The sequence below is a fragment of the Streptomyces sp. NPDC104381 genome, assembly GCF_055583745.1.
Genome location: NZ_JBVJNK010000009.1, coordinates 222008 through 278037 on the forward strand (window position 1 = coordinate 222008; position 56030 = coordinate 278037).

Annotated in this window: 53 protein-coding genes and 3 tRNA genes (1 of these 56 cut by a window edge); 24 read left to right on the forward strand and 32 right to left on the reverse strand. The window is 70.9% G+C overall.

Annotated features, from left to right (window positions below; translation table 11 throughout):
• Positions 1-63: 63 nt before the first annotated feature.
• From ACZ607_RS30000 to ACZ607_RS30010, 3 genes are read left to right on the forward strand one after another with little or no spacing between them, the layout of a single operon-like run.
• Positions 64-612, forward strand: a complete 549-nt coding sequence (locus ACZ607_RS30000; protein WP_469739822.1) for a DUF6313 family protein — start codon at positions 64-66, stop codon at positions 610-612.
• 3 nt (positions 613-615) lie between these two features.
• Positions 616-984 (forward strand): hypothetical protein, encoded by a 369-nt coding sequence (locus tag ACZ607_RS30005; protein WP_469739824.1) that lies wholly within the window; start codon positions 616-618, stop codon positions 982-984.
• A 34-nt stretch (positions 985-1018) separates the two neighbouring features.
• On the forward strand, positions 1019-1417 hold the full coding sequence (locus ACZ607_RS30010; protein WP_469739826.1) for a VOC family protein: 399 nt from the start codon (positions 1019-1021) through the stop codon (positions 1415-1417).
• Here ACZ607_RS30010 and ACZ607_RS30015 read toward each other — a convergent pair.
• Positions 1309-1857, reverse strand: coding sequence for an ATP-binding protein (locus ACZ607_RS30015; RefSeq protein WP_469739828.1), 549 nt, complete (start codon positions 1855-1857; stop codon positions 1309-1311). The two genes, ACZ607_RS30010 and ACZ607_RS30015, sit on opposite strands and share 109 nt — an antisense overlap.
• Before the next feature lie 170 nt (positions 1858-2027).
• Here ACZ607_RS30015 and ACZ607_RS30020 point away from each other — a divergent pair, with 170 nt between their 5' ends.
• Positions 2028-2876: a helix-turn-helix domain-containing protein gene (locus ACZ607_RS30020; protein ID WP_469739831.1), complete on the forward strand. Its 849-nt coding sequence runs from the start codon at positions 2028-2030 to the stop codon at positions 2874-2876.
• Positions 2873-3064 (forward strand): DUF397 domain-containing protein, encoded by a 192-nt coding sequence (locus ACZ607_RS30025; RefSeq protein ID WP_469739833.1) that lies wholly within the window; start codon positions 2873-2875, stop codon positions 3062-3064. Before ACZ607_RS30020 ends, ACZ607_RS30025 begins: the two co-directional genes overlap by 4 nt.
• A gap of 287 nt (positions 3065-3351) precedes the next feature.
• Here the strand turns inward: ACZ607_RS30025 and ACZ607_RS30030 are convergent, their stop codons facing one another.
• The 6 genes from ACZ607_RS30030 to ACZ607_RS30055 form a co-directional block, all read right to left on the reverse strand.
• Positions 3352-4302 carry a hypothetical protein gene (locus tag ACZ607_RS30030; RefSeq protein ID WP_469739835.1) on the reverse strand — a complete coding sequence of 317 codons (951 nt, stop codon included), beginning with the start codon at positions 4300-4302 and terminating at the stop codon, positions 3352-3354.
• A 1-nt stretch (position 4303) separates the two neighbouring features.
• Entirely contained in the window at positions 4304-5326 is a 1023-nt protein-coding gene (locus ACZ607_RS30035) for a DUF262 domain-containing protein (RefSeq protein WP_469739837.1), read from the reverse strand.
• 691 nt (positions 5327-6017) lie between these two features.
• Positions 6018-6827, reverse strand: a complete 810-nt coding sequence (locus tag ACZ607_RS30040; RefSeq protein WP_469739838.1) for a DUF6551 family protein — start codon at positions 6825-6827, stop codon at positions 6018-6020.
• Between the two features lie 152 nt (positions 6828-6979).
• Positions 6980-7714, reverse strand: coding sequence for an HNH endonuclease (locus tag ACZ607_RS30045; protein ID WP_469739839.1), 735 nt, complete (start codon positions 7712-7714; stop codon positions 6980-6982).
• A 42-nt stretch (positions 7715-7756) separates the two neighbouring features.
• Positions 7757-8200, reverse strand: coding sequence for a very short patch repair endonuclease (locus ACZ607_RS30050; RefSeq protein WP_469739840.1), 444 nt, complete (start codon positions 8198-8200; stop codon positions 7757-7759).
• Positions 8201-8297: 97 nt separating this feature from the next.
• Positions 8298-9215, reverse strand: a complete 918-nt coding sequence (locus tag ACZ607_RS30055) for a TetR/AcrR family transcriptional regulator C-terminal domain-containing protein (RefSeq protein WP_469739841.1) — start codon at positions 9213-9215, stop codon at positions 8298-8300.
• Between the two features lie 115 nt (positions 9216-9330).
• On the opposite strand from ACZ607_RS30055, the gene ACZ607_RS30060 reads away from it, so the two are divergent.
• Both ACZ607_RS30060 and ACZ607_RS30065 read left to right on the forward strand, forming a co-directional pair.
• On the forward strand, positions 9331-10893 hold the full coding sequence (locus tag ACZ607_RS30060) for an MFS transporter (RefSeq protein WP_469739843.1): 1563 nt from the start codon (positions 9331-9333) through the stop codon (positions 10891-10893).
• Between the two features lie 180 nt (positions 10894-11073).
• Positions 11074-13497: a SpoIIE family protein phosphatase gene (locus tag ACZ607_RS30065; RefSeq protein ID WP_469739845.1), complete on the forward strand. Its 2424-nt coding sequence runs from the start codon at positions 11074-11076 to the stop codon at positions 13495-13497.
• Positions 13498-13505: 8 nt separating this feature from the next.
• Here ACZ607_RS30065 and ACZ607_RS30070 read toward each other — a convergent pair whose 3' ends face one another.
• The 3 genes from ACZ607_RS30070 to ACZ607_RS30080 all read right to left on the reverse strand — a co-directional run bounded on the left by ACZ607_RS30070 (position 13506) and on the right by ACZ607_RS30080 (position 16482).
• A complete protein-coding gene (locus tag ACZ607_RS30070; RefSeq protein ID WP_469739847.1) occupies positions 13506-13712 on the reverse strand; it encodes a DUF4287 domain-containing protein in 207 nt (68 codons plus the stop codon).
• A 239-nt stretch (positions 13713-13951) separates the two neighbouring features.
• Positions 13952-14959: an SEC-C metal-binding domain-containing protein gene (locus ACZ607_RS30075; RefSeq protein WP_469739849.1), complete on the reverse strand. Its 1008-nt coding sequence runs from the start codon at positions 14957-14959 to the stop codon at positions 13952-13954.
• Between the two features lie 128 nt (positions 14960-15087).
• On the reverse strand, positions 15088-16482 hold the full coding sequence (locus ACZ607_RS30080) for an MFS transporter (protein WP_469739851.1): 1395 nt from the start codon (positions 16480-16482) through the stop codon (positions 15088-15090).
• Between the two features lie 127 nt (positions 16483-16609).
• On the opposite strand from ACZ607_RS30080, the gene ACZ607_RS30085 reads away from it, so the two are divergent.
• The 3 genes from ACZ607_RS30085 to ACZ607_RS30095 all read left to right on the forward strand — a co-directional run bounded on the left by ACZ607_RS30085 (position 16610) and on the right by ACZ607_RS30095 (position 18395).
• Positions 16610-17143, forward strand: a complete 534-nt coding sequence (locus tag ACZ607_RS30085) for a winged helix-turn-helix transcriptional regulator (RefSeq protein ID WP_469739853.1) — start codon at positions 16610-16612, stop codon at positions 17141-17143.
• Positions 17144-17187: 44 nt separating this feature from the next.
• A complete protein-coding gene (locus ACZ607_RS30090) occupies positions 17188-17520 on the forward strand; it encodes a DUF6412 domain-containing protein (RefSeq protein WP_099172798.1) in 333 nt (110 codons plus the stop codon).
• A gap of 101 nt (positions 17521-17621) precedes the next feature.
• On the forward strand, positions 17622-18395 hold the full coding sequence (locus ACZ607_RS30095) for a YidC/Oxa1 family membrane protein insertase (RefSeq protein ID WP_469739855.1): 774 nt from the start codon (positions 17622-17624) through the stop codon (positions 18393-18395).
• Between the two features lie 19 nt (positions 18396-18414).
• On the opposite strand, the gene ACZ607_RS30100 is transcribed toward ACZ607_RS30095, so the two are convergent.
• Positions 18415-20118, reverse strand: a complete 1704-nt coding sequence (locus ACZ607_RS30100) for a hypothetical protein (protein ID WP_469739857.1) — start codon at positions 20116-20118, stop codon at positions 18415-18417.
• A gap of 249 nt (positions 20119-20367) precedes the next feature.
• On the opposite strand from ACZ607_RS30100, the gene ACZ607_RS30105 reads away from it, so the two are divergent.
• A complete protein-coding gene (locus tag ACZ607_RS30105; RefSeq protein WP_469739859.1) occupies positions 20368-21228 on the forward strand; it encodes a fumarylacetoacetate hydrolase family protein in 861 nt (286 codons plus the stop codon).
• Between the two features lie 55 nt (positions 21229-21283).
• Here the strand turns inward: ACZ607_RS30105 and ACZ607_RS30110 are convergent, their stop codons facing one another.
• Together ACZ607_RS30110 and ACZ607_RS30115 are read right to left on the reverse strand one after the other, a co-directional pair.
• A complete protein-coding gene (locus tag ACZ607_RS30110) occupies positions 21284-21763 on the reverse strand; it encodes a heme-degrading domain-containing protein (protein WP_099172794.1) in 480 nt (159 codons plus the stop codon).
• Entirely contained in the window at positions 21760-22881 is a 1122-nt protein-coding gene (locus ACZ607_RS30115; protein WP_469739863.1) for a Gfo/Idh/MocA family oxidoreductase, read from the reverse strand. The genes ACZ607_RS30110 and ACZ607_RS30115 overlap by 4 nt, the downstream gene beginning before the upstream one ends.
• 74 nt (positions 22882-22955) lie before the next feature.
• Here ACZ607_RS30115 and ACZ607_RS30120 point away from each other — a divergent pair, with 74 nt between their 5' ends.
• The 6 genes from ACZ607_RS30120 to ACZ607_RS30145 all read left to right on the forward strand — a co-directional run bounded on the left by ACZ607_RS30120 (position 22956) and on the right by ACZ607_RS30145 (position 28784).
• Positions 22956-24068: an ROK family transcriptional regulator gene (locus tag ACZ607_RS30120; RefSeq protein WP_469739866.1), complete on the forward strand. Its 1113-nt coding sequence runs from the start codon at positions 22956-22958 to the stop codon at positions 24066-24068.
• 277 nt (positions 24069-24345) lie between these two features.
• On the forward strand, positions 24346-25209 hold the full coding sequence (locus ACZ607_RS30125) for a hypothetical protein (RefSeq protein ID WP_469739868.1): 864 nt from the start codon (positions 24346-24348) through the stop codon (positions 25207-25209).
• Positions 25210-25352: 143 nt separating this feature from the next.
• Positions 25353-26147: an HAD-IIA family hydrolase gene (locus ACZ607_RS30130; protein ID WP_365887686.1), complete on the forward strand. Its 795-nt coding sequence runs from the start codon at positions 25353-25355 to the stop codon at positions 26145-26147.
• Between the two features lie 66 nt (positions 26148-26213).
• Positions 26214-26759 (forward strand): hypothetical protein, encoded by a 546-nt coding sequence (locus ACZ607_RS30135; protein WP_469739871.1) that lies wholly within the window; start codon positions 26214-26216, stop codon positions 26757-26759.
• A gap of 1 nt (position 26760) precedes the next feature.
• Positions 26761-27486 carry a class F sortase gene (locus ACZ607_RS30140; RefSeq protein ID WP_469739873.1) on the forward strand — a complete coding sequence of 242 codons (726 nt, stop codon included), beginning with the start codon at positions 26761-26763 and terminating at the stop codon, positions 27484-27486.
• A 284-nt stretch (positions 27487-27770) separates the two neighbouring features.
• The gene (locus ACZ607_RS30145; RefSeq protein ID WP_469739875.1) at positions 27771-28784 is read left to right on the forward strand and encodes a glycoside hydrolase family 6 protein; all 1014 of its coding nucleotides are present in this window, start codon (positions 27771-27773) and stop codon (positions 28782-28784) included.
• 51 nt (positions 28785-28835) lie between these two features.
• Here the strand turns inward: ACZ607_RS30145 and glxA are convergent, their stop codons facing one another.
• From glxA to ACZ607_RS30160, 3 genes are all read right to left on the reverse strand, one after another.
• Entirely contained in the window at positions 28836-30770 is a 1935-nt protein-coding gene (gene glxA, locus ACZ607_RS30150) for a radical copper oxidase GlxA (RefSeq protein ID WP_469739877.1), read from the reverse strand.
• The gene (locus ACZ607_RS30155) at positions 30767-32668 is read right to left on the reverse strand and encodes a glycosyltransferase family 2 protein (RefSeq protein WP_469739879.1); all 1902 of its coding nucleotides are present in this window, start codon (positions 32666-32668) and stop codon (positions 30767-30769) included. Before ACZ607_RS30155 ends, glxA begins: the two co-directional genes overlap by 4 nt.
• A 319-nt stretch (positions 32669-32987) precedes the next feature.
• A tRNA-Lys gene (locus ACZ607_RS30160) sits at positions 32988-33061 on the reverse strand.
• A 169-nt stretch (positions 33062-33230) separates the two neighbouring features.
• Between ACZ607_RS30160 and ACZ607_RS30165 the strand changes: the two genes are divergently transcribed.
• The 3 genes from ACZ607_RS30165 to ACZ607_RS30175 all read left to right on the forward strand — a co-directional run bounded on the left by ACZ607_RS30165 (position 33231) and on the right by ACZ607_RS30175 (position 37213).
• On the forward strand, positions 33231-34508 hold the full coding sequence (locus ACZ607_RS30165) for a peptidoglycan-binding protein (RefSeq protein ID WP_469739881.1): 1278 nt from the start codon (positions 33231-33233) through the stop codon (positions 34506-34508).
• 37 nt (positions 34509-34545) lie between these two features.
• Positions 34546-36444 carry an SPFH domain-containing protein gene (locus tag ACZ607_RS30170; RefSeq protein ID WP_469739883.1) on the forward strand — a complete coding sequence of 633 codons (1899 nt, stop codon included), beginning with the start codon at positions 34546-34548 and terminating at the stop codon, positions 36442-36444.
• Between the two features lie 178 nt (positions 36445-36622).
• Positions 36623-37213, forward strand: coding sequence for a lytic polysaccharide monooxygenase auxiliary activity family 9 protein (locus tag ACZ607_RS30175; protein ID WP_099172784.1), 591 nt, complete (start codon positions 36623-36625; stop codon positions 37211-37213).
• Between the two features lie 63 nt (positions 37214-37276).
• On the opposite strand, the gene ACZ607_RS30180 is transcribed toward ACZ607_RS30175, so the two are convergent.
• From ACZ607_RS30180 to ACZ607_RS30210, 7 genes are all read right to left on the reverse strand, one after another.
• Positions 37277-37350 (reverse strand) — tRNA-Lys (locus tag ACZ607_RS30180).
• 194 nt (positions 37351-37544) lie between these two features.
• Positions 37545-38303 carry an IclR family transcriptional regulator gene (locus ACZ607_RS30185; RefSeq protein WP_469739886.1) on the reverse strand — a complete coding sequence of 253 codons (759 nt, stop codon included), beginning with the start codon at positions 38301-38303 and terminating at the stop codon, positions 37545-37547.
• 177 nt (positions 38304-38480) lie between these two features.
• Entirely contained in the window at positions 38481-39317 is an 837-nt protein-coding gene (gene ehuA / locus ACZ607_RS30190) for an ectoine/hydroxyectoine ABC transporter ATP-binding protein EhuA (protein ID WP_469739888.1), read from the reverse strand.
• Entirely contained in the window at positions 39307-39951 is a 645-nt protein-coding gene (ehuD, locus tag ACZ607_RS30195) for an ectoine/hydroxyectoine ABC transporter permease subunit EhuD (protein ID WP_469739890.1), read from the reverse strand. The genes ehuA and ehuD overlap by 11 nt, the downstream gene beginning before the upstream one ends.
• Positions 39948-40682: an ectoine/hydroxyectoine ABC transporter permease subunit EhuC gene (gene ehuC / locus ACZ607_RS30200; protein WP_469739893.1), complete on the reverse strand. Its 735-nt coding sequence runs from the start codon at positions 40680-40682 to the stop codon at positions 39948-39950. Before ehuC ends, ehuD begins: the two co-directional genes overlap by 4 nt.
• A gap of 19 nt (positions 40683-40701) precedes the next feature.
• Positions 40702-41604 (reverse strand): ectoine/hydroxyectoine ABC transporter substrate-binding protein EhuB, encoded by a 903-nt coding sequence (gene ehuB, locus ACZ607_RS30205; RefSeq protein ID WP_469739895.1) that lies wholly within the window; start codon positions 41602-41604, stop codon positions 40702-40704.
• Positions 41605-41843: 239 nt separating this feature from the next.
• The gene (locus ACZ607_RS30210) at positions 41844-42803 is read right to left on the reverse strand and encodes a D-2-hydroxyacid dehydrogenase (RefSeq protein ID WP_469739897.1); all 960 of its coding nucleotides are present in this window, start codon (positions 42801-42803) and stop codon (positions 41844-41846) included.
• Positions 42804-42986: 183 nt separating this feature from the next.
• Between ACZ607_RS30210 and ACZ607_RS30215 the strand changes: the two genes are divergently transcribed.
• On the forward strand, positions 42987-43751 hold the full coding sequence (locus ACZ607_RS30215) for a maleate cis-trans isomerase family protein (RefSeq protein WP_469739899.1): 765 nt from the start codon (positions 42987-42989) through the stop codon (positions 43749-43751).
• 89 nt (positions 43752-43840) lie between these two features.
• Entirely contained in the window at positions 43841-44941 is a 1101-nt protein-coding gene (locus ACZ607_RS30220; RefSeq protein WP_469739903.1) for an LLM class flavin-dependent oxidoreductase, read from the forward strand.
• A 5-nt stretch (positions 44942-44946) separates the two neighbouring features.
• On the opposite strand, the gene ACZ607_RS30225 is transcribed toward ACZ607_RS30220, so the two are convergent.
• Positions 44947-46788 (reverse strand): putative bifunctional diguanylate cyclase/phosphodiesterase, encoded by a 1842-nt coding sequence (locus tag ACZ607_RS30225; RefSeq protein WP_469739905.1) that lies wholly within the window; start codon positions 46786-46788, stop codon positions 44947-44949.
• A gap of 434 nt (positions 46789-47222) precedes the next feature.
• Between ACZ607_RS30225 and ACZ607_RS30230 the strand changes: the two genes are divergently transcribed.
• Entirely contained in the window at positions 47223-48464 is a 1242-nt protein-coding gene (locus tag ACZ607_RS30230) for a M6 family metalloprotease domain-containing protein (RefSeq protein WP_469739908.1), read from the forward strand.
• Positions 48465-48524: 60 nt separating this feature from the next.
• Here ACZ607_RS30230 and ACZ607_RS30235 read toward each other — a convergent pair.
• From ACZ607_RS30235 to ACZ607_RS30265, 7 genes are all read right to left on the reverse strand, one after another.
• Positions 48525-48598, reverse strand: a tRNA-Lys gene (locus tag ACZ607_RS30235).
• Positions 48589-49287 carry a bifunctional DNA primase/polymerase gene (locus ACZ607_RS30240; RefSeq protein WP_469739910.1) on the reverse strand — a complete coding sequence of 233 codons (699 nt, stop codon included), beginning with the start codon at positions 49285-49287 and terminating at the stop codon, positions 48589-48591. The genes ACZ607_RS30235 and ACZ607_RS30240 overlap by 10 nt, the downstream gene beginning before the upstream one ends.
• 183 nt (positions 49288-49470) lie before the next feature.
• Complete coding sequence (locus ACZ607_RS30245) at positions 49471-49812, reverse strand: hypothetical protein (protein ID WP_403990118.1); 342 nt, start codon at positions 49810-49812, stop codon at positions 49471-49473.
• 73 nt (positions 49813-49885) lie between these two features.
• Positions 49886-51220, reverse strand: coding sequence for an AAA domain-containing protein (locus ACZ607_RS30250; RefSeq protein ID WP_469739913.1), 1335 nt, complete (start codon positions 51218-51220; stop codon positions 49886-49888).
• Complete coding sequence (locus ACZ607_RS30255) at positions 51217-52851, reverse strand: hypothetical protein (protein ID WP_469739915.1); 1635 nt, start codon at positions 52849-52851, stop codon at positions 51217-51219. Before ACZ607_RS30255 ends, ACZ607_RS30250 begins: the two co-directional genes overlap by 4 nt.
• Positions 52842-54026, reverse strand: a complete 1185-nt coding sequence (locus ACZ607_RS30260) for a hypothetical protein (protein WP_469739917.1) — start codon at positions 54024-54026, stop codon at positions 52842-52844. The genes ACZ607_RS30255 and ACZ607_RS30260 overlap by 10 nt, the downstream gene beginning before the upstream one ends.
• The gene (locus tag ACZ607_RS30265; RefSeq protein WP_469739919.1) at positions 53923-54870 is read right to left on the reverse strand and encodes a phosphatase PAP2 family protein; all 948 of its coding nucleotides are present in this window, start codon (positions 54868-54870) and stop codon (positions 53923-53925) included. Before ACZ607_RS30265 ends, ACZ607_RS30260 begins: the two co-directional genes overlap by 104 nt.
• Positions 54871-55218: 348 nt before the next feature.
• Here ACZ607_RS30265 and ACZ607_RS30270 point away from each other — a divergent pair, with 348 nt between their 5' ends.
• The gene (locus tag ACZ607_RS30270) at positions 55219-55815 is read left to right on the forward strand and encodes a histidine phosphatase family protein (protein ID WP_469739921.1); all 597 of its coding nucleotides are present in this window, start codon (positions 55219-55221) and stop codon (positions 55813-55815) included.
• A gap of 72 nt (positions 55816-55887) precedes the next feature.
• Here the strand turns inward: ACZ607_RS30270 and ACZ607_RS30275 are convergent, their stop codons facing one another.
• Positions 55888-56030 carry the 3' end of a tetratricopeptide repeat protein gene (locus ACZ607_RS30275; RefSeq protein WP_469739923.1) on the reverse strand. Its footprint extends 1210 nt past the window's final position, so only the last 143 of its 1353 coding nucleotides appear in the window; its start codon lies off the right edge, out of view — the gene reads right to left on this strand; the stop codon is at positions 55888-55890.

Sequence of the window (56030 nt, forward strand, 5' to 3'; positions counted from 1 at the left end):
ATCACCGCGCGACTACGCCGCGCCTGGAGATCGCGAAAGGCGCTGAAGGGCGTCACCCAGTGGGTGCTGGACTGGGGCCTCCCCATAGCCCTCTGCCTGCTGGTGCTGTACGTCTTCGCCGCCAGAGCCGGCAGCCCCAGCGGCGTGTACGAGGTCTTCACGCTCATCGAGGCCCCCGAGCACACGCTCCTCTGGGCCCTGTCCCTCCTCGGCTGGCTCCTGGTCCCGGCCATCATCGGTGGATTCGCCGGACACGTGATCACGACGCGCATCGGCAGCGTGAAGTCGATCTCCGCCAACTCGCTCTTCCGGCAGCGGACATGGGGTCAGCGGCTCAGGCCTCCGGGCCTGATCGACGACCTGCGGCCCTACTTCCACGGCAACCACGCCCGGCAGGAGTTCGTCGACGCCTGGGTCCGGGTCGCCCACCGCAACGACTGGAAGCGGGCGCAGGACCACTGGGAGGTCTACGTCCGGGACATCATGTCGACCCCGCAGTACGCGCATCTCGACCGGCGCGAGTGTCTGCGCCAGGCCCAGAACACGAGCAAGATGGGACTGCTTTTCGCGGCCCTGGTCGGACTCTGCATCGTCTGCGAAAGGAGGCGGTAGACCGTGCGAGGAGAGGACGCCGTCGAGATCGTGAAGGTCTCCCTCGCTCTGGCGTTTCCCACGGCCACCGTGGAGGGAATCGCCCGGGCGGCGGAAACCGTGGTCCGCTGGGGGGCCGAGGACGCCGCCGAGTACCTGGACGAACCGCTGACGCAGCGCATGCTCCTGGACCTGCTGCAGGTCGCGGGCCTGTCGGAGAACGACTACACGCCCGCCGACCCGCATTGGCCGAACGCGGACCTCCCTCCGGCGAACTACCGGACCTGGTCCCGTACGGAACTGATGGACGACGAGATCCCCTTCCTCCCCCGGCCACCGGACGAGCCCCCGCCGCGCGGCCCGACGCCGCGCCCGGGTGCCGGCGCGGGCTGACCGATCATCCACGGGCAGACCCTAGGCTCGCCCCATGCTGAGACTCGGAATCCCCGTCATCGGTGTCACGGACATCCCTCGCGCAGTGGCCTTCTGGACCGAGGCGCTGAACCTGGTCGCCACCGAGGACTGGGCGAGCGACACATGGCGGACGCTCATGTACGCGGACGGCTCAGGCCGGGCCCTCGGCCTGATGCACAGCGCGTCCCCGGCCGAGCCGCGCCCCCGGATCCACCTGGACCTCTTCGCGGACACGGCCGAGGAACAACAGGCGGAGGTCCAGCGCCTGATCGGGCTGGGCGCGCAGACGGTCGACTGGGACCTCTACCCGCCGGAACCCGACTTCGTCGTACTCGCCGACCCGGACGGCAACATCTTCTGCGTGGTGGACCTGAGCCACGCGCCGAGCGGCGGGGGACCGTCGACGTCCTGAGGGGCCGGTCCCGGCACGGCGTACTCCGCCCAGACCGTCTTGCCCGGGCCGACGCGGCCACGGACACCCCACCGGGTGGCGAGGGCATAGACGATGACCAGGCCACGGCCGTGTTCCTCATCGGGGGCCGGCGTCGCAGGACTGGGCCGGGCGGGGTGCGTATCGGACAGCTCGACACGGATGGCGCCCTGCTCGCCCTCGTAGGCGAGGGACAACGCGAAGTCCCGTCCGGGTACGCGGCCGTGCAGGACGGCATTCGCGGCCAGCTCGGCGACGACGAGCACGACCGCGTCATGGTCGGCCGTCCCGCGAGGGAGCCCCCACTCGACAAGCTGAAGCGCGGCAAGCAGGCGCGCGAGACGGGCACCTCGGCGGGTGGCGGAGAAGCGCTGGGTGAAGACGCGGTCCGCGGTGACGGATCGGCTGCGGGGGGTCGGCATGGGACAGAGCCTGGCGGAGCCGGAGTGCCCGACGGCAGGCACGGAGCCCATACAGATCCACTTGTACCGGCTCACCCGCTGGACTGGGGGAGTCACTTTACGTAACCCTTGATGACACGCGGTACGGGTGTCCCGCAGGCGGGTGCGGCGTAGGGGAAAGGTGGCCGGGCATGGCTTCGGACAACGGCGGCGGGGGACAGTGCGGCGAGCCGGAGTCGTCGGACAGCCTCAAGACGTTCGGCGCCGTACTCAAGGCGCTGCGCGACGAGGCACACCTGACGCAGGAGCAGTTCGCCCCTCGGGTCCAGTACTCGGCGGCGTACATCGCCAAGATCGAGCAGGGCAAGCGATTCCCGCCCAGGGACCTGCTCGACCGCTCGGAGGAGGTGCTGGGACCGGCGGCGGCACGGGTGCTGGCGGCAGCGGCCAAGAGCCTGACACGGAAGGTGGGACTGGCGTCCTGGTTCCTGCAGTGGGCGGCCATCGAGGAGGACGCCATTTCGCTGTACTCGTACGAACCCAGCGTGATTTCGGGGCTGCTGCAACCCGAGCCGTACATCCGCGCGCTCTTCGAGCGCCGCCTTCCGCCCCTCGCTGAGGAACAGTTCGAGCACCAGGTCACCGCCCGACTGGAGCGGCAGCTTCTCCTCATGGAGCGGCCCAACACCACGTTCAGCTTCATCGTCGAACAGGCCCTGTTGGAACGCCGTATGGGGGGCAACGAGGTCACTCGGGCACTCCTCGACCACCTGCTCACGGTGGGTCGACTGCGGAACGTGGAGATCCAGGCCATGCCGCTGATCCAGGAGGACCACTCAGGCTTCGAAGGACCGCTCTCCTTGGCCGAGACGCGAGAGAATCAGTGGGTGGGATACATCGAGGCCCACGACAGCAGCATGCTGATCACCGACCCGAAACCCGTAAGCGCGATGCTTCAGCGCTATGGCAAGATGCGCTCGCAGGCTCTGAGCCATCAAGCCACCACGAGTCTGCTGGAGCAGATGCGAGGAGCGCTATGAGCACCACCGAACTTGCGTGGTTCAAGAGCAGCTACAGCGGTGGCGGCGGCGGCAACTGCGTGGAGATCGCTGTTCGCTCGGAAGCCGTGCTGGTCCGGGACTCGAAGGATACGCGGGGGCCCGTGCTGACCGTCTCTCCGCGTGCATGGTCTGCGTTCGCCGGGCTGGCTGCCAACTCCCGCGTCTGAAAGGGCGCCAGGACAGCCGGTTCCTCGCTCGCTGTCCCAGTGAGATTGTGGTCATGGACACCCCATGACCATCTCTAGTGCGTCGGAGCTAGATGCAGTGGGTACCCGGCCACGCGCTGACATAGATGTCCTCGCACCTTAAGTGGGCCGCGCGAAGAGGGTCGGCCGGCGCGTATACGTCTCCATTTCCACTGATGGTCGTGAATTGCGTGGTCGGGTATGGCGGAGAGCTGAAAGGTCCACGAGTGGGCGAGGCGTGTAACCGTAGCCTATCCTGAATTTTACGATCATGAAACAATTACTCGTTTCTCCTTAGGCCATTTCGCGGCTGCCGGAACTGCATCCTCGAGCTCGGGAGAAATTAGAAGTTTTCTTCCTTTGATGCCACGTTGTAGCTCATCAAATCGTTCCCGAAAGAGAATTCCAAGTATTTTGTCGACAGGGGTAAGAGAAAGTGCCCCTACGAGGTCGGTGTGAACCTTGGCCATTTCGAGCAGCTGCTCAATAGTAATTCCTGAAGCCGAAATAAGGCCTTCGACTGTGATCGCGAATCTGCGCAGGTCCGTCGGAAGCTGCGAGGTTTCCCACAGGGTTTTCGCAGCGTCAATAATGCCATTTCTCTTGTCGAACAGGGCGTATGGGGGGTCTTCGTCCACCTGCGCCACGTTCGATATGTTCGCGAGAACATCGTCAACGATTTCAAGCAACCCGCGGAGTCGGCTGTCCAGCCGTGCTTCTCTCCAGGAAAATCGCTCACCCTTGTAAATTACATCATGTGTGGACTCTTGAAGCGCATGTTGAATGTAGGTTGTGAACTGAAGCTCAATTTTGACATCTTTGAGTTCTGGGTGTCTGTCAAGGTAATCAGAAGGGAAGCCAACGATTAGGTGAGGTTGCTGGTACCGAAAGTCGTTCGGCTTGCCGGCCTCCACGTTTTTTGCCTCGACCGTAGGGAACTTTGCCTCGATAGCCTCGATGGCTGACGAAACGTCTGAGGGATGTAGAAAAACCGCTCGCGCAGCAATCAGGTCTTCCATCTCCCAGATGCTGGAATAGTCGCCTTTCTGTAGTTTCGCGAACACGGAGTCAACAGACTTGGTCCGAACTTGAAGTGCGACTGGGCGAGCATCGTGGAGTTCCGACTTGAGGCGCGCCTGTAGCCACTCGCATCCAACGTCCAGCGATTGTTTAATCTCGCTGTACATTCCTCTGAACGAAGCGGAGACGATGGCGCGCACTCTATCGACCTACCAGTACATCACGAAGCAGCGCGGCGCGAAGCTCCCTGTTTGACTTTTTGTTCGACCCTTGCACTGCAGCAATTCGATACTCTACCGACCGTCGCGTGGTCTGCTGATCAAGCTCAGCAGCGAAACTCTCCAGCCGTTGTGCTGCTATCTCGGGCTTCGGGGCTTTCCCCTTTTCCAGCATCTCGTCTATCGCAGCCCAGAGGGAGTAAAAGTCTGCCACGTTGGAGAACCGATTGGTTCGTAGCGACGCTATCTGATTTACGTCCCGCAGGTAATCCTGAACTGCGATAAATTTCCCGTCAGCATTTGATTCGTTGGCGATCTCGCGGTCGTTTTCGGCGTAGTAGATGTCCAGATAGTCCTTGCCTTCCTGAATTCCATCCATTGAAACGACATACATCTCAGAGACGTACTCCACGTCCTGCATTCTTCGGATTCGAGCGGGTGTAACTAGCCCGATTTCTGCCCAGAAGGGATGCTCGGCGAGCTGCTCAACCTTGCGAATGAAGGCACCGTCGAACTTCGCGTGACGCAGCTCTTGCTTATTAAGTCGAGCCACGTTGCGATTCAACCGGTCGAAGGAGTCGTTCAGCTCGCCGATCGATGCGCCTTTAATGTTCTCGACTGTAAAAACGTACTCCAGGATGGAGACTCGCACTTCCTCCGGAAGCTCGGAGTAGTATTTATTGCCCAAGTCGAGATCGTTCAGATCCTCGGGGGTGGTGAATTCATCCCTCTGGAATTCAAACAGGGCCGTGAGTCGTTGCTTTCCGTCAATTACGCGATAAGTCATCGGGCGATCCACTGCGACATCTACTTGAAGGAAGATCGTGGGCGCCGGGTAGTTTCTGATGAGGGAATCAATGAAGAACTGCTTGTACGCCAAATTCCAGACGCTGCGACGTTGGTAGGGAGGGTCCAGGTCCAGTCGACCCGATGAGTTCAGATCAAGAAACCAGCCGGCGGCCTGCGTGGTGGTTGAGCGCTTGAACTGGGTGGCTGAACTGCTCATGCATGCACCTTCGTTGATGTCGTTCGAGACGGCGATTACTCCATCTGGGAACGACCATACCGCCATATCCTGACGTCAGGACAGTTTCGTTACGCATTAATCGCGCTTCGGTGCAGACCAGTTGAGTTCGAGGAGCATCAAGGATCAAACGGTAGGTCCTGGGAGCTATCGCACGAAGTCCGGCGATGATGGTTTGCCGCGGTACTGATCGGTCGGCGCGGTGGGGCTGGGCAGGGTGGGTGCGCTCTGCGTACCTCACCGGGCGCGGACGTGAGTGGCGCCCTCATGGAAGGCGGGGTGGTGAGGGGGGCCTGGGCTCGATGACTCGGGCGGGCTCTGGCGGCTGTGTTCCCGCTCGGGGGGGGCCTGGTGGCTGGTGACGTATGACTTCGGGGCCAAGGGGCGCACACCTCAACTCGCGCTTGGAGGTGTGAGCTGAGGTGTGATGGGGCCTTGGTGGTTCCGCTCCATGCGGCAATTCGCCCTGCGGTACGGCGCACGGGGTGGGCCCCAACCAGTCCTTTGTCGGGCGTGCTCAGGCCAGGAGCCATGAGCGCGATGCCTCATCGTCTTCCGCAGAGGTGATTGTTGCTCTTCTCGCCATAGAGCCTGTGGCTCGCACTCGGGGTGGGTTGCGATCCGCAGTGCCGGCCGGCCCTTCGGATCGCCGTGACGTCTTGAGTCACTTGAGTCAGGTGTTGATGCGGTTCTCCGCCCGTTTTCCCCGGTTCCACTCAGTCACCATGAGTGTGTAGCACGTACTGATTCGAGACCCCGTGCCGCTATGACGTGTCCCTCCGGCGGAGGCGAGAGCCGTGACGTTGGCTCGCCACCGGAAGGCAGGATCCTTCTTGCCGATCTTCGTGGCGAGCGCGCCGTCTTCGACTTCGTCTCCGTGGCGCCCGAGGAGCATTCCGATGCCACCGAGCAGCATGCCGTCCCAGGTCTCCTTCGTTCGCCCCCAGGCATCCTCGGCCACCTTGAGGGTGCGCTCCAGGGTGTCGGGGCCGTAAAGGTCGGTGATTCGAAGCACGCCGGCAACTGCCCCGACGGTTTGGGTACCCGTGGAACCCATCGTCAGGTTGCGTCGCCGCAAGGCGGCTTCGGTGTCTACGAAGAGAGGCAGCCCTGCTGTCAGCCCGATCTTGTACTCATCCAGGGGGGTCGGTTTGCTCGACTCCCTGTTCTTGATCAGAAACAGGACCGCTTCTTCCTGCTGGTCAAGGCCGTGGTGGACTTCTGCGACCAACTCAGGTATGTCGGTCAGTTTGGAGGCATGCCAACGGTGCATGCCATCAACGATGTACCGATCCCCATTCGCGCGCTGCGATACAACGATGGTCCCCAGCGCTTCCGGAACCAGGTTGTTGGCCAGGCTCCGAGCTCTGGCCTCGTTCAGTGTCCGTTGAGCCTTGTCGTCAATCTTCAGCTCGTCGATCGGGATCGAAATCCCGTGTTCGACCCGGTGCTTCGGTAGCTCGTACGCGTACTTCTTGGCCATGGCTGTGCCTTTCAACGCTGCGCTCAGGAGGTGGCGGTGTGCCGAAGGGATGCAGCGTCTTCACAAAGAATACACATCATCGATCTTCGAGGCAGGAGGTGTTGGGCGGTCAGCTCATCGACCGGGCGACGTAGTTGGTGGCGAAGTAGCGTTCAGTTAGTCATCCGGAGCATGGCACGCAAGGAATCGGGGGTGCGCCACGGGGAGCCGAGGTAGCTCCTGTGGCACATGCGATGACAGTTGGCGCATACGAAGGCGAGATCGCGCAGGCGCGTCTCTCTCGGGCCCGAGATGTACAGAGGTTGCAGATGGTGCACCTCGATGTAGTCCTGGCCGATCGGGCCATATTTGTCCGCAAAGTGGAATTGACAGACTTCGCACTGGATTCGCTTACCCAGGTGCTTCGCCTCTGCGACCTTCCGATTCCGAAGCGTCGGATTCCGCTCACGAAAGATTGCCCACCGTGCCAGGAGCCGCCCTTCTTGCGCCGAGTAGCCGTCAGGGTCGACCTCGTCCGGCTGTGGCGGGATCGTGGCCAGCTCTCCCGAACCGATGCCCCCTTCGATGGCGCGAGCCGCCATCATCATCTCCCCTTCACGCGTGGTGAATGCCTCTGCGATCAGTGAGGTGAGGTGGCCCCCTCGGGTCGCCTGGCGGGCATACCCCGGACGATTGGTGATCAAGTCCGCGCTTTTGCGGCTGATGCTCGCCGCAGAACGAAACTCGGGCAGTGCGCGCACTGAGCTGTCGTGGAGAGGTAGTGAGCGCAGCAGGTCGGCCAACTCGGTCGTAGCCGGTTGGTAGGTGCGCAGTTGACGCCAATCGTTCTCAACCAGGCGCGAACAGATCAGTAGTAGTTCATCCCATGTCCAAGAAGGGCTGCGCATGCGGGGCATCGTACCGGTGCTCGATCGACGTCCGCCTGAGGTTCAGGCCTGTCCGAGATCCCGGCGAGCTGTTCGCCAGCGCTCGACAGCCTGAGCTATCACCTCGGCAACCTGGGCTGGGGACTGATGTTCCCAAAATCGCAGCACCGTCCATCCTGCCGCAGCCAGATGCTCCGTCGTCTCCCGATCTCTGGCCATGTTCCGGTCCAGCTTCTCCCGCCACCACTCAGCGTTCGACTTCGGCTGCGTGGCGTGCGCGGGGCAGCCGTGCCAGAAGCAGCCGTCGATCATCACGGCGATCTTGGCCCGGGTGAAGGCGATGTCGATCGTGCGCCGTGGCATGTCCGGCACCCGCGCGTTCACCCGGAAGCGATAGCCCGCGGCATGCAGCAACTTCCGTACCGCGACCTCGGGCTTGGTGTCGCGGCGTGCCTGGCGGCTCATCCGGGCGGAAACGTCGGGGGAGGAGGGTTTGGCCGTACTCATCAGTACCAGTCTCCTACGGTCCGCCTGCTCCGCGTCCGACGGTCGGACGATCGGGTGGATGCGGCCGAAGGATGAAGCGAGATCGGCACTTCGAGCCTCATGTCCGGTCCGCCCCCGCCACCAGCACCTCCACCCCGTCCAGCACCCGCTCCAGCCCGAACTCGAAGAGGGTGTGCAGGTTCAGTTCGAAGGTGTTGTCGTCGAAGAGTGTGGACAGCACCGGGTAGGCCCGGGTCGTCTGGATCGCGTCCATGCGGGGTTCGACCGCCGTCATCCACTCGTCCGCCGTCATCCCGCTGTCCTGCCGGGCCTGCGACTCCAGTTCCACCGCCATCGCGATGCCCTGGGCGTAGCCCAGCACCGTGAGGTGGATGTGCAGCATCTGTTCCGGGGTGAGGCCGAGGCCGGTCAGGGCGGTCAGGATCCGGTCCGTGTAGCGCATCGCGTTCGGGGAGGCCGTCGGGCGGGTGAGGCCGGCCATGGCGCGGGCCAGCCAGGGGTGTTGTGCGTACTGCTTCCAGAGCCGGCGCGCCTCTTGTTCCAGCAGTGGGCGCCAGCCCGTGGGGCGCGGCTCGGGTGGGCCGCTGCCGAACACCGTTTCCGACATCAGCCGGACCAGTTCGCCCTTGCTCGGGACATGGCGGTACAGCGCCATGGTGGAGGTCCCGAACTCCGTCGCCAGGCGTCGCATCGAGAGTGCGGCCAGGCCCTCCGCGTCCGCCAGCGCGATCGCCGTACGGATGACGCGCTCGCGGCTGAGCTGTGGCTGCCTGGCCTGCGGTGTGGCGCGTTCCCGGCCGCTCTCCGCGACCACGGTGCCGATGCCGGGCACCGGGCGCACCAGCCCCTCCTGGTTCAGCGCGCCGAGCGCCTTCGTGGCCGTGGCCATCGCGACGCCCCACTCCTGCGTGATCCGGCGGGTGGAGGGCACCGGGTCGCCCGGGGCGAGCTCGCCCGAGGCGATGCGGCGGCGGATCTCCCCTGCGATACGGAGGTAGGGCGGTTCCGTGGTCATGGGGAGCAGCGTACTAGTGCACCGAGGACCATGGATTCCGCTCCAGCTGGGCATTCCTACCGGTGCACTAGGGGGCTGTTTGCGGTGTACGTCGTGGCCCGCTTCCGTGCTGCACATGGAGAACACACCCGGTCCCCGCGCGGGCCGTAAGGAATGGACCGCCCTCGGCGTCCTGATGCTGCCGCTGCTGCTCGTCTCGATGGACGTCTCCGTCCTCTACTTCGCCATCCCGTACATCAGCCGGGACCTGGAGCCCAGCGCCACCCAGCAGTTGTGGATCCTCGACATGTACGGCTTCGTGCTCGCCGGGCTGCTCATCGTCATGGGGGCCCTCGGCGACCGGATCGGCCGGCGGGCCCTGGTGCTCGCGGGGGCCGCCGTCTTCGGTGCCGCCTCGGTGGCGGCCGCGTACGCGCACTCCGCCGAGGTGCTCATCGCCGTACGCGCGCTGCTGGGGCTCGGCGGGGCCGCCCTGATGCCCTCGACCCTCGCCCTGATCCGCAACCTCTTCCACGACGCGAAGCAGCGCGGGACGGCCGTGACCCTCTGGACGGGCGTCATGACCACCGGGATCTCGCTGGGGCCCGTCGTCAGCGGGCTGCTGCTCGAACACTTCTGGTGGGGCTCGGTGTTCCTCGTCAATCTGCCCGCCATGGTGCTGCTGCTCGTGCTCGTGCCCTTCCTGGTGCCCGAGACCGCGACCGTCGCGGGCGGCAGGTTCGACCTGCTCGGCGCCGTTCTCTCGCTCGGCGCCCTCCTCGCGGTCATCTACGGCATCAAGGAGTGGGCCCGGCACGGGTACGAGCCCCTGACCGCGCTCTGCGTCGCCGCCGGGTCGGTGCTCGGTGTCGTCTTCGTGCGGCGGCAGAGGCGCCTCGACCACCCGTTGATCGACCTGGGGCTCGTGGGGCGGCGGGCCTTCGGCGGGCCGGTGCTCGCCGATCTGCTCGCGATGTTCGCCACCGTGGGCATGGCCGTCTTCTTCACGCAGTACCTCCAGTCCGTGCTCGGCCGGAGCCCCCTCACCGCCGCCCTGTGGAGCCTGGTGCCGGCCGCGGGGGTGGCCGTCATGGCACCGGCCGGGGCCGCGCTCGCCCGGCGGACCGACCGTGCGTACGTGATGGGCGGCGGGTTCGCCGTCGCAGCGTGCGGATTCCTCTGGCTGTCGCAGCTGCGCACCGACTCGCCCCTGTGGTTCGCCCTCGCCGCCGGGGCCGTGTACGCGGGCGGGCTGGTCGCCGCCATGACCCTCGCCAACGAACTCGCCCTGGGCGCGGCCCCGCCGGACCGCGCCGGGTCGGCGGCGGCCGTCCTCGAATCGGGCCAGGAACTGGGCGGGGCGCTGGGCATGGCGATCCTCGGCTCCATCGGCGCCGCCGTCTACAGCCGGGACATGGCCGACGCCCTGCCCGCCGGGGTGCCGCACGCCGACGCGGTACGCGAGACCCTGGGCGGCGCCTCGGCGGTCGCGGCCGGGCTGCCGGACGCGGTGGCGGACGCCGTGCTGTCGGCCGCGCGGGACGCCTTCGTCCATGGGCTGGGCATCGCGGCGGTGGGCGCGGCCGTCGTCATGGCCGGGGCGGGTGCGCTGTCGGCCGGTCTCCTGCGGGGGCTGGGCGGGAACACGCCGCCCGCACCGTCGTCGTCGGACGGTCGGCCCACCGCGTCGGCCCGCTGATCCGCGGCGCCCGCCCGCCGACCGCCCCCGGCCCGCTGATCCGCGGTGTCCGTCCAGCGGCCCGCCCGCGGCCCGCTCCGGTAGCGGCCCGTGGGTCGCGGGCCGATGCTGGTTGCGTACGTGTCCACGAGTGCGAAGGCCCGGTCGCGGGCCCCGCGAGGGGGCGAAGGAGCGAAGCTCATGGCTGATGCGCCCCTGCTGGTCGTGGACGGTGCCGGAGCGGTCACCGGCTGGAGCCGGGCGGCCGAGCGGCGCTTCGGGCACGCCACCGCCGACGCGCTGGGCCTGCGCCTCACGGACGTACTGGCCGGCGACACCCTGCGGGCGGACAGGAGCTCCGAGGACGGGGATGCCGAGGACCGGGGCGCCGAGGACCGGGATCCCTACGGCGGGAGAGGCGCCCACGGCGGGCACGGGGACGGGGACGACGGAGCGGCGGGCGGGACGCCGTACGCCTGGCCCGGGCTGCGGCTGGAGCGGATTGCCGGGGCGGGGTGGGCCCTGTGGGAGACCGACGACGCGGGTGCCGGGCCCGGGGACGCCATCGGGCAGGCCCTGCTGGAGGTGCTGTTCACCCAGGAACGCGTACGCATCCATGTGCTCGACCCGGACCTCCGCCTCCTACGGATCAGTGACTCCTCCATGGACCCCGACACGGACGAGACCGCCCGGCTGCGCGGCCGGCCGTTCCGCGAGGTGTGCGCCTTCCAGGAGCCGGAGCGGGTCGACGCCCACATACGCGAGGTCCTGCGCACCGGCGTGCCCTGCGTCGAGTGCTCGTTCCGCGCCCGCCCCGGTGATGTGGCCGGCGGACGGCGCACCCTCTCCCTGACGGCGTACCGGCTCCAGGAGGGGCACGGGACGCTGCCGGGTGACCGAGGCGCCGTCCTGGGGGTCGTCGTCTCCGTGATCGACATCACCGAGCGGGTGAGCCGCCAGGCCCGCACCGCGGCGCTCGCCGCGGTGCGCGAGAGCGTGGGCCGGACGCTGGACGTCGAGGCCACCTGCCGGGACCTCGTCGCGGCGCTCGTCCCCGATTACGCCGACATCGGCGTCGTCGAGGTCGTCGACGCCGTCCTGCGCGGCGAGACACCGCAGCCCGGGCCGCTCGGCCGGGACGTGCCCCTGCGGCGCGCCGCGTACGACGGCGGGCCGCTCTCCGCGCACCCGGTCGGGGACGTGCGGGCCGTACCGCCCGGGACGCCGTACCAGCGGGCCCTGTCCGACCTGCGGGCCCGCGTCGTCCCGCTGGAGAACGCGGGCTGGACCGACGCCGACCCCGCGCGGGCGCGATCCATCCGGCGGGCCGAAGCCCACACGCTCCTGCTGGCCCCGCTGACGCTGCGCGGAGCCGTCCTCGGGCTGGTGAGCCTCTACCGGTCCGGCGACTCCGAGGCCTTCACCGAGGAGGACATCCCCGTGGTGGAGGCGGTGGCGTCCCGTACGGCTCTCGGCATCGACAACGCCCGCCGCTACGTGCACGAATACACCATCGCCAGCGCTCTCCAGCGCCAGCTGCTGCCGCAGCGCCCGTCCCCCCAGCCCGCGGTCGAGACGGATCACCTGCTGCTGCCCGGCGGAGGCGCGGGCAGCTGGTTCGACACCATCGCGCTGCCCGGCGCCCGTACCGCCCTCGTCGTCGGGGAGGTCGGCGCCGGAGGCATCCAGGCCGCCACGACCATGGGGCAGTTGCGCACCGTCGTCCACGCCCTCGCCGCGCTCGACCTCGAACCGGACGAACTGCTCGCGAGGCTGTACGACACCGCGGACCGGCTCGCGCGGGAACGGGCCGAGCTGCCGCAGAGCGACCCGCTGCACCAGGAGCCACTGACCGCGACCTGCGCCTACGCCGTGTACGACCCGTTCACCGAGACGTGCACCGTGGCCTCCGCCGGGCACTCCGCCCCCCTCGTCATCGACGCGGACGGCGGCTGCGCCGCGGTCGCCGTCCCCCAGGGCCCGCCCCTCGGCTCGGAGGAACGCGGGCCCGTCGCCGCGGCCTCGTTCCCGGTCGGGGAGGGCAGCCTGATCGTGCTCCACAGCAAGGAGATGCAGAGCCATGCCCATCCCAGGACGGGCTTGCTGCGCCAGGCACTCACACCTCCGGACCGGCCGCTGCGGGAGCTGTGCGACGCGGTCGCCTACGCCCTGCCCGACTCCCTCGGCCTCCAGGGCTCGGCCCTGCTGCTGGCCCGCACCCATGCGATGCCGGAGAACCGGTACGCCACCTGGGAGCTCCCCTACGACACGTCCGCCCCGGCCACCGCGCGCCGCCTCACGTCCAGGACGCTGACGGACTGGCACATCGGCGGCGACACCGGTGACGCGACCGAGCTGATCGTCAGCGAGCTGGTGACCAACGCCGTACGCTACGGCAGCCCGCCGGTGGAGCTGCGCCTCATCCTCGACCGGGGGCTGACCTGCGAGATCCGGGACGGCAGCACCACCGCCCCGTACATGAAGTACGCCGGTACGGTCGACGAGGGCGGGCGGGGCCTCTTCATCATCTCCCAGCTCGCCTCGCTGTGGGGCACCCGCTACGGGCCCGACGGCAAGATCGTCTGGTCGGAGCAGGCGATGCCGGGGGAGGGCGAAGAGGCCTGAGACCGGGCCTACTCGTCCTCGGCGAGCGTGTGCGCGACGACGGCGTTGGCGTGGCCGTGGCCCATGCCGTGCTCGGTCTTCAGCCAGGAGACGAGCTCCATGTGCTTGGTCAGGGGCGAGGAGCGGATGAGCTCCTTCCACTCCGTGACCGGGCGGCCGTACTTCTTCTCGATCGAGGGGAAGTAGCTCGCGGGGCCCTTCACTGCGTCGGTCATGTCGTCGTGTCCCGTCCTTCGTTCCGTCGTGGCGGACCCACGGGTCAGCGTGGGCCTCTCGGGAACCAAGACCGCCGGCGGACCGAAAAGTGATCGGTGCGCGGGGGCCGAGGTGCGCGCCGCGTACGGGTGTTCACGGGCAGACGGCGCCTCGGGCGGATCCGGGCGGATCCGGGCGGATCCGGGCGGATCCGGGCACCCCGGGCATCCAGGGCGGCCGACGGCGGGCCGCGCCGCCGTCACCCCGCCCCGTGGCACCCGCGGTACGGACGGCCCGAACCGCACCAGCACGCCGCGCTGCGCGCCGGGGGCCACGGGACGGCGCGGCCCCGGGCCGCCAGCGTCGTGGCGTACTGGGGGAGCAGGTCCGGGTCGGACGGTGACGCGGCCTCCGACGCGGCGAACGCCTCGTAGGAGGGGACCGTGCCCGTCACGATGCCGAGATTCGGCGTGCCCGTGGCGTGCAGGTCCCGCAACGCCGCCTCCAGGCGCGCCAGATGGTCCTGGTGCGAGAGGTACTCCTGGGCCAGCTCCGGGTAGGCGGCGAGGAGTTCGCGCAGTTCGTCCTCGGGCCAGTGCAGCACCGCGACGGGGAACGGGCGGGACAACGCGCTGCGGTAGGTGCCCAGTTCGGCGCGGAGCCGGTTGATCTCGGCCTGCAGCTCGCCCGGGTCCGAGGAGCCGAGGGACCACAGGCGCTTCGGGTCGTGCAGCTCGTCCAGGGGGACGGCGGCCGTGTGCAGGGTGTCGGCCAGCTCGTCCCACGCGTCGTGGGCGACGCCCATCAGCCTGCGCACCCGGTGCCGCCCGGTCAGCAGCGACTGGGTGGCGTACGGGACTTCCTCGCCCGGCGCGAGGAGCAGGGTCAGCGCGGTCGAGAAGAAGTCGTGGGCCGCCTCCAGCTCGTCGTGCGCTTCGAGCGTCTCCGCGGCGATCTCCCACGGTGCCGCGTCGAGCGGGCCGGCGGAGCGGATGCCGTCGATGATCGCGCGGGCCTCCGCCTCATGGCCGTACTCCCACAGATTGGCCGCTTTGAGCGCTTTGACCAGGTGCGGCTGGTCGATGGTGGTTCCGGCGGAGGCGAGCAGCTCGTCGTAGAGGGTGCTCGCGCGGGCGCGTTCACCGGCGAGCTCCAGGTGGGCCGCGGCCTGGAGGAACAGCGGTTCGTGGTCCTCGGGATACTGCGCCGCGGTGCGCAGCAGGCGCTCGGCTTCGGTGATGTGGTCGGCAGGCGTGTCGGGGCGCATGGCCACACGGTACTGCGGCTCGGGCGAGAGGTGAGAGGGCGTGGACCGCAGCCGTGATGAAGCCCTCAGGGCGCGGGGGAGAACACTCGGGGCGGCCGTGGAAGAGACCGCGGCCGCCCCGGGAGGGCTCAGCGCTGCCGCAGGAGGAGGACGGCCGCCGTGGCCAGGAGCGCCAGGCCGGCCGAGAGCAGCACCGCGCCGTCGGCGCCCGCAGGGGTCGTCGCCACCGCGATCGTCACGGCCACACCGGCCGAGGAGCCGAGATAGCGGGCGGTGTTGTTGGCACCGGACCCCATGGCCGCCCGGTCCGGCGGCACGGACTCGACCGCGAGCCGGGGCAGCGCCGCGTTGATCAGGCCGCTGCCCGCGCCGGAGACGATCAGGGCCGGGACGAGACGCGCCCACACCGAGGGCCCCGGGGCACCCGTCAGGATCCCCACCATGGGCAGCATCGCCACCGCGTGGAGCGCGAAGCCGGCCGCCAGCTGGTGACCGGCCGTGACCCGGCCGGTCAGCCGCCGGGACTGGAGGGCCACCAGGAACGACGTACCGGACCAGAGCAGGAACAGCCAGGCCGCGTCGAGCGCCGACAGCGACAGCGCGTGCTGGAGCAGGGTCGGCAGATAGCTGAACAGGCCGATCACCGAGAGCCCGGTGAACAGGCCGCCGACCGCCGCCGCCAGGAAGGCGCGGCTGCGGAACAGCGCCAGGTCGATCAGCGGGGCCGCCGCCCTTCGCTCCACGGCGGCGAACACGGCGGTCAGGGCTGCCGCCGCGAGGAGCAGCAGGCCGACCGGGGCGCGCAGCCAGCCGTCCCGGCCGAGCGTCAGGGCCGTCAGCAGCGCGGTCATCGCCAGGCCGAGCACGGCGGCGCCGGCCAGATCGGGGCGGCCGGCGCGGGGAGCCCGGGACTCCGTGAGCGTACGGAAGGCGAAGGCGCCGGTGACGAGAGCGCCGAGGCCCAGGGCGAGGTACGTCAGCCGCCAGTCCAGGGTGCCGAGCGAGCTCGCCAGCAGCGGGCCGAGCGCGATCCCGGCGCTCACGAACGCCCCCCACACCCCCATCGCCCTGATCCGCGTGTGCCCGGCCGGGTACGCGCCGACCAGCAGCCCGAGGCTGGAGGCCAGGATCGCCGCACTCGCGGCACCCTGGCCGGCCCGGGCGAGGGTGAAGCCGAGGGTGCCCGTGGTGAGGGCGCCGAGCGCGGTGGTGAGCCCGAGGCCGAGGGTGCCGATCAGGAAGAGCCGGCGGCGGCCGAAGTCGTCGGCGAGGCTGCCCGCCACCAGCAGCAGCACCGCGAGCCCGAGCGGCGCCCCGTTGAGCAGCCAGGCCTGGGCGGCGGGCGGGGTGGCGAAGGCCGCGGAGAGGGCGGGGAGCGCCGTCATCGGAGCGGTGTAGTTCATCAGCGCGACGGCGGTGGCCGCGCTCGTGACGGCGAGGGTCGCGCCGGGCCGGTGCGCCGGCCGGACGCTGCCGGGCCTCCGCTCCGGGGTGAGGCGGGTCCGTACGGGCTGCTGGGTCATGACGTCCCTCCGGGACCGGCCCACCCGGAGCCGGCTGCACGGGCAGGTTCGGTGAATGAACCCACTGAGGCGCGTCACGCTAGCACGCTTAGGTTCATTCATCGAACCCAGGGCGTAAAGTGTTCACATGGCTCTCGGCAAGGACTACGCGGCACAGCAGTGCTCCATCGCCCGCGCGCTCGAAGTGATCGGCGAGCGCTGGACCCTCCTCGTCGTACGGGACGCCTTCTACGGCGTGCGCCGCTACAACGACTTCCTCAACCACCTCGGCATCCCGCGCGCCGTCCTCGCCGCCCGCCTCCAGGCGCTCACCGAGGCGGGGGTCCTCGCCAGGCGGCGCTACCAGGAATCACCCCCGCGCGACGAGTACGTCCTCACCGACAGGGGCAAGGCCCTCTGGCCCACCCTGCGCTCCCTCGGCCTCTGGGGCCGCGACCACACCGAGGGCACGCTCCCCATGCGTTACTTCGTCCACGCGGAGTGCGGCACCGAACTCGGGGCGTTCGGGCAGTGCCCGGCCTGCGGGAACATCGGCGTAGCGCCCGAGGACGTGGAGATGCGCCCCGGCCCCGGACTCGACCCCGATCCCCAGGACCCGGTCAGCCGGGCGCTGCTCGCCCCCCGGCGGCTCCTTCTGCCGCTGGACGCCGATCGTGTATAACGGCTGGAGGACATGACGGACAGCGAAGCGAAGGGGAGGGGCCGATGAACGACGACATGAACCGTGTACGCCGCGCGGTCGTCCGCCTCCTCCGCCCCGCCGCCCTCCTCGTCCTCTTCCTCACCGAGGTCCTCCTCGCCGAGGGCGGCAGCCTCTCCGCCGCCGTCGCGCTCGCCGCCACCGCGGCCGCCGGCTCGGCGCTCCTCGTCTGCTCCGTCATCAGCGCGCGCTGCGCCGGCCCCGTGCCCCGTACGAGAGTGCGCACCGCCATCCGCGACCGGGAGAAGCGCACCGCCTTCCTCCCGCAGCGTGACCCCGACGCCCGGGGACGCACCAGGCCCCGAGCACCCGGGGCCGCCCTCCTGACGGCCGCGTAGAGGGCTCACCTTCCACGACCTTCCGCGCGGATCGTCCTGCTGAGTACCCGGACCGACCGGTCCCACTCCCCAGCACGACGAGACCCCCGGAGGGCTCACCCATGTCCGCGTTCATGTCCGCTTTCGCGAGCCTGGTCGGCGCGTTCGCCGATCTGCTCCAGCCCCTCTTCCAGGGCGCTTCCACCGCCGCCGCGATCGTCCTGTTCACCGCGCTCGTACGGCTCGCCGTCCACCCCCTCTCGCGGGCGGCGGCACGCGGGCAGAAGGCCCGCACCAAGCTCCAGCCGCAGATCGCCGAGCTGCGCAAGAAGCACGCCAAGAACCCCGACCGGATGCAGAAGGCGCTCATGGAGCTCCACGCGAAGGAGAAGGTCTCGCCCCTCTCCGGCTGCCTGCCGAGCCTGCTCCAGATGCCGGCCTTCTTCCTGCTCTACCACCTCTTCTCCAGCCGGCGGATCGGCGGCGACCCCAACGCGCTGCTCGGCCACGAGCTCTTCGGGGCCCCGCTCGGCGAGCGCTGGCACAACGCGCTCGCCGACGGCGGGGTCTTCGGACAGCAGGGGCTGGTCTACCTCGCCCTCTTCGCGATCGTCGCGGCCGTCGCCACCTTCAACTACGGACGCACCAAGCGCCAGATGGCCGCGAACCCGATGACACCGGCCACCGGCCCGGACGGACAGCCCGTGCCCGGCATGGGCGCGATGACGAAGGTCATGCCGCTGATGTCCTTCCTGACCCTCGTCTCCGTCGCCTACGTGCCGCTCGCCGCCGCGCTCTACATCATCACCAGCACCACCTGGACCGCCGTCGAGCGCGCCTACCTCTACCGGGAGACGGCCCCGGCGGCGGAGCCCGCCCTGGCCGCCGCGCCGTAGGGGGTGGGCCGCGGGGCCTTCACCGGCCGTTGAAGGTGACCTTCTTCTTGTCCTCGTCGTACGTGAAGTCGCCGGTGAAGCCCCAGTTCTTCCAGCCCCCGTCACCGTTGTTGGCGATGGTCCCGTCGTCGATGGCGAACACGTCGACACCGTCCACCACCGCGAGGTGCTCCAGGCCGGACACCCCGGAGAAGGACAGCTCGTTGAAGGACTTGGCCGTGAAGATGTTCCTGTCGGGGAAACTGCGGCTGTACGCGTCGAGCAGCGAATGCGTCAGCTCGGCCTTGTCCTTCGGCACCTTTCCGGAATAGTCGGTCCCGGGATACGGGCCCCCGTCCGTGTATTTCGGCGCACCGTCGTTGAAATTGACCGATTCCGTGCCGTTGGAGATGGAATCGGCATCCAGGTCGGCGGGCTCCGGCTGCTCGAAGGTCGCCTTCATCCCGTCGCGGGTGACATCGCCGTAAAGGGCCCAGTTGATGTAACCGCCGTCGCCGTCGTTGCTGAACGTGCCCTTGTCGAAGACGTACACATCGAAGACGGCCCGCCCCGAGGAGATGTCGTCGCCTTCCTCCTCCTCGTGGAATTCGGGGGAATTCAGCCGGTACCTGCCCTCGTGGACGAGGGTCTCCGGCTCGTCGGCCCAGTGGGACTTCTGCTCCGAGTGCATCGCGACCACGTTGTAGTCGGGGAAGCAGCGCCGCATGTCGTTGACCAGCATCCGCACCGCCTGGGCCGAGGCGTCCGAGTCCAGGGGCGAGTACGTGTCGTAGTAGCGGCTCCGGTCGGGGAGCTCGGCGCCCTCGATCTGGCAGCCCTCGTCACCGGGCTTCCAGCCCTCCTTGCGCTTGGGCCGGGGAGGCTCGTCGAACGTGACCGTGCGGCGGTCGTCACTGATGTCGTAATAGCCGTGGAAACCCCGGTTCTTCCAGCCGAGGTCGGCATCGTCCGCCCAGGTGAACTTTCCGGTCCTGAAGGCGTAGACCCGATACGTCGTGCCGCTGATCTCGACCGTCTCGATCATCGCCGCGCCGTCCATCTGCTGCAGATTTCCCTCATGCGGCTGGGCGATGACGATGTTGTAGTCGGGCAGGCAGTAGGCGAGGTCGTCGAGCGCCTTCTTGACCCTCTTCTCCTTGTTCTTCTCGTTGTCGATCTTCGTCACGATGAAGTCGACCAGATAGTCGAACGACCAGTTGATCGCCGCGACGGCGCCGACCCCGGCGAGCTCGCCGCGCCCGAGCTGATCGAGGCCGTCCTCGGTCAGGAGCTTCCCCTGGGCGTCCGAGCTCGATACCCGCTCCCGGGGTTCGAAGCACAGGCTGGGCAGCGCGTTCCCGTCGTGGTCGTCGGAGGCGCCGTCCGATGCGCCGTCCGAGGCGGTGGTGATGTCGTCCCCGTCCTCCCCGGAGCCGGATCCGGGCTCGGAGTCCGTGTCCGGGGGCTCGCTCGGTTCGCCGTCAGGAGTGGTGCCGGCGTCATCGGCACCCCCCGCCTCGCTGACATCGTTGTCATCGAGGCATTCGAGGCCGTCGCCCCCCTCGCTGATCTTCACCAGCCGGCAGATCTGCTGGGAGACGGCGGTGGAGATCTCGCCGCCGATGCCGGTGGCGAGCAGTGCGGTGACCACCACGGCGACCGTCCCCACCATTCCCAGATGTTCGATCGACGCCTGCCCCGTGCCCGTACGTACGCCGCGGGCCGTCCGGTCGTCGTGCTTCACGCGTCACCTCGTCGTGGCTCGTCCGGGTCCCGGGCCGTACGTTCGCCGGGATCGCACCATAACGGCGCGGAGGGGGCCCACTTCCAGGGTCCGCAGGCCCATACCGGGGCCCAAAGGGTGAGAGGTGGTCACGGTCCAGGGTGTGAACAGGGTCTTGCGGAGTGATCGGATGTCTTGGAGGATCGACCGAGCCTTTCGCTGGCCGCAACCCACCGACGGGCTCGATCTCGACCAAGGGGAGATGGACCGTTGAAGCTTCTTCGAGTGGGTACGGCGGGCTCCGAGCGCCCCGCGCTGCTGGACCGGAACGGCACTTTGCGTGACCTTTCGGGCCTGGTCGCCGACATCGACGGCGAGCTCCTCGCCGATGCCTCGGCGCTGGCGCGCGTACGGGAGGCGGCGCAGACGCCCGACGTCCTGCCTCCGCTGGCCGCGGACGGGCTGCGGATCGGACCGCCTCTCGGGCGGATCGGCAAGATCGTGTGCATCGGGCTGAACTACCACGACCACGCGGCCGAGACCGGGGCGGCGATCCCGCAGGAGCCGATCCTGTTCTTCAAGGCCCCCGACACCGTCGTCGGCCCCGAGGACACGGTGCTGGTGCCGCGCCGCAGCCGGAAGACCGACTGGGAGGTCGAGCTCGCGGTCGTCATCGGCCGCACCGCGCGCTATCTGGACTCCGCCGAGGAGGCGCTCGGGCACGTCGCCGGATACGCGACCTCGCACGACGTCTCCGAGCGGGAGTTCCAGATCGAGCGCGGCGGCACCTGGGACAAGGGCAAGAACTGCGAGACGTTCAACCCGCTGGGCCCCTGGCTCGTCACCGCGGACGAGGTGCCCGACCCGCAGGCACTGCCGCTGAGGCTGTGGGTCAACGGGGAGCTGAAGCAGGACGGCACCACGGCCGAGCAGATCTTCCCGGTCGGCGAGGTCGTGCGCTATCTGAGCCACTTCATGACGCTCCACCCGGGCGACGTCATCAACACCGGTACCCCGGCGGGCGTCGCCATGGGCCGGCCGGAGCCGAAGCCGTACCTCCGCGCCGGGGACGTCGTGGAGCTGGAGGTCGAAGGGCTCGGACGTCAGCGCCAGGAACTGAAGGACGCGTAGACGTGCGGGGGCGGGCCCACCGAAAGCACCCGGTGGGCCCGCCCCCGCTCCGGCGTCAGGCCTGGGGGCGCGTGGTGAAGCGCTCCAGGGCCTCCACCACCAGAGCGTGGTCCTCGGCCTGCGGCAGTCCCGACACGGTGACCGAGCCGATCACGCCGGCACCCTCCACGGCGATCGGGAACGAGCCGCCGTGCGCCGCGTACGTGTCCAGGTCCAGCCGCGAGGACTCCTCGAACGTGGTGCCCTTCGCCCGGAACCGCGTACCGACCAGGTAGGAGCTCTCGCCGTACCGCTCCACCACCCGGCGCTTACGGTCGATCCAGGCGTCGTTGTCCGCGCTCGAACCCGGCAGCGCGGCGTGGAACAGCTGCTGGCCGCCGCGCCGGATGTCGATCGCGACCGGGGCGTGCCGCTCACGGGCCAGCGTGACCAGCAGCCCGCCCAGCGCGTACGCGTCGTCGTAGCCGAAGTGCGGCAGCGTCAGACGCCGCTCCTGCGCGATCAGCTCGGAGATGGTCGGAGCACTGGGGCTCATGCGGGCTTCTCCTCGTCGTGACGGTCGAGGTCGTGATGGGGGAGGAGGGTCACGGACACGCCCTCGCGGGCCGAGCGCCGGGCCGCCTCCAGGACGTCCAGTGCGGCGGCTGCCTGCCACGCCGTCACCGGGTTCTCGCCCCGGCCGCGCAGGGCTTCCGCCACGGCGGCGTAGTACGCGGGGTAGTCGCCCGGCCGCGTGCGCACCGGGTCGCCGCCGCCGGTCAGCGGGGACTCGCCGGAACCGACCCGACCCCACAGCTCCTCAGGCTCCTCGCCCCACGGTGTGCCGGCCGCCGGACGCAGGCCCTCGCGCAGGGCGGCCTCCTGCGGGTCGAGGCCGTACTTCACATAGCCCGCCTTCGAGCCGAGCACCCGGAAGCGCGGGCCGAGCTGCGCCGTCGTGGCGCTCACGTACAGATGCGAGCGCACCCCGCCGGCGTGCGTGATCGCGATGAACGTGTCGTCGTCGGCCGCCGCACCCGGGCGGCGTACGTCGGACTCCGCGTACACCTGCACCGCGGGCCCGAACAGCGTGAGCGCCTGGTCGACGACGTGGCTGCCCAGGTCGTACAGCAGCCCGCCGATCTCCTCCGGGTCGCCCGACTCGCGCCAGCCGCCCTTCAGCTGCGGACGCCACCGCTCGAAGCGGGACTCGAAACGCTGCACCTCACCGAGCTCACCCTCCTCGATCAGGCCGGCCAGCGTGAGGAAGTCGTTGTCCCAGCGGCGGTTCTGGAAGACGGAGAGCAGCAGCCCCCGCTCGGCGGCCAGCGTGGCCAGCTCGCGGGCCTCGGCGGCGGTGCCGGCGAGCGGCTTGTCCACGACCACCGGCAGCCCCGCCTCCAGCGCCGCCCTCGCCAGCGGGACATGGGTCTTGTTCGGCGAGGCGATCACGATCAGGTCCAGCTCGTCGGCCCGCGTCCACAGCTCGTCGGGCGAGGCCGCGAACCGCACGCCGGGGAACTCGGCGCGGGCCTGGGCCTGCCGCTCCTCGTTCGACGTGACGACCGTGTCGAGGACGAGGCCCTCGGTCGCGGAGACCAGCGGGGCGTGGAAGACGGAACCCGCCAGGCCGTAGCCGACGAGCCCGACGCGGAGTGGAGCGTTGGCAGTCATGCGAACCACTTAAGCAACGCTGTTGCCAAAGTGCAAGCGATGGAGACAATGGGGTGGTGAACAGGAGCAACAGCATGAGCGGCGGGGCGAACCTGCCGGCTCTGCGCCACCACAACGCGTCGCTCGTCCTCGACCTGCTGCGCGTCGCCGGTGAGCAGGGCATCAGCCGGCTGGAGCTCGCCGAGCGCACCGGACTCACCCCGCAGGCCGTCAGCAAGATCACCGCCAGACTCCGTACGGAGGGCCTCGCCGCCGAAGCCGGCCGCCTCGCCTCCACGGGCGGCAAGCCCCGCACGGTCCTGCGACTGGTCCCGGACGCCGGATACGCCGTCGGGCTCCATCTGGACCGCGACGAACTCACCGCCGTCCTGGCCGACCTCGCGGGCACCACGGTCGCCACCCGCGCCTTCCCGCTGGACCTCGGAGCCCCCGCCGCCGAGGTCCTCGGCACGGCCGCCCACGCGGTGCAGACGGTACGGGCAGAGGGCCCCCGGGCGGAGGACCGGCCGGTCTTCGGCGTGGGCGCGGCCCTGCCCGGCCCGCTGGACCACCGCAGCGGGGTGCTGCACCGGGTCACCGGCTTCCCCCGGTGGGACGGCTACCCGCTGCGCGACGCCCTCGCCGCGCACACCGGGCTGCCCGTCGTCGTCGACAAGGACACCAACGCCGCCGCTCTGGGCCTCGCCCTGCGCGAACGCACCGAGGCCGACTTCGCCTACCTCCACCTGGGCACCGGCCTCGGCGCGGGTCTCGTCCTGGGGGGCGCGCTGCACCGGGGAGCCCGTACCGGCGCCGGGGAGTTCGGCCACCAGACCCTCCAGCTGGACGGCCCCCCGTGCGACTGCGGCGGACGCGGCTGCGTCGAGGCGCTCTGCCTGGCCGCCGCCGGCCGCGGTGACGTCGCCGAGGCGGCCAGGGTGCTGGGGGCGGGCGCCGCCAACCTCGTCGGGCTGCTCGACATCGACCGGGTCGTCCTCGGCGGGCGTACCGTCGCCGCCCACGAGGACGCCTATGTGCGCGGGGTCCGCGCGGTCATCGAGGAGCGGGCGCGACGGGAGGGCGTGACCGCCTCCGTACCGGTGACCGTGGCCGGGGGCGGCGACCGCCCGGTCGCCGAAGGGGCGGCCCAACTGGTCCTCGCCCCGCTCTTCGGCAGGGCGGGCGAGGACGGCGGCGAACGGGGCTGAGCGAGCGGGGCACGGGGGCGGCACGGCACGAACGGGGCCGGGTGGCGGGGCCGGGGGCCCCACGGCACGGCCGGGCGCCGGGCGCCGCAGGGTGGGGCGGGGCCGATCGAGGGGATTTCCGCCCCCGAACGGGCGGTGTACGCCGCCGGCAGGTGGCGGCCCCTCGCGCACGCGTGGCAGCGTCACGGACCGAGACCCACCGGCACACGAGGGCCCCGCCGCAACGGCCGGCGGCCCCCCCGCCCCGGACGTTCGCGAGCAGCGAAGGGTGACCCCCATGCCGACCCGACCCCCCGCACGGCTGCGCGACGGCCGCGCCCTGACCCGGCTCGGACTGGCCGCAGGCCTGGTCGTCCCGGCCGGCCTCGGTGTCCCCGCCGCCATCGCCATCCCCGTCACCGCCCCGGCGGGCACCGTGGCCGTCGCCGGTGAGGCGTTCCCCGTCTGCGGTGACCCGGACGCCGAGAACTTCCCCATCGAGACCCGGATCCACGGCGGCCCCGACACCTACGCCTCCGGCGGCGGCTACGGGACCTGGTACCTCGACCTCACCAACACCACCGCCGAGCCGTGCCACTCCATCCACCCCGTCCTGGTGCTCACCGACGAGGACCGGACGCTGACGGCCGAGCAGATCCAGCTGGAGTTCACCGAGCGGGCGCACCCCGACGAGGAGCACCGCGTGAGCTGGGAGTCCACCGACCGCGACGAGCAGATCGGTGTCTTCGGCAGCGGGGAGCAGGGCGACGACTTCCCCGGCTTCACCGTCCCCGCGAAGAGGACGGTCACGGTCGAGGTCCGGATGGCGTTCACCTCCGACACCCGGCCCGGCAAGGTCACCGCCCGTGCCGCCATCGTCCAGCGGCGCAGCGCCCAGGACCGGGCCGAGCAGGCCGGCAAGGCCTCCGACGGGGACTGGGTGGGGGAGTCGGAGGCCTACCCCTTCGTCATCGTCGAGGGCGGCCTCGACGCGCCCGAGGACACCGGCAGCACCATGGACGCCGAGGGCGACCCCGTGCCCGAACTCGCCCGCACCGGCCAGGCCCGCGCCCTCCGGGCCGGCCTCGCCTCCGGGGCGCTCGTCCTCGCCGGAGCCCTGGCCATGACGTACGCCAGGCGTCTGCGCACCGGTCGCCGCTGATCGGGCGGTACGGGTCCGGGATGATCAGCAGGTTCCGTACGGCGCACGGGGCGGCCTAATATCGGGACCGTCGGCGCTGCACAGCGCGGTGCCGCCGGCGTCCAGCACCCCGGTGCACAGTACGTACGGCAGGAGCCCGTCACATGGCAGAGCGCAAGCCGATCGAATCCTGGCTGACCGACATGGACGGCGTCCTCATCCACGAGGGAACGCCGATCCCCGGTGCCGATGCCTTCATCAAGCGGCTGCGGGAATCCGGACTGCCCTTCCTCGTCCTCACCAACAACTCCATCTACACCGCCCGTGACCTGCACGCGCGCCTCAAGCGCATGGGCCTGGACGTGCCCGTGGAGAACATCTGGACCTCCGCGCTGGCCACCGCCCAGTTCCTCGACGACCAGCGGCCGCGCGGCACGGCGTACGTCATCGGCGAGGCCGGGCTCACCACGGCGCTGCACGACATCGGCTACGTCCTCACCGACCACGAGCCCGACTACGTCGTCCTGGGGGAGACCCGGACCTACAGCTTCGAGGCGCTCACCAAGGCGATCCGGCTGATCAACGGCGGGGCCCGCTTCATCTGCACCAACCCCGACGAGACCGGCCCGTCCGCCGAGGGCCCGCTGCCCGCGACCGGCTCGGTCGCCGCGCTGATCACCAAGGCCACCGGCAAGGCGCCGTACTTCGCGGGCAAGCCCAACCCGCTGATGATGCGGACCGGCCTCAACGCCATCGGCGCCCACTCGGAGACCTCCGCGATGATCGGCGACCGGATGGACACCGACGTGCTCGCCGGTCTGGAGGCGGGGATGCAGACCTTCCTGGTCCTCACCGGGCTGACCACGGAGGCCGACATGGACCGGTACCCCTTCCGGCCCTCCACGGTCGTCGACTCGATCGCGGACCTCGTCGACCTGGTCGACCTCCCGCTGCCGTAACCCGACCGGGCTACAGCGGATGCGGGATGCCGCCCCACGCGTGAACCTTCCCTCAGGAGGTTTACGATGCGTTCACTGCCCCTCACGTTCTGTGCCGCGATCGCGGCCGGTGCGATATCCCTTCCCGCGTCCGCGGCACTGGCCGCCCCCGCGAGCGACGACAAGGCCGGCACGGTGTCGGTCAGCCCGTCCCGTGTCTCCCCCGGCGGGGAGGTGGAACTCCGGACCGACGCCTGCGGCAAGGGCAGATCGGCCCGGGGCAACTCCGAGGCCTTCGCGTCCGAGGCGCGCTTCGAGCCGGCCGACGGCAAGGGCCTCGTCGCCGAGGCCCGGATCCGCTCCGACGCCGCCCCGGACGACTACGAGGTCTGGGTGACCTGCAAGGACGGCCACGGCAAGGCCACCGGCACGGTCACCGTCGTCCATCACAGCCGCCCGTCGCCCGTCGCCCCCGTGCGGGCCGGTGGCGGAGGCACCGCGGTGCTCGCCGAGGAGGCCGCCGACGAGGGCCCCGGCACCCGGCACGCGGTGATCGGCCTCGGACTGGGCGCCGTCGCGGCCGTCGCCGTCGCGTTCCGCAGCGCGCGACGCCGCCGTCCGGCGCAGCACTGACATGTCCGCCCCGGACCGCCCCGCGGGGACCGGACGCCTGCTGACCGGTGTCGCGTGGGCCGTACTCCTGCTGGGCCTGTGGCTGTGGGGCCGTGCGGCCACCGCGGGCAACTCGGCGCCGACGACCGGTGACGTCGCGGCGGTCGGCCGCCCGCTGGGCGCACCGCTGCCGCCGGCCCACGATCCGCTGGACGGCGCCGCACCGCAGCGCGTCGAGATCCCCTCCATCGGGATCGACGCGACCGTCGTACGGCGCGGACTCGACGGCGAGGGCGCGATCGAGCCTCCGCCGTTCGCGACGCCGGGAGCCGTCGGCTGGTACGGCGAGGGCACCGAGCCCGGCACGGAGGGCGCCGCGCTCTTCGTCGGCCATGTCGACACCGAGACCGAGCCCGCCGTGTTCTACGGACTCAGCGCCGCGAGGCCGGGCGAGAAGATCCGGGTCAGCCGGGACGACGGGAAGGTGGCCGAGTTCACCATCGACGACGTCCAGGTCTTCACCCGGGCACGCTTCGACGCGCAGAAGGCGTACGGACCCCGGAAGGACGGCCGGGCCGAGCTCCGGCTGATCACCTGCGGCGGCACGTACGACCACACGTCCCATACGTACACGGCCAACGTCGTCGTCTCCGCGTACCTGACGGCCGAGAAGGCGGCGGAGAAGTCGGCGGAGAAATCAGGGGCGCAGGCGGCGGGGGAGGGGAGCGCGGTGAGGAGCCGCGCCTGACGCAAGCCGCGGCACCACCTGGCCCGGCCGGCGCCCGCTCCCCCTCGGAGTCGCCGGCCGGGCCGGTCCTCTACCGCGGTGTCCAGGCCGCGGGAGTGACCCGGGCACGTCGCGGGAGGTCGGGTCGTTCGTACGGACGGACCGACAAGCCACTGTAGGCCGCGAGCGCGCGGCCCTCGGAGAGTTTTTGGCAGGATGTCCGGATCCGGGCGGGGGCGGCCGGGGCTCCGGGCGCTGTGCCAGGATGGATTCGACCGGCAGTACATCAGTACAAGGGGGAGTGGATGTACGGCAGTTACACCGGACTGAAAGCGGGCGCGGCGGCCGGTGCGGCCGCCGTGCTGCTGCTGGCCGGGTGTTCCTCGTCCGACGACGACGGGGGCAAGGGTGCGCCGGCCGCGATCGACCAGCGGCCCAAGGGCGACGACCCGTACTGGGTCAACCCCGACGGGAACGCCGCACGGCAGGTCGCGTCGTACACGAAGGACGGCGAGAAGGAGAACGCCGCGCTGATCCGGAAGATCGCGGAGCAGCCGGTGGGCGAGTGGGTCGGCCCGGACGATCCGCAGGAGGCGGCCAAGGGCTTCACCGAGGCGGCCGAGAAGGCCGACCGGGACGCGCTGCTCGTCCTCTACAACATCCCGCACCGGGACTGCGGCCAGTTCTCGAAGGGCGGGGCGGCCGACGGCGACGCGTACCGCGCATGGCTGGACGACGTGGCGAAGGGCATCGGCGACCGCCGGGCCACGGTGATCCTGGAGCCCGACGCCCTGCTGCACCTGGCGGACGGATGCACCCCGCAGCAGTTCCACGAGGAGCGGTACGACTTGCTCAAGGGCGCGGTCGAGCGTCTGAAGCAGCAGCCCGCCACCACGGTGTACGTGGACGCGGGCAACGCGGGCTGGCAGTCGCCCGACGCACTGTTCGAGCCTCTGCGGCGGGCCGGGATCGCGGCGGCGGACGGCTTCGCGGTGAACGTGTCCAACTTCCAGACGACCGCCGCGAGCACGGAGTTCGGCAAGCAGCTGTCGGCGAAGGTGGGCGGCAAGCCCTTCGTGATCGACACCAGCCGTAACGGCAACGGCCCGTACGACGGCGGCGACCCCGCGGAGAACTGGTGCAACCCGCCGGGCCGCGCGCTCGGCGAGCCCCCGACGACGGAGACGGGCGACGAGCTGGTGGACGCGTACCTCTGGATCAAGCGTCCCGGCGAGTCCGACGGTGACTGCAAGGGCGGGCCCAAGGCGGGCGACTGGTGGCCCGAGTACGCGCTGGGGCTGGCCCGCGCCACGAAGTAGGCGGGCCGGCCCCACGGGTGGGGGCCCCGGGGCCCCCACGGCCGGGGGTCCCTACGGGACCTCCACCCACATGCCCTCCGACGGTGTCCCGTCGGCGTCGGTGACGAAGAGCATGTACCAGCCGGACGGCACCAGGGCCCGGTTCTTCGGGACCGTCACGGTGATGCTGTCGGCGGACTTCTTCAGATCCAGGGCGATCGACCGCTGGTCCGTGTCCGTGACATGGGTGACCGCGCTCGGGCGCATCAGCTTCGCCGAGGTGATCTTCGAGGCGTGCTGGGTCGTGAACAGCCCCGTGCCGCCCCGGGAGATGCGCTTGGGCCCCGCGGTCAGCTCCGGCCGCCCCTCGCGGTACAGATACGGCGGTGTGTAGATCTCGATGCGCTGCTCGAACGTCCCGGGCCGCGTGTTCGCCTGATCCGCGTACAGGGAGTCCGAGCCGAAGATCATGACCCGGCCGTCGGGGAGGAGCACGGACCCCGAGTGGTAGTTGCGGCCCACCGCCGGGTCGGCGACCCGCTTGTAGGTGTCGGACTTCGCGTCGTACAGCCGGGCCTGGAGGATGTCCGAACCGCCGCGCCCCCGGTAGTCGTGGGAGCCGCCGGTGACCAGCAGCGAGTCGTCGGGGAGGAGGGACGCGCTCGGGTAGCGGGTGCCCTCGGAGAGGCTGGCGCCGTCCGTGAAGCGCGGGTCGTCCTTCGTCAGGTCGACCAGCCGGGACTTCTCGCTGGACCTGTCGGACTCACCGACCCCGCCGCCGCCGATCACCATGTACTTCTCGTCCTGGGCGGGAGGCAGCCGTACGGTCGCCGAGGTCTCCATCTTGTCCGGGTCGCTGAGGCCGGGGATCTTCTCGAAGGTGTTGGACTCCAGGTCCCAGACGCCCGGGTCGCGGCCCACGTCGGCGGGCCCGTAGCCCGCGTTGGAGCCGGAGTAGAAGAGCTTGCCGTTGTTCATCAGGAAGACGGCGGGATAGGTGGGGAACTTCCGGACGATGCCGGTGTACTCCCACTTCTTGGTCTCCGGGTCGTAGATCTCGTCCTTGCCCGGCACGATCTGCCCGATCTCGTCCAGCCCGGACAGGGAGAGGACCTTGCCGTCCTCCAGGGTGGTGAGCGTCGGATACCAGCGGGCCTCGTTCATCGGGTCGACGCTGATGTACTTCTCGGCCACCGGGTCGAACTCGTAGGCCTCCTTGATGCCCTGGAAGTCCTTCTTGTCGAGGGCCAGCTTCTGCGCGATGCCGTAGACGTTGCGGGAGTCCGAGCCGGAGAGCCCCGAGACCCGGTAGTTGTCCTCGGTGCCCGTCTCGTACTGCGTACCGGACTTCTGCGCCTCGACGTAGATCCGGCCGAGCCCGGGCTCGTTGCGCAGGAACGCGCCGGTCTCCTTGTCGAAGACCTTGGTCGCCTTCTCCACGAGCACCGGGTCCTTGGAGACGAACGACTTGCCGTTGCCCTTCCCGGTGAAGCGGGTGCCCGCAGGCAGGGTGATCGGCTTGTCGGGGTCCTCGTTGTGGACGATCATCAGGCCGCCGGCCTTGGTGACGTCGCCCTCCAGCTTCTCGTACCGCTTCGTGCCGCCGGCTATGAGGAGCTTCCCGTCCGGCAGTTGGGTGTGGCCCGCGCAGAACATGTCCTTCGGCGTGGGGATGTTCTTGTAGGTGTTCTCCTCCGGGTCCCACAGCACCGAACGGAAGCTCTTCGCGTCGAAGTTCTTCTGGTTGTTCCCGGAACCCGCGACGAGCAGCACCTTGCCGGTGTGGAGCAGAGCGGCGTGGATCGTGTTGATGCGGAACTCGGAGGGGACGTCGAGGAAGTCCCAGTGGCCGTTCTCCGCCTTGTAATCCGGCTGGTTGACGGCGTAGTCGTGGTAGCGCTCGGTGCCGAAGCGGTAGAGCCACGGCCCGTTCGTCCCCGCGAGCGCCAGAACCACCGCCGTACCGATCGCCAGGCGGCGGGTACGGCGGCTCGGACGGTACTTCATCGGTTACGTCCCCCAAGGGCGATCTGCATGGTGTCTTCGTTCCCCGCCCGGTCGGGCTCGGGCTGCGGCGCGGGCTCCGGCGCCGGCCCGGGCGGCCCGCCGCGGCGCTTCCTCCGCTCGGCGCGGACCGTGTACCGCCAGCCGACGATCGGTGCGGCGGTGATCAGCAGCGCCAGGCAGGCCCAGGTGAGCATCGCCGGATGGCTGTGCCCGAGGACGAAGGACGCGGCGATCGAACCGCCGAAGACCAGGATGAAGAAGAGGTGGATCCGGAAGGTGCCGAACAGGGTGTCCGGGCTGGACGAGTCGCCCTTGGGCGTCACCACGAACGAGCTCTTGCGCCGCAGCACCGCGTCCATCAGGGAGCGGGCGTAGATCGGCGCGGAGAGCGCGGACATCACCATGCCGGCGAGCCCGCCGGACCCCTCGGGCTCGTGCGGCGAGACGTTGTGGCGGCGGTTCCAGACGTAGAGGCCGATCTGGAGCGCCGAGGCGTTGCCGTACAGCATCATCCAGATCACCGGGTCGATCTGTACGCCGGAGGCGCCCATGCCGAGGAACAGGGCGCAGCTCAGGGCGGCGAGGATCCAGTTCATGGCCGACATCGGATAGAAGATGATCATCATCGTGTAGTTGAAGAGCTTGCCCGCCGGGAGGGAGAACCAGCCCTTCCAGTACTGCTTGAGGATCGTCTCGTACGTGCCCCGGGACCAGCGCAGCTGCTGGGTGAAGAAGTCGGTCCACGCGGTCGGCCCCTCGCCGACGGCCAGGACGTCCGGGGTGTAGACCGAGCGCCACTTCCGCCCGGTGAGCGGGTTGCGGTGGCGGTGGATCTCGAAGCCGGTGGCCATGTCCTCGGTGATCGAGTCGTAGAGGCCGCCGATCTGCTTCAGGGCCGAGATCCGTACGGCGTTGCTCGTGCCGACGAACATCGGGGCGCCGTAGCGGTTGCCCGCGCGCTGGATCAGTGCGTGGAAGAGGAACTGCTGGGACTCGGCGGCCTTCGTGACGAAGGTGTCGTAGTTGCCGTAGACCTGTGGGCCGATGACGAAGCCGATGTCCGGGTCGCGGAAGTAACCGAGCATCCGCTCCAGGTAGTTGGGGAGCGGCACATGGTCGGTGTCGACCGAGGCGAAGAAGTCGTACGCGTCACCGTGGGCGTCGAGCCAGGCGTTGTAGTTGCCGTGCTTCGTCTTCGCCCGGTGCGGGCCCTTCGCCTGGTTCCAGTGGGCGACGCCCTTGCGGGAGAAGTGGTGCACACCCAGCCGGGCGCAGACCTCCTTCACGGCGGGGTCGTCGCCCTCGTCGAGCAGCCAGACGTGCATCTGCCCCCGGTGCCGGATGCGGACGGCGGCCTCCAGCGTCTTCGTCACCATCTCCAGGGGCTCCTTGCCCGGGACGAAGGAGGTGAGGAAGGCGACCCGTGTGCCGCTCTCCGGTATGACGGGCACGGGGTCGCGGGCGACCAGCGTGGCGTGCGCGTTGGACAGGACGTTCATCGTGCGGAAGAGCTCGATGAGGCCGATCGACACCAGCATCACGATGTCGAGGACGAGCAGCGTGTCGTTCTTGAGGTTCGGATCGCGTTCGGTCCAGTGGCCGGGCTGCATGAGCCAGACGAAGAGACCCAGCGAGACCAGCGGCGCGGCGCCCAGCAGCAGGGCCGCGCGTATCCGGTGGGTCTCCTGGGAGAGGAGCGAGCGGTAGCGCACCCGGTACGGCCGGCCGGGGTCGGGCTGGGTCAGGGGCCCGGCGAGCCGGCTGTAGTGCTCGTAGTCGTAGCGCGGCAGGGCCTTCTTCGCCTGCCGTCTCGATCTCCGCGGCTGCGGAGGCAGCCGCAGCTGAACCGTGTGGGCAGGGTCGTGGTGCTGCCGGTCGCCTGACGGCGTCGACGTCATGGTCATCCCCCCGCACGCAGCGACGCTGCGTGAACTCTTTCCGTGCGTAAGCCGGCGGGGTCCCCACCCCGCGCGATAGCCGATCGTCGTTCCCCCGGCCGGGGAATCCACGGATCCCCGGACGACACCCCGTCAGGTTGTCCGATTCGCGGCGTGAACGCAAGGGCGAAACAGGCTGTTTACCCGCCATACGTGCGATTTGAGGGAATACCGTGAAGGAGGCGCGCAGGGGTGGCGAAAGGCGCTCCGGGGGCGCTCTCCCGCCCGGAGAAAGCAAGCGAGGCCCCTTCACTCTCGGTGAAGGGGCCTCGCTCTTGCGTGCGCCGTCAGGGACTCGAACCCCGGACCCGCTGATTAAGAGTCAGCTGCTCTAACCAACTGAGCTAACGGCGCCTGCTGACCTGGAGAACTTTACCCGATGCCCGAGGGTGCTCCTGACCAATTCCTCTCCGGTCCGGCCTGTCGGATGGTCGTTTTTTCCCTTTAGTCCGTCACCATGAGCTATGCCGGGAAAGTTGAGATGTGGAAGATCTGGACGCCTGCCGAGAGGAAGAGGAGTCGCATGACTGTGCCGGTCTTCGAGGAGTACGAACCCGCCGCCGACTGCGGTTGCCCGGGCTGCGCGCAGCGTCGCCGTACGGCCGCCGCCCTGCCCGTACGCCACGGCGGCCACCCCGCCGCCCACGGTGCGCGGCGGGCGCTGGTGCTGGTCACCGCGGCCGGGGTCGTCCTGTCCTGCGGGGCGGCCCAGGCCGCCGCGGCCGCCGCAGGACGCGATACCCGCGGCGGCACGGTGACCGACCCGCAGCCGGTCACCCCCCAGGGCCAGGTGGGGCCCCTGATCGGCGACGGGGCCTCCGGTCCGCCCTCCGCCCCGGACACGGCGCGCACGACGACCCGGACCGAGATCATCAACCGCGCCAAGAAGTGGGTCACGGCCAAGGTCCCGTACGACATGGCGGCGTACTGGTCGGACGGCTACCGGCAGGACTGCTCGGGCTTCGTGTCCATGGCCTGGAACCTCGGCAGCAACGAGTGGACCGGCAGCCTCGCCGCCTTCGGGACGAAGATCGCCCGGGCCGACCTGCAGCCCGGCGACATCCTCCTCTTCCACAACCTGGCCGACCCCGCAGTGGGGTCGCACGTCACGGTCTTCGGCGGCTGGACCGACCACACCCACACCCACTACCTCGCGTACGAGCAGACCCGCCCGAACGCGCGGGCGGCGACGACGCCGATGGCGTACTGGAGCAACTCCTCGAAGTACGTGGCCTACCGCTACAAGGGCATCGTCAGCGGTGCGGGCGGCAGCGGGTCGGCCACCACGTTCCCCGGCGCCGCGACATTCGGCCCCGGCGCCGACAACGCGCACGTGACCCGGCTGGGGCAGCTGCTCATCGCCCAGGGCGGCAAGCGCTTCTACACGCGGGGCGCGGGGCCGCGCTGGAGCGACGCGGACAAGCGCGCGACCCAGGCGTTCCAGCTGGCGCAGGGGTGGAAGGGCAAGGACGCGGACGGCATCCCCGGCCCGGGCACCTGGAGCCTGCTGCTCAAGGGCACCGGGCACAGGATCCCGGCCGCCGGCCAGGCCCCGGGCGGGACCGTGGCGTACCCGGGGAAGAGCGTCTTCCGGCCGGGGCAGTCCAGCAGCCACGTCCGGCGCCTCGGCGCGCAGCTGGTGAAGAAGGGATACGGCACGCACTACGTGACCGGCCCCGGACCGCGGTGGACGGAGGCGGACCGCCGCAACGTCCAGGCATTCCAGCGCGCGCAGGGCTGGAGCGGGAGCGCGGCGGACGGATACCCGGGGCCGGAGACATGGCGACGGCTCTTCGCGTGACGGGTGAAGCGACGGTACGGACATGACGGAGGCGGGAATGCGATCGACGGAGAACGTGCGGGGCGAGTGGGACGAGCTGGGCGAGCGGGACACGCGGGTGATCGTGCCCGGCCCCGGTGTGGGGGAGGCGCGGGCCGAGGACACGGGGGGTCCGGGTGCGGGTGCGGGTGCGGCTCCGGTGGTGGAGGACGACATCCCGGCGGACCTGGGCCCGGCCTTGGACGCGGTCGCCGGGGTGGGCCGGGCGGCACCGGGTGAAGGGGGTGGACCGATGGTCCTTGGCCTCGGCCCGGACCCGGACCCCGGCCCGCGTACGGAGCGGGGGTCGGACCCCGCACCGGTGATCCCGGACCCGGTCCCGGAGCTGCCTGAGCCCCCTCCCGTACGGGACCCTCTGGCGCAGGCCCCGGAGGAGGACCGGCCGGACCCGGCCGCGGGCACGGAACCGGTGCGTGAACCCGGGCCGCTGGACCTGGACCTGGACCTGGGTCTGGCCCCGGACGCGGACGCGGACGCGGGCCGTGGGGCTGAGCCGCTGGACCTCGACCCGGACCCGGTGCGCGCCCCTGAGCCGCTGGACGCGGACGCGGCGCGTGGCCCAAGGGCGTCGGAGGCGTCGTCCGAGGTGGTGGGCGACGCGAGCCCGGTGCTCGAAGCGGGCGTCGGGGCGGACGAGGTGGCCGTGCCCGTGGGCCCGGGGGCCGGGGCGCCGGTCCTCCTGAAGCATGCGGCCGACGAGATCCCGCCGGCCGGCGGCGGTGAGGGCGCACCCGTGACGCTCACCGTCGGTGCCGCGGACCCGGTCGCCTGGTGGGGGGCCGGGCGCAGGCAGCCCGTCATCTCCACCGAGACCACCGCCCCCATCCCCGTCCACCTGCTCTTCCGCGACGACGACCAGGACATCCGTCCGGCCGGCCCCACCGGCACGGGGGGCGGCACCGGCACCGCGCGGCGGTCCGGCGAGCGTCGCCCGCCCCTGCCCCGCTCCCCCCGCACGCAGCAGAGGCCCGCCCGGCCCGCGCCCCTCGCCGACCCCCGGCTCACCGAGCGGCCCGGCCCCGTACTGCCCGGCTGGGCCGCGCTGTCCACCGCCGGGGCGGTGGTCGCCGCCGGACTCGGCGCACTGTGGTGGCAGGGCGCGCTGCCCACCGCGGTGACCGGCCGGTTCGGGCTCGCGGAACGCCCGTACGACGGCATCGGCGCCGGGGTGTGGGCGGTGCTCGCGCTGGTCGTGGCGGTGGCGCTGTTCGCGCTGCTCGGTCTCGGCCGGGGCAGGGCCGGGCACGCCTCGGTGCTGACGCTCTTCGGCGACTACCGCGGCAGTGTCCGGCGCACCGGGCTGCTCTGGATCTCCCCGCTCCTGCTCCGCCGCCGGATCGACGTACGCCTGCGGCACTGGCGCAGTGAGCCGCTCGCCGCCGTGGACGCGAGCGGTACCGCGCTGCGGGCCGTGGTCCTCGTCGTATGGCGGGTGCAGGACACCGCGCGGGCCACGCTCGGGGTCGCGGACCACGAGGGGTACCTGCGCGACCAGGTGGAGGCCGCCCTGGCCAGGGTCCTTTCGCAGCTGCCCGCCGACGCCTTCCTGGAGGAGACGACCCGCACCCTGCGCGACGCGGAGGCCGTGGGCGACGCGCTGACCCGCATGCTGAGGGCGGACTGCGCGCCCGCCGGCATCGAGATCTACTCCGCGCAGCCGACCATGATCGAGTACGCCCCCGAGGTCGCGGCGGCGATGCAGCGGTGCCGTGTGGCGGCCATCGACGCCAAGCACCGGGACGGGGTGCTGACCTCCGTGGTCGACGCGGTGGACGACACGGTCGGCCGGCTGACCGCGCGCGGCATCGTGGAGCTCGACACCTACGAACACAAGGCCCTGGTCAGGGATCTGACGGTGGCCTTCTACACCGGCCGCAGCGGTGGGGAAGGGGCCTGACCGCCGCCGCTTGCACGAGAAGGCGTGCTGAAACCCGGTCCACATTGGTCTGGACATGTTCATGCCGCGTCAATAATCTGGACTTGGTCTAGACCGCACAGATGCGCGCAGTACAGCTCGGATCGACAGCTCGGATCATCCCCAGAACATCCCCCACGTTCTCGAGGAGCGACACAGCATGCGGAAAAGGGCAAGCGCGGCCGTCATCGGCCTGGCGATAGCGGGCGTCTCGATGTTCGCGACCAGCAGCGCCAGCAGTCACGGCTACACGGACTCACCCATCAGCCGGCAGAAGCTCTGCGCCAACGGCACCGTCACCGGCTGCGGCAACATCCAGTGGGAGCCGCAGAGCGTCGAGGGGCCCAAGGGCTTCCCGGCGGCAGGACCGGCGGACGGCAAGATCTGTGCCGGCGGAAACAGCGGATTCGCTCAGCTCGACGACCCGCGCGGCGGCAACTGGCCCGCCACCCAGGTCACCGCGGGGCAGGGCTACAGCTTCCGCTGGCAGTTCACCGCCCGGCACTCCACGAGCGACTTCCGCTACTACATCACCAAGAACGGCTGGGACTCCACCAAGCCGCTGACCAGAGCGGCGCTGGAGTCGCAGCCGTTCATGACCGTGCCGTACGGCAACCAGCAGCCTCCGGCGACCCTGACCCACCAGGGCACCATGCCCACCCAGAAGACCGGGAAGCACATCATCCTGGCCGTCTGGAACGTCGCGGACACCAGTAACGCGTTCTACGCGTGCTCCGACGTGAAGTTCTGATCCCGCACGGCGCAACGCACAGTGGGCGGCCTCCCGGAAGGAGACCGCCCACTGTGGTGTCTGTGCGCCGTCAGGGACTCGAACCCCGGACCCGCTGATTAAGAGTCAGCTGCTCTAACCAACTGAGCTAACGGCGCCTGCTGACTCGAAAATAATACCTGGTCCCCAGGGGTGCTGATGACACGTGCCCGCGGCGGGGCCGCGGGACGCGTCGAACCGTGCGGACCCGCCCCTGACCTGCGGGCCCGCACCCGTATATGTATACCGAGCGAGGCCCGTGCGCCACCATTCGCGTGGCGCATCCCACAGGGGAGGGGCTACGGCCCGGGGCTCACAGGGCCAGCGACAGCAGGACCGGTGCCGCGCGCCGGTTCAGCGTGGCGGCCGCGGCCCGCAGCCGGTGCGCGTGCTCGATCGGCAACGACAGGGCCAGGCATCCGGCGGACGAGCCCGCCGTCAGCGGAACGGCCGCGCAGACCGTGCCCACGGCGTACTCCTGGAGGTCGAGCATCGGGACCGTCGCCGGCTGGCTGTCCAGCTTCGAGAAGAGCACCTTCTCGCTCGTGATCGTCCGCGATGTCAGCCGGGCGATCCGGTGCCGGGCCAGATGATCGCGCCGGCCGTTCTGGTCGAGCTGCGTCAGCAGGCACTTACCGATCGCGCTGGCGTGCGCCGCCGAGCGGAAGTCCACCCACTCGTTCACGGCGGGCGTGCGGGGCCCGTCGGCCACCTGTGTGACCCGGATCTCCCCGTCGACGTAACGACTGACGTAGACGGCCGCGCCGACCGAGTCCCTCAGCTGCACCAGCGTCTGCTGGAGCTTCGCCTCCAGGGCCCGCCTGCGGGCGACGCCGGAGCCGAGCTCCAGGAGCGAGGAGCCGATGACGTACGCGCCGTCGGCGATCTGCTCGACGTACCCCTCGCGGCGCAGGGTCAGCAGCAGGGGTGTGAGATGCCCGGCCGGCAGCCCCGTCTCGCGGGAGAGCCGTGCCTCGGTGACCCCGCTGCCGTGGGTGGACACGGATTCGAGCACCCGCAGGGCGTACTGCACCGAATGGAACGGTGCCTTCGGCTCGGGCTTCAACGCCACGGTTCCCCCTCATAGGGCATCTGCCAGGTGTGACCGCAAGCTCAAGACCCACGATAGTCGCCAAGCGGCGGATGGGGAGGGGCTGTTGACGGAGTCGACGGTGCGCCCCGGCCGCGTCGGCCGGGGCGCACCCTTCCGGCATATGCCGAGGTCATGAGCAACATGCCAAAGGCAAGGTCACAGCACCGCGTTGAGGAATTCGCGCGTGCGTTCGTGCTCGGGGTCCGTGAATATTTTTTCCGGTGAACCGGACTCCACGACCCGTCCCGCGTCGAACATCAGGACCTTTTCCGAGACGTCCCGGGCGAAGTTCATCTCATGGGTCACGCAGAGCATGGTGATGTTCGTGTTCCGCGCGATGTCGCAGAGGAGGTCCAGGACGCCCGCCACCAGCTCCGGGTCGAGCGCCGACGTCACCTCGTCGAGCAGCAGGATCTCGGGCCGCATCGCCAGCGCCCGGGCGATGGCGACGCGTTGCTGCTGGCCGCCGGAGAGCTGGGAGGGATGGGCGTCGATCTTCCCGGAGAGCCCGACCAGTTCGAGCAGTTCCCTGGCCCGGGACTCCGCCTCGTCGCGGTCCAGCCCCAGGACGTTGACCGGTGCCTCGGTGATGTTCTGGAGCACCTTCATGTTCGGGAAGAGATTGAACTGCTGGAAGACCATCCCGATCTTCTTCCGGGACTCCCGCAGCTCCTTCTCGCCCGCCGGCTTCAGCGCGCCGGACGCCGTCCGTACGTGGGAGAGGGGTGAGCCGTCCACCCAGATCACGCCGTCGCTGACCTTCTCCAGCGTCATCAGCAGCCGCAGGATCGTGGTCTTGCCCGAGCCGCTCGGCCCGATCAGCGTGACGTGTTCGCCGCGCCGCACGGTGAAGTCCAGCTCGTCCAGGACCACATGGTCGCCGTACCGCTTGACGACCTTGTCGAAGCGGACCAGCGGCTCGACACCTGTCACCGGGGGTTCCGGAGCCGCGTCCACGGGTTCCTTCTCAAGGGGGGCGGGTTCAGTGGCCAAGGCGCTTCTCCAGCTTTCTCATGAGCAGGGAGGTGGGGTAGCTCGCGACCAGGAAGATGAGTCCGGCGAGCGTGAACACCTCGGTGTAGACGAAGTGGTCGGCTCCGTACTTCCGGGCTTCGAAGACCATTTCCTGCACCGTGATCACGGCGAGGAAGGGGGTCTCCTTGAACATCGAGATCGCGTAGTTGCCGAGAGCGGGCAGCACGTTGCGCACCGCCTGCGGCAGGATCACGGCCTGCCAGGTCCGCCGCGGCGACATCGAGAGCGCCCGGCAGGCCTCCCACTGCCCCTTCGGGACCCCGTCGATCCCGGCCCGGTAGACCTCGGAGGTGTACGCGGCGTAGTGGATGCCCAGCACCACGATGCCGATGGTCAGCGGCTCCACGGAGCGGAAGACGGCGGCCGCGCCCACCAGCTGCACCAGCAGCGGGGTGGAGCGGACGAACTCCGTCAGCGCCTTCACCGGCACGCTCACGAACCGGGAGGGCGCACGGCCCGCCACCGCGACCGCCAGGCCGAGCACCGCCGCGACGAGCGTGCCGAGCACGGTGGCGAGCAGGGTGACCCTGAATCCTTGGAGCAGCAGGGGAAAGGCTTCCCCGACGGCATCCCACTGGAACGACTGGTTCACCGGGCACCTCCCGCTGTGGCGGCGGCTTCCGCCGTCCGTGTCTTCAGCAGGCTGCCCGCACCGGTGTGCAGTCCGAGCTTCCGCTTGGCGGTGCGTTCCAGCATGTTCATCAGCAGCGTCAGCGCGTACGCCAGGACGAAGTAGACGGCCAGCAGCAGCAGATAGGTGGTGAGCGTCTCACCGCTGCGGCTGCGGACGTGCTCGATCGCGGTCATGAGGTCGGCGGCGGAGAGCAGCCAGAGCAGGGGCGTGCACTTCAGCAGCTGGATCAGCAGGTTGGTGAAGGACGGGATCATCTGCACCCAGGCCTGCGGCATGATCACCTTCCGCATGCGGTGGAAGGGCGTCATGTTCAGCGCGACGGCCGCCTCGTACTGGGCGCGGGGCACGGAGTTGATCGCGCCGCGCACGATCTCGGAGCCGTACGCCCCGTAGTTCAGGCCGAACGCCACGATCCCGCAGACCAGCGGGGTCAGTTCGTAGCCGGTCAGCGGCGGCATCGCGTAGTAGAGCCAGAACAGCTGGATGTAGAGCGAGGTGCCGCGGAAGAACTCCACGACGGTCCGCGAGACCCCGCGCACCAGCAGCAGCTTGCTGCCGGCCGCCAGGCCGAGGACGAACGACAGCAGCAGGGCGACCAGCGAGCCCAGGACCGTCGCCTCCAGCGTCACCCACAGGCCCGATCTGACCTGCGGGAACTCTTCGCCGAGTATGGAGAGGAAGTCACTCATACAGTGGGGTCCGTCCTCGTCAGCCCTTGCACAGGTCGGCCGTCTTGAGCGTGGCCGGGGGGATCTCCGTGGCGCCGAAGCCGTACGGCTGGAGGAGTTCCACGTAGCGGGACTTGTCCGAGACGATCTTCTTCAGCTCGCGGTTGAAGGAGTCCCGCAGGTCCTCGTTGCCCTTGCGGAACACCGCGCCGCCCGGGGAGAACTGCTTCACGCCGTCCAGCTCGGGGACGAACGCCTCGGTGACCTCGGTCTCCGGGTTGGTCTTGGCCAGCCAGCGCAGCGAGATGCCGGTCAGCAGGAAGGCGTCGATCCGGCCGCCCTTGACGGCGTCCGCGCCGTCCTGCGGCTTCTGGAGCGTCTTGATCTTCCCCTCGTCGATGCCCGCGCCCTTGGCGTACGAGGCCTCGACCGCCCCGGACATCACACCGACGGTGATCCCGGCCGCCTTCGCGGACGCCAGGTCGGTGAGCTTCTTCGGGTTGCCCTTCTTCACCATCAGCGCGGTGGGGGAGATGAACTCCGGCTCCGAGAAGATGGCGTTGGCGCAGCGCTCGGCGGTGATGGCCATGCCGGCGCTGACCACGTCGTACTTGCCCGCCTGAAGACCGGGGATGAGGCCGTCCCACTCCGAGAGGGTGGGCTTCAGCTCGTCGACGCCGAGCGCCTTGAATATCTCCGCGTGCAGGGCGGGGGCCTCACCCTTGAGCGACTTGCCCTCCATGTAGCCGTACGGGGCCTCGTTGGCGTACGCGACCCGGACGAAGCCCTGCTTGCGCAACTTGTCGAGCGCGCCCTCACCGTTCGCGGATCCGGCGTCCGTCTTGCTGCACGCGGAGAGCAGGCCGGGGACGACGAGCAGACCTCCCACAGCGGCAGATCGATTGAGGAAGCCCCGACGGGACAGGTGAGGGAAGTCAGCCATGGTTCGCAATCTCCTGGAGAAATCGGGGTGTCGAACAGTCCGGACAGAGTGACCACCTGCCCGATCCCGGACGTCTATGCAGGAAGCGCTGCCATGTAATCGAACAGTGGCCGGAGGGTGACCTTCCCGTGTCTCGTCATGGGCGGAGGGCGACTGGGGGTGTGCGGGGTGTGTTCCCGTCCGTACGCGCGTTCATGAGTGCGCGTCATCTCCGGCCCTCGGGGCGGGGCGTCCCGGGCTCAGGACGAGATGTCCGTGGAAGGGACGTAACCACGCCGTAGGTCCACCACGTTGGGGAGCGGCTCACCGGCGGCCCAGCCCTCGTACATCGAGACGAACTGCTCGCCCAGCCGGTCCCGCCAGCCCGCCGTGTCCCCGCTCATGTGCGGGGAGACCAGCAGACCGGGCACGTCCCAGAGGGGGCTGGACGGACCGAGCGGCTCCTCCTGGAACACGTCGAGCGCGGCCCCCGCGATCCAGTGGTTGCCCAGCGCCTCGGCCAGGTCCTCCTCGACGGTCAGCGGGCCGCGCCCCACGTTGATGAAGTGGGCGGAGGGCTGGAGCAGCCCGAAGAAGCGGGCGTCGAACATCCCGCGCGTCCCGTCCGTCAGCGGCGCCGCGGAGATCACCCAGTCCGCGCCGGCCGCCAGCCGGCCCAGGTCCTCGACGCCGTGGATCGTGCGCCGGGCCGTACGGCCGACGAGCGCCACCTGGACGCCGAGGGCGTGCAGCAGCCGCATGATCTCCCGGCCGATGGGGCCCGCGCCGACGACCACGGCACGGGTGCCGGCGAGGTCCCGGGTCTCCCGGTGCCGCCACCGGCGCTCCCGCTGGAGCTCCAGGGTGCGGGGGAGGTCCTTCGCGAAGGCGAGCACCAGGCCCGCGACGTACTCGGCGATCGGCAGCTCGAAGACGCCCCGGGCGTTGGTGACGACGGTGGGGGAGGCGGCCAGCTCGGGGCAGAGCAGCCGGTCGACCCCGGCGCTCGCGGTGTGTACCCAGCGGGGGCGCGGTCCGTCGCCGGGCCAGGCCGCGCGCACGGCGTCCGAGGTGAAGTCCCAGACGAGGAGGACGTCCGCGTCGGGCAGCAGGCCGGGCAGCGTCCGCTCGTCGGCGTACCGGACGACGGCCCGGCCGGTCAGCCGGCCCAGGCGCGGTGACGGGTCGGTGTCCAGGACGAGGATCACGGGAGCGGTCATCAGGAATGACCACGTTCGCACCGGGGAACACGCCCGTCAACAGCACCTCCGCCCCGCAGAGGAAACCGCTGGTCAGGCCCGTTACGGGCGGCGGCACGGGGTGAAAAGGGGAATACTTGTCCCAGGCAGGGGCAACGGAGGGCGAACGACGGCAGGACATCCGGACGGAACGGAAGGGTGGACATGACGACCGTAGGACTTCTCTACCCGGGCCACGCCGCGGAGGACGACTTCCCGCGGATCGAGGTCATGCTCGACAGCGACATCAGACTGCCGCTGTTCCACACCGACATCGACGAGGACGCCCGCAGGACCGAGAACCTCCGCGCGGCGGGCACACCGGAACGCCTCGGCGCAGGCGTCGAGGAACTGCGGATGGCCGGCGCCGAATCGCTGGTCTGGGCCTGTTCGGGCGGCAGCTTCGCCTACGGCTGGGACGGTGCCCACAGCCAGGCCGCGGAACTCGCCAGGTCCGCCGGGCTCCCCGCCTCCAGCACCTCCATCGCCTTCGTCCAGGCGGTGCGCGAGCTGGGCGCCTCCCGGGTCGCGGTCGCCGCGACCTACTCCGAGGACGTCGCCGCGCTCTTCGCCGGCTTCCTGGCGTCCGGGGGCGTGGAGGTCGCCGCCACCCGGGGCAGCGGCATCATCAAGGCGTCCGAGTCGGCCGCCGCCGACCCGGAGCTGGTGAAGGAGCTGACCGTGGCCGGGGACCATCCCGACGCCGAGGTGATCCTGCTCCCCGACAACGCCCTGCACACCGCCGCGTACGTCCCCGAGCTGGAGGAACTGGTGGGCAAGCCGGTCCTCACCGCCAACCAGGTGGCGGTCTGGGAAGGCCTCCGGCTGTCCGAACGCCGGATCTGGGCCCCCACGCTCGGCACCCTGTTCGCCACCCGTGAGCCCCCGTTGGGCGCCGCCGAGCCCCGGGGCATCGAGGTCCGGGAGTAGGGGCTCCCCCGCGGGCGGGGGAATAAGCGGAGCCATCCTCCTGTTGGCACCCTCCGGTACACAGGCGTAGCACCGGAGAGGCCGAACACGTGGACGAGAACCGAGGCGACGAGATTCGCGGCACAGCGGGCGGGACGGCCTCCGTGCCCCTGTCCGTGCTGGACCTGGTGACCGTGGGCCAGGGCCGCACCGCGACCCAGGCGCTGCGCACCAGCGTCGACATCGCGAAGCTCGCCGAGAGCCGCGGCTTCCACCGCTACTGGGTCGCCGAGCACCACTCCATGCCCGGAGTGGCCTCCTCGTCCCCGGCCGTGATCCTCGCGCACCTGGCCGCCCACACCGAGCGCATCCGGCTCGGCTCCGGCGGCGTGATGCTGCCCAACCACGCGCCGCTGGTGATCGCCGAGCAGTTCGGCACCCTGGAGGCGATGGCCCCCGGCCGTGTCGACCTCGGCCTCGGGCGCGCCCCCGGCACGGACGGCGCCACGGCGGCGGCCCTGCGGCGTACGGACCGGCTCAACGAGGGGGCCGACGACTTCCCGCAGCAGTTGGCGGAGCTGACCCGTTTCCTGGACGACGACTTCCCGGACGGGCACCCCTACGCCCGTATCCATGCCGTACCCGGGCCGGTCCAGGCCACCTCGCCCGGCGGTGTGCAGTCGCCCTCCCGCCCGCCGGTCTGGCTGCTGGGCTCCTCCGGCTTCAGCGCCCGGCTGGCGGGTGTCCTCGGCCTGCCCTTCGCCTTCGCCCACCACTTCTCGGCCCGCAACACCGTGCCCGCCCTCGACCTGTACCGGGAGTCCTTCAAGCCGTCCGCGGTCCTGGACGCCCCCTACGCCCTCATCGGGGTCGCGGCGCTGGCCGCCGACGACGAGCGCGAGGCCAGGCGGCAGGTGCTCACCGGCGCGCTGTCCATGGTCCGGCTGCGCACCGGACGCCCCGGCCTCGTGCCGAGCCCGGAGGAGGCGGAGGCGTACGAGTTCAGCCCCATGGAGCGGGAGTTCGTCGACGGCTGGCTGAAGGACATCGTCCACGGCACGGCGGACGAGGTCCGCACCGGACTGGACGACCTGGCCAAGCGCACCGGCGCGGACGAGCTGATGATCACGGCCAACGCCCACGGCGGCGAGGCCCGGCTGCGCAGCTACGAACTCATCGCGGACGCCTACGGGCTGCCCTCCCTCGGCTGACCCGCTCAGCCCTCCGGCGGCCGGGCACCGATCAGCTCGGCGATCCGCTCCGGGGCCACCGCCCGGGAGTACAGCCACCCCTGACCGGTGTCGCAGCCGATCCGGCGCAGCCGCTCCGCCTGGCCCGACGTCTCCACGCACTCCGCGGTGACCGTCAGGCCCAGGCGGTGCGCCAGCTGCACCATGGCCTCCACGATCGTCTCGTCGGCCGGGCTGGGGTGCGCTCCGTCCTCGTAACGGAATCCGCGTACGAAGGAGCCGTCCAGCTTCAGCACGGACACCGGCAGCCTGCTCAGATAGGCGAGGTTGGAGTAGCCGGTGCCGAAGTCGTCGATCGCGATGCGGACCCCCATGTCGCTCAGCGCCTGGAGCACCCGCAGCGGCCTGCCCGACGAGCCCATCACCGCCGACTCGGTCAGCTCCAGTTGCAGCAGCCCGGGTGCGAGACCGGTCTCGGCGAGGATCTCCGCCACATCGTCGATCAGGTCGGAGTCCCGGACCTGGCGTACGGCGACGTTGACGCTGATGAACAGCGGCGGATCGTCCGGGTGTTCCAGCTGCCAGCGGCGGGCCTGGCGGCAGGCCGTCCGCAGCACCCACCGGCCGAGCTGGACGATCGTGCCGTCCTCCTCGGCGATCGGGACGAACCGGCTCGGCCCCAGCAGCCCGAAGCGCGGGTGATTCCACCGGACCAGGGCCTCCACACCCCGTACGACCTCGTCCGCCATGCCGACCAGCGGCTGGTACTCCAGCGTGAACTCCCCGCGTTCCACGGCCGGGCGGAGCGTGGAGGAGAGCGCCTGCCGGGTCATCCGGTGGGCGTTGCGCTCCGGGTCGAAGAGGGTCCAGCGGGCCCGGCCGTCGGCCTTCGCCCAGTACAGCGTGGTGTCCGCGGCCTGCATCAGGGCGGTGGCCGACGTGCCGGCCGAGGGACGCTCGACCACACCGATCGACGCGGAGACCGACAGCCGGTGCCCCGACACCTCGAAGGGCCGCTGGAGGGCGGCGAGCACCGAGCGGGCGAGGTCGGTGAGTTGGCGGGTGCCCGTGGAGTCCTCGACGAGGATCGCGAACTCGTCGCCGCCGAGGCGCGCCACCAGATGTCCGCCGGTGCGCTGCCCGTCGGCCTCGGCGCAGTCGGTGAGCCGTCCGGCGACGGCGGCGAGCAGCCGGTCTCCGGTGCGGTGTCCCAGGGTGTCGTTGACCGCCTTGAACCCGTCGATGTCCAGGTAGCAGAGGCCGATCCGGGCGGGCGGGGGCGGCGGCGCCCCGTCCTGGGCCGGCGGGGTCTCCAGCACGCCCGCGAGCCGTTCGAGGAACAGCGTGCGGTTGGGCAGCCGGGTCACCGGGTCGTGTATCCGCAGATGGCGCAGCCGCTCCCGCAGCTCCCGCCGGTCACTGACATCGGCGACGGACAGCAGCACCCGGCCCGCTCCTGAGGACGGATCACCCATCGGTACGACGGTGACCTCGGCCCACAGCGGCCTGCCGTCGGCGTGCTTGAGCCGCCGGGTGCACCGGAGCCGGGGGCGGGCGCCGCGCAGCACCTCGTTGTACGCCCGCCAGGTGGGCGCGTCCGAGCTGAGGTCCACGAGGTCGGCCGCGGGCCGCCCGGTCAGCGACGCCGGGTCGGTGCCGAACAGTCCGCCCAGCGCGTCGTTCGGCCTGACGATCTGGCCGCGGTCGTCGACGACGGCCATGGGGAGGGCGGATGCCGCGAACGCGGCGCGGTAGTCGCGCAGCTCGGAGAGTCCCGAACCCGGATGATCACTCCGCGTGACCTTCGGCGGCCCGGCGCCGGGGACCGTGCCCGCCCGGGGCACCGGCCCTTCGGAGGTTCCGCTCACCGCTCGCTCCCGCTGTGCAGATTGTCGTGAACAGGTATGGCCGGCCAGGTGCGTGGAGTGGAGCGTCGCGCCGGAGGCGGGAACCACGCAGGAAAACGAGGTGAAGCATAGAGGGTGGCGCCTCGGCCGTTCCAGCGCGCCCGTCGTTTCGGACCCGCGGCACGCGCATGGCCCACGTCCGCGCCGCGCCTCTCCCGCGCCTCACGCCCGTATGTGTTTTGACCGCAGATGATCATTATTGTGCTGATCTGGTTGATTCGAATGGCCGGGTGAGCGATTGTGACTGTCCGTGAGGGTGGTCATCGGTCTCCTGGTGATCACCCCGCCTCCGCTGATCCGTGTGCTGACCCGTGTGGGGCAGCACAACAGGGCGTACGCCCGCGAATCGGCACAGGGTGAGGGGGAAGTCCCGCATTCGCCACCCGGAGGTAGATGTGCCGCGTCAGCGCAGACCCGGGGGACGGGAGAGGCCGAGACTGCGCAGTGCGGCGGCCGCTCTCACCTCGCTGGTGGCGCTCGCCGCCACCGGGCTCGTCGCCGGGCCCGCCGTGGCGGCCACGCGCGACGCGGGACCCTGCGCCCTGCCCCGGACCGGGGCGCACCACTCCCTCGGCCTCGACACCTGGAACGGCGCCTACCCGCGCCCCGACCGGCACCTCGACGCGGTCATGGTCTTCCTGTCGTTCCCCGACTCCGAGCCCGTCGTCTCCCCCCGGGTTCTCGCCGCCGACTACTTCCCCTCCACCACCCGCTTCTTCCAGCGCGCCTCGTACGGCAAGTTCACCCTGCGCGCCCACCCGCAGCGGGGATGGACCGCGATGCCCCACCCCTCCACCTGGTACGGCATACAGCGCGACTGGGGCTCCGAGCGCCGCAGCGCCTACCTCCGCGACGCGATCAAGGCGGCCGACGAACAGACCGACTTCTCGGCGTACGACATCGTCTATCTCGTCGCCGACCCGGACGCCCCCGGTGTCGACTCCGACGCCACCAAGGTCGTCAACTTCGACCGCCCCGTACGCGCCGACGGCTCGGACATCAGGCGCGTGGTCACGGTCTTCGAGGAGCACCCACCGGACCGCAACGTCCTCGCGCACGAGACCGGGCACGTCTTCGACCTGGCGGACCTCTACCACCGCCCCGACGACGGGAAGGGCGACTGGGACACGTACGTCGGCGACTGGGACGTGATGGGCAGCCAGTTCGGACTCTCGCCGGACCTGTTCGGCTGGCACAAGTGGAAGCTGGGCTGGCTCGGCGGCAAGGAGGTCGTGTGCGTGCAGGGCGCCGCCGACCTCACCCTGGAGCCCATGGCCGAGGTGCCCGTGCCCGGCGGGTCCGTCGGGACCCGGCTCGCGGTCATCAGGACCGGGCCGGACAGCGCGCTGGCCATCGAGGCCCGCAGCGCCACGGGCAACGACCGGACGACGTGCACCGAGGGCGTGCTCGTCTACCGCATCCGCAACGCGACGCCGTCCGGCGGTGGGCCCGTCGAGGTGCTGGACACCCACCCCGACTCCGACGCCTGCTGGGACCGGTCGGTCTACCCGCCGCTCGCGGACGCCCCGCTCCGGGAGGGCGAGCGCTACACCGTGCCCGGCGAACGCGTCCGCATCGACGTCGCCGACCGGACCAGGTCAGGCGCCTGGACGGTCCGGGTCACCACCGGGACCTGACCCGCGCCGGCGGCACACGAAGAAGCCCCCTCGCTTCCACGAGGGGGCTTCCACTGTCTGTGCGCCGTCAGGGACTCGAACCCCGGACCCGCTGATTAAGAGTCAGCTGCTCTAACCAACTGAGCTAACGGCGCCTGCTGACGTCGTAGACATTAGCACCCGGATCGGCGGGAGGAAAAATCGAATATCCGGTGGTCGACGGGGCCGCCGACCTGCCCACCCGCACACAGGCCCACAGCAGCACGTCCGGGCCCGGGAGCCACGGGTTGCGGGTGTCGGGAGCGACCATCCAGCGGGGGCCGCCGGCGCCCCCGCCGCCGGTCAGGGGCGGGACCGTGACCGCGTCCCCGGTGCCGTGACAGAGCACCGGGGGCAGGGTGCCCTGGTGGCCCCGGGCGCCGTCGGCGGAGCCCGTGCCCCACTCCTCCCACGCCAGCAGGGACGGCAGCCGCTGAGCCGTGCCCGGGGAGGCGAACAGCAGCATCCGCCCCCGGTGCGTGGCGACCGGGCCCGACCCCGGACCCTCCGCCCAGAGGCGTTCCAGCATGCGCCTGCCGAAGAGCGCGGGCACGCTCACGACGTCGAAGGCGGAGCCGCACGGGAGCACGCCGGGGGAGGCGGGGTGCGCCTCCCACTGCGAGAGCGTGCTGCGGGGGTAGGGCGTCGCGCCCGCCAGCCAGGCGGCGCCGGACGCCGTGACCTGAGCGGCCCTGTCGTCGGCCCGGTGGTCGGCGCGGTCCCGCAGCAGGGCGAAGATGTCGACCCCGCGGTGCGGGGTGGCGGCGGTCCGCAGGGTCGTTTCGTCATTCAGCCATGCGCTCATGACGTCATGTCTACCGGGCGTGACGCTGCTGTTCCCCAGAGTTGCAGAAAGCCGGACAGGGCGGGCCCCGGCAGAGTATCTTGCCCGACGGCATATGCCACGGGTGTACCCGCGGTGACGGACGGTCGTGCGGTGAGGGGGCCCGGCGAGGTCAGGGCGCGGGGGTCTTCGCGAGGACCCGGATCAGGGCGCGGGGTCGTTCAGCAGGGACCGGCCGAACTCGATCATCTTCTTGGCGTAGTCCTCGGTCCACTCCGCGCGCTCGGCTATGTCCGCGGCCGTGAGCCGGTCGAACCGGCGCGGATCGGCGAGCTGGGCGGCGGCCACGGCCTGGAACTCCACGGCCCGGTCGGTCGCCGCCCGGAAGGCGAGCGTCAGCTCCGTCGCGCGGGCCAGCAGCTCCTTCGGGTCCTCCATCGACTCCAGGTCGAAGAAGTGCTCCGGATCGGCTGCCGCCTCCGACGGCTCGAAGAGCAGCGGCGCGGGGCGCAGCCTCTGCCGCTCGTTCCGCTCGGGTTGTGCCATGTGGTGTTCCTTCCTCGGACGGCCGGACGGCCACCTTCCATTGTCCAGCTCCGCGCAAGAGCGCTGCCCAGGATCAGGGCGTCCAATGCACGCGGTGCTCGGCGAGATGCGCCAGGACCGCGTGGTTCGCCTCCCAGCCGTCGGGGAACTTCACCGTCACGCCCAGCTGCACCGGCTCCGTCGACGGGTGCTCGTCCAGCAGGTCGGCCACCCCCGCACGGCACACCACCACGCACGCGTGACGGTGCCGGGAGGCCAGGACGCACAGCCGGCCCGTCTCCAGATGGAACGCCGTGGCGTCCGGCCGGCCCGACAGCGGGTGCAGGACCACCGTCACGTCGAACTCGCGGCCCTGGAGCCGGTTCGCCGTGTCCACCGCCACACCCGTCACCCCCAGCTCCGCGAGCGCCGCCCGCACCGCCGCGGCCTGGTCGCGGTGGGCCGTGCCGACCGCGACCCGCTCCGCCGTCACCGGGACCGGGTCCGGGCCGCGCTCGCTCGTTGCGGCGCCGCCCCGGTCCAGCAGCCTGCGCACCACCAGGGCCACCGCGCGGACCGCCTCCGGGTCCGTGCGCGGGGTGTGCCGGGCCGGGAGCTCCAGCAGCCCCCAGCCGGACTCCGCCGCCTCGTCCAGCACCCGGTCGGGGCCCGACCCGTCCGAGGACACGCCGAACGACAGCCGCCGGTCCCCGTGGCCCGTACCGCTGCGGAACGGTGTGTACGGGTAGAAGGCGTCCGAGACCAGCGGCGCCGCCGACGCGGGGAGCCGCCACGACACCGGCAGCCGGTGCTGGGGCAGCTCCGGATTGTGCGCGAGCAGCGTCGACACGGCGCTCGCCGACGGGTCGTACGACAGGCCCGCCCACTGGTCGGCGCCCACGATCGAGAACGGGTCCAGCTGGCCGGGATCCCCGACGAACAGCGCCCGCTCGAACAGCCCCGCCACCGCCAGCAGGGCGTCCGACCGCATCTGGTACGCCTCGTCGACGATCGCGTGCCCCCACGGCTCCACGTTCTTCACGTGGCCCCACTTCGCCGCCGTGGAGATGACGATGTCCAGCCCCGCCAGGTCCGCCGCCTTCGCGGACTTCCGTACGTTGTCCAGGCCGTCCAGGACCTTGTCGTACGGATCGGAGTCGCTGCTGTGCAGCCGGCCCAACGGCAGCTCCGGGGCCTTCTCGGCCAGCCGCACCACCAGGTCGTCGACCTGGGCGTTGGTCTGCGCGACCACCATCAGCGGGCGCCCCGCCGCCGCCAGCTCCAGCGCGGCCCGCACCACCAGCGTCGACTTCCCCGCGCCCGGCGGGGAGTCCACGACGACGCCGCGCGCCGTGCCGCGCAGGGTGTCGCCGAGGATCGCGTCGGTCGCCCGCGCCGCCGCGGCACCCGGGTCGAGAACGGCTGTCACAGGAGGTCCTCCGCGGTCACGGGGTCGGGCTGCTCGGCGGGTCCGGTGGAGCGGTCGGCGCCCGGCGGGCCGCCGTGGGTCCACGGGGTGTCCTCCGGGTCGGGCAGCTTCGGACCGCCCCGCTGGTCGTGCTCGAACAGGGTCCAGGCGATCCGGTCACCGGGCTCCGGCACCGATCCCGGCGCCGGCTCCTTGCTCCGGCCCATCCGGTCCGTGATCCGCAGGACCAGATCGACCGGGCTCCCCGGCTCGTCGGTGGGCCCGGCGGCCTCGGCGGCGTACCCGACGAACTCCGCCGTCTGCGGCTTGCCGCCCAGCGAGCGGTACACCTTGGTGCGCTCACCGAGATGCGGGCGCTCGCCGGTCCGCACCGTCACCAGGGGACGCGGCGAGGGCCGCTTCGACTCGCTGTACGCCATCTCGACCTCCGTCACCTCCCCGACGAACGCCTCCCCCGCCAGCCGGCGCCCCGCCAGCACCAGCGGATCGTCGAGCGCCTCCTGGGCGTCCAGCTGCGCCTGGGCCGTCTCCCGCGAGGCCAGCTTCTGCGCCGCCGTCACCGCGTCGTCCCGGCGGGGCTGCGGGGGCTCGCCCGCCCGCACCCGGTCCCGGTGCGCGGTGAACGACCAGCGGTCCCTGGTCCAGCGGTCCTCGGCCCTGGACCCCTCCGGCAGCTCCCGCAGCAGATCGAGCCCCCGCCACACGGCGTCCCAGGTCGGGAGCATCACCCCCGCGAGGAGTGACCTGATCTCCTGCTCCGCGGCGCTCAGCTCGCCGAGCCGGGTGTCCGCGTCGATGCCGTCCTCCGCCGCGGCCAGCGCCGTGCGCGCGCGGTCGTACCGCTCGATCGCGGGCGCCAGCAGCCGGTTGTCGAACGCCGGATCCGTCGCCGGACCGGCCGGAGGGCAGAGCAGCTGTCCCGCGTCGTTCCGCTGCAGCTCCGCCCGCAGCGCCGCCTCCGCCCCGGACTCACCGGCCGGCGGATCGACCCAGGCGAGCAGCGCGCCGAGATGCTGGTCCTCCAGGCTGCTCTGCCCCGTGGCCCAGTGGCGGTTCAGCAGATCCGTCGCCGCGAGCAGCAGCGAGGAGCCCGGCACCCTGGCCCGCTCCCCGTAGTGCGTCAGCCAGCGGCCCAGCAGCGGCACCCGAGCGGGAGCCGGGTAGGGCGTGTCCGGGTCGTCCTCGGCCGTGCGCCGGAACCGCATGGACCGCCCGAGCAGCCGTACGAAGTCGAGGCCCGCCCTGCTGGGCACGATCAGCTGCGCCGCGTCCGCGCACAGCTCGACCTCGACCTTCACCTTCTTGCCGGTCTCCGGATCGGTCTCCGCGCGCTCGGCCGGCTCGACCACATCGGCGTACGCCTCGATGTGCGGCAGCACCGCCTCGGCCAGCTCGGCGAGGAACGCGAACCGCAGATCGCGGTCGCGCGGCTGGGCCACGGCCAGCAGCCGGGGAGCCGCACGGTCCGTGCCCACGAGCGCGCCCAGCGGGGCGCCGGCTTCGCCGGCGGTCGTCAGCGGCACCACCACGAGCGGCCGGTCGGTCAGATGCCGGTGGCGGACGGTGGCCAGCGGCTGGGCCCGCCCGCTGTCGACCGCCTCCAGCCGGGCGAGGGTGCTGATCAGCGACACGGGACGCCGCCCTCCACCCCGGCCAGGGCCTCGGCGCGCAGAGCGGCGGCCCTGCGCAGCGCCGCCACCGTCGGGTCGTCCGGGTCGCCCTCCTTGCCGGCCGCGGCGGCCAGCACCCCGGCGACCGTCGTCAGGCCGCCGAGCTCACCCCGCACACTCCGGCCCAGCGACTCCACCGCGCCCTCGGCGCGGGCCTTGGCCCGGCAGTGGAAAGCCAGCTCGCACGCGGCGAGGCACTCGGGGGCGTATGCGGCGGGGACCGCCTCGACGGCGGTGCCCAGCTCCTCGGGGGAGCAGCCGGGGTCGAAGGTGGTGCCCTCGGGCAGGGCGGCCGCGATGTCCTCGACCCGGGTCAGCCTGGTCAGCTGGCGGCTGGTGACGGCGCGCTGCTTGCGGACGTCCACGATCGATGCGGTCGGCAGGTTGGAGAAGTCCTTCGGGCAGACCAGCAGGACCCGGTGCGCGACCTCGGCGCCCTCGGTCTTCGCGGCGACCCGCTCCAGCGCCAGGACGTAGACGGCGGACTGGCGGGCCGCCGCACCGACCTTCGCGGCGTCCGCCGAGCTGTCGATCATGGGGAAGGACTTGATCTCGACGACCGTCCAGGTGCCGTCGGGGTGCACCACCACGGCGTCGGGCTCCAGATAGGCGGGGGAGCCCGCGACCTCCAGGGCGAGCATCGGGTGGTCGAGCAGCGCCCAGCCGCCCGCCGCCGTGGCCTCGCGCAGCGCCAGCGCCGTACGCGCGGCGCGGCCCTCGGGGCCTGCCGCCGTCAGATCGGGGACCGTGGCCGCGACCGGTGCCTCGGTGTCGCCGCCGAGCCGCTCGACGAGGAGGCGCAGCAGCTCCGTGCCGCCGTCGGCCTTGACCTTCGCCTCGAAGGCGTTGCCCCGGACGAACGCGAACTGCGACTGGCCGAACGCGGCGGGGGAACCGAGCGCGGTGGCCAGCACGGCCTTGTCGACACCCGCGCCGTCGAGCAGGGCGCGCCGCTTGCATCCCGGGTTCGCGGCGAGCGCGGCCAGCGCGCGTGCGTCGAGCGGATGCGGCGCGACGGCGGGGCCGCGCAGCTCAGCGAGCCGCTGCCGGAGCGTCGTCGCTGGCTTCGGCTGCGGAGAGGGCGCGCGCGTCGCTGGAATCTGCGGAGGCGGTCCGCCGGCCGGGTATTCGCTCACCCGCGGAAGTCTTGCATCCGTCACTGACAATCGTGGATCTCGTGGGGGTACGGGATGCGGGCGCCTGGACGAACACCGCCCTCACCCGGTCCTTGACGAGGTCCGCGAGCCGCATGAACGGCCTGGTCAGCAGCGCGCCGACGGCCATCACGGCGGCCCCGGCCACGGCGTCGAGGAAATAGTGGTTCGCCGTGCCCATCACGACGAACACGGTGACCAGCGGATAGACGACGCCGGCCGTCCGGACGAGCGGGTGACGGCCGTGGCGCCACAGCAGGACACCGCACCACACCGCCCAGCCGACGTGCAGGCTCGGCATCGCCGCGTACTGGTTGGTCATCCCGCTGAGCCCGCGCGGGGCGCTCGCGCCGGCGCCCCACCACCCGTACGCGCTGTACTGCGCCATCGTGTCGACGAAACCGTGGTGGGCGTCGAGGAGCCGGGGCGGACAGGTCGGCATCAGCGTGAAGCCGACGAGGCCCAGGAGGGTGGAGGTCATCAGCCAGGTACGGGCCGCACGGTAGGCGGCGGAACGGCGCCGGAAGATCCAGACGAGGACGGCCGGGGTGACCAGGTAGTGCAGCGAGGCGTACGCGAAGTCGGCGGGTATGCCGAGGGAGGCGTGGGCGGTCAGCAGGCGGTTCAGCGGGTGCTCGGCGTTGAGGTGCAGCGCCTTCTCCAGGCGGAGGATCGCGAGGCCGTTGTCCACGGCCGCGGGTATGTTCTCGTGGACGAGCAGCCGGCCCATCGAGTACAGCCCGTACACCACCGCGATCAGCGGGAGCTCCGTCCACCAGCGGGGCCGGTGACCGGAGGACGGTGTCGCGGCGGTGGCGTGCGGCATCCGGCAGCTCTCCCCATGTTCATTCGGTCGACGGCGGGCGTTCAACCGTACGGTGGTCGTATGCCCTGATTCCCCTTGGGGGCCGTCCCACGCGGACATCCCTGGTCGTGCGGACCGGGAGGGCGCCGGGCAGGCGCCGGTCGTGCGAGGGGAGGGACGCCCACGGCGCCCCGCAGGTTGCCCGTGGAGCGGGTGGGAGATGATGGAGCGGGGCCCGTGCCCGCACCGGTCCCCGGCCGGTCGCCCGCGTCCGCCGCCCCGTCGCCGTCCCGGACACCGCCGTCCCGGACCCACCAGATCCTAGGGTCCCCGGATCTTCGGATCTTCGTATTTTCAGGGAGAGCCGTCATGGCACCGCGAATCCTGCTCGCCCGGCACGGCCAGACGCAGTGGTCCGTCCAGGGCAATCACACCGGCAGGACCGACATCCCCCTCCTCGACACCGGCCGGCAGGGCGCCAAGCTCCTCGGCGAACGGCTGCACCGGGAGCCCTGGGGCGGCCTGCCCGGCGTCGAGGTCCGGACCAGTCCGCTCGTGCGGGCCTCGGAGACCTGCGCGATCGCCGGGTTCGGTGAGCGGGCCGAGCCGTGGGACGCGCTGATGGAGTGGGACTACGGGGATTACGAGGGCCTGACCCCGGCGCAGATCAAGGCGGACCGGCCGGACTGGCTCATCTGGCGCGACGGGGTCCCCGGGGGCGAGAGCCTCGCCTCACTGGCGGCCCGGGCGGACGAGGTCGTCGAGTGGGCGCGGTCCGCCGACCGCGATGTGCTGGTCTTCGCGCACGGGCACATCCTGCGGGCGCTGGGGGCGCGGTGGCTGGGGGAGGACGTGTCGTTCGCCGCGCGGATCCGGCTGGAGCCGACGTCGCTGTCGGTGCTGGGGTGGGCGTACGGGATGCCTGCGCTGGAGCGGTGGAACGACACGGGGCACCTGGACCGGTAGCGCTTCCCCTGGCCTGGTCGTTCAGGTCGGCACATCCAGCCCGTCCGGGCTTGAACCGGCCGGTCGGTGGGGTCAGGGGGTCGGGGGGAGTTCCTCGTAGCGGGTCAGGAGGGACGTGACCTCCGGGCCTCCCCGCGGCCGCAGCACCCGCACCGCGCTCGCCAGCATCCCGCGGATCCGGGAGGACTGGACCCGGTCCAGCAGATCCAGCACCT

Coding starts and splice junctions, on each gene's coding strand:
- ACZ607_RS30010 (WP_469739826.1), top strand. CDS start 1,019: ATGCTGAGACTCGGAATCCCCGTCATCGGTGTCACGGACATCCCTCGC.
- ACZ607_RS30015 (WP_469739828.1), bottom strand. CDS start 1,857: ATGCCGACCCCCCGCAGCCGATCCGTCACCGCGGACCGCGTCTTCACC.
- ACZ607_RS30020 (WP_469739831.1), top strand. CDS start 2,028: ATGGCTTCGGACAACGGCGGCGGGGGACAGTGCGGCGAGCCGGAGTCG.
- ACZ607_RS30025 (WP_469739833.1), top strand. CDS start 2,873: ATGAGCACCACCGAACTTGCGTGGTTCAAGAGCAGCTACAGCGGTGGC.
- ACZ607_RS30035 (WP_469739837.1), bottom strand. CDS start 5,326: ATGAGCAGTTCAGCCACCCAGTTCAAGCGCTCAACCACCACGCAGGCC.
- ACZ607_RS30040 (WP_469739838.1), bottom strand. CDS start 6,827: ATGGCCAAGAAGTACGCGTACGAGCTACCGAAGCACCGGGTCGAACAC.
- ACZ607_RS30045 (WP_469739839.1), bottom strand. CDS start 7,714: ATGCGCAGCCCTTCTTGGACATGGGATGAACTACTACTGATCTGTTCG.
- ACZ607_RS30050 (WP_469739840.1), bottom strand. CDS start 8,200: ATGAGTACGGCCAAACCCTCCTCCCCCGACGTTTCCGCCCGGATGAGC.
- ACZ607_RS30055 (WP_469739841.1), bottom strand. CDS start 9,215: ATGACCACGGAACCGCCCTACCTCCGTATCGCAGGGGAGATCCGCCGC.
- ACZ607_RS30060 (WP_469739843.1), top strand. CDS start 9,331: ATGGAGAACACACCCGGTCCCCGCGCGGGCCGTAAGGAATGGACCGCC.
- ACZ607_RS30065 (WP_469739845.1), top strand. CDS start 11,074: ATGGCTGATGCGCCCCTGCTGGTCGTGGACGGTGCCGGAGCGGTCACC.
- ACZ607_RS30070 (WP_469739847.1), bottom strand. CDS start 13,712: ATGACCGACGCAGTGAAGGGCCCCGCGAGCTACTTCCCCTCGATCGAG.
- ACZ607_RS30075 (WP_469739849.1), bottom strand. CDS start 14,959: ATGCGCCCCGACACGCCTGCCGACCACATCACCGAAGCCGAGCGCCTG.
- ACZ607_RS30080 (WP_469739851.1), bottom strand. CDS start 16,482: ATGACCCAGCAGCCCGTACGGACCCGCCTCACCCCGGAGCGGAGGCCC.
- ACZ607_RS30085 (WP_469739853.1), top strand. CDS start 16,610: ATGGCTCTCGGCAAGGACTACGCGGCACAGCAGTGCTCCATCGCCCGC.
- ACZ607_RS30090 (WP_099172798.1), top strand. CDS start 17,188: ATGAACGACGACATGAACCGTGTACGCCGCGCGGTCGTCCGCCTCCTC.
- ACZ607_RS30095 (WP_469739855.1), top strand. CDS start 17,622: ATGTCCGCGTTCATGTCCGCTTTCGCGAGCCTGGTCGGCGCGTTCGCC.
- ACZ607_RS30110 (WP_099172794.1), bottom strand. CDS start 21,763: ATGAGCCCCAGTGCTCCGACCATCTCCGAGCTGATCGCGCAGGAGCGG.
- ACZ607_RS30115 (WP_469739863.1), bottom strand. CDS start 22,881: ATGACTGCCAACGCTCCACTCCGCGTCGGGCTCGTCGGCTACGGCCTG.
- ACZ607_RS30120 (WP_469739866.1), top strand. CDS start 22,956: ATGAGCGGCGGGGCGAACCTGCCGGCTCTGCGCCACCACAACGCGTCG.
- ACZ607_RS30125 (WP_469739868.1), top strand. CDS start 24,346: ATGCCGACCCGACCCCCCGCACGGCTGCGCGACGGCCGCGCCCTGACC.
- ACZ607_RS30130 (WP_365887686.1), top strand. CDS start 25,353: ATGGCAGAGCGCAAGCCGATCGAATCCTGGCTGACCGACATGGACGGC.
- ACZ607_RS30135 (WP_469739871.1), top strand. CDS start 26,214: ATGCGTTCACTGCCCCTCACGTTCTGTGCCGCGATCGCGGCCGGTGCG.
- ACZ607_RS30140 (WP_469739873.1), top strand. CDS start 26,761: ATGTCCGCCCCGGACCGCCCCGCGGGGACCGGACGCCTGCTGACCGGT.
- ACZ607_RS30145 (WP_469739875.1), top strand. CDS start 27,771: ATGTACGGCAGTTACACCGGACTGAAAGCGGGCGCGGCGGCCGGTGCG.
- glxA (WP_469739877.1), bottom strand. CDS start 30,770: ATGAAGTACCGTCCGAGCCGCCGTACCCGCCGCCTGGCGATCGGTACG.
- ACZ607_RS30155 (WP_469739879.1), bottom strand. CDS start 32,668: ATGACGTCGACGCCGTCAGGCGACCGGCAGCACCACGACCCTGCCCAC.
- ACZ607_RS30165 (WP_469739881.1), top strand. CDS start 33,231: ATGACTGTGCCGGTCTTCGAGGAGTACGAACCCGCCGCCGACTGCGGT.
- ACZ607_RS30170 (WP_469739883.1), top strand. CDS start 34,546: ATGCGATCGACGGAGAACGTGCGGGGCGAGTGGGACGAGCTGGGCGAG.
- ACZ607_RS30175 (WP_099172784.1), top strand. CDS start 36,623: ATGCGGAAAAGGGCAAGCGCGGCCGTCATCGGCCTGGCGATAGCGGGC.
- ehuC (WP_469739893.1), bottom strand. CDS start 40,682: ATGAGTGACTTCCTCTCCATACTCGGCGAAGAGTTCCCGCAGGTCAGA.
- ehuB (WP_469739895.1), bottom strand. CDS start 41,604: ATGGCTGACTTCCCTCACCTGTCCCGTCGGGGCTTCCTCAATCGATCT.
- ACZ607_RS30210 (WP_469739897.1), bottom strand. CDS start 42,803: ATGACCGCTCCCGTGATCCTCGTCCTGGACACCGACCCGTCACCGCGC.
- ACZ607_RS30215 (WP_469739899.1), top strand. CDS start 42,987: ATGACGACCGTAGGACTTCTCTACCCGGGCCACGCCGCGGAGGACGAC.
- ACZ607_RS30240 (WP_469739910.1), bottom strand. CDS start 49,287: ATGAGCGCATGGCTGAATGACGAAACGACCCTGCGGACCGCCGCCACC.
- ACZ607_RS30245 (WP_403990118.1), bottom strand. CDS start 49,812: ATGGCACAACCCGAGCGGAACGAGCGGCAGAGGCTGCGCCCCGCGCCG.
- ACZ607_RS30265 (WP_469739919.1), bottom strand. CDS start 54,870: ATGCCGCACGCCACCGCCGCGACACCGTCCTCCGGTCACCGGCCCCGC.
- ACZ607_RS30270 (WP_469739921.1), top strand. CDS start 55,219: ATGGCACCGCGAATCCTGCTCGCCCGGCACGGCCAGACGCAGTGGTCC.